Origin of the sequence: Streptomyces coacervatus, assembly GCF_029223485.1 — a bacterium.
GTDB classification, from domain to species: Bacteria; Actinomycetota; Actinomycetes; order Streptomycetales; family Streptomycetaceae; genus Streptomyces; species Streptomyces coacervatus.
On record NZ_JARHTP010000025.1, the window covers coordinates 111,958 to 167,973 of the forward strand.

A 56,016-nucleotide genomic window follows, 5' to 3' on the forward strand; every position below is an offset into this window, starting at 1 on the left:
CACCCCGGTCGGCAGCCGCCGCCCGCCACACTCGGACCGCATCCCGCGCGGCGCCACGGCCTCCACGGCCCGCCCCCTGGGCGGCTGACCACACGGACAGCGGGGTCGGTACGCACAACCACTCCCGCACGACGAAGGCCCCGGTTCCCGTTCGGAAACCGGGGCCTTCGTCAGGTATCAGCCCTTCCAGGCCCGCACCACCCGGCCGTCCTTCACCTCGAAGTTCAGCCGGCCCGTGCGGTACTCCATCGTGATGATCGCCCCCGGTGGCAGCGAGCGCACCGTGGACCATCCGCGCTCCCGCGCGCGCCGCTCGGCGCCGGCCGCATCGAGGCCGACATACGCGTCCGGACTGTCCTGGGGCTCCGCCTGCGGAGTGGGAATCGGTGCCATGGCCGCCACGCTAGGCCCCATCCGGCGGCCAGGGAAGGCGGGGCGGTCCCACGCGGCCCGTATACCCCTCCGGTCACACTTCTGTCACAGGATCACGACAGGTGTTTCGGCTCCCGGGACATCAACTGCCGCGCAGTCGGCGTCACACGTACGAGCGGTTCCGTGCCTGTTCCATAGGCCTTCCGCAGGCAATCGAACGTAATTCCCGCGTGTCGCGACCGCTCTCCGAAAAGCCCGTCGGAAAGTGCCGTGAGAACTGCCCCGGACTTCTTTCCGGTCCGATTCCGGGCGGGTTCGTGAGAGCTGACACCGCAGCTGACACCGCGTAGGAAATGCACGGTTCCAGCACAGAACCCCCGCACGCCCTCTGTCGGAGCGCGCGGCGGCGCGCGCATCATGACGTGAGCTCGCGGACCTGTGCGCGCGGGCTTCGGCGGACCCGGGGCGCGACGAGCGAAGGGGCGAGCGAGCGATGGGAACCCAGACCGTGCATCCGGCGGCGCGACCGGTGCCGACCAGTCAGGGACAGGTGATCGTCGACTGGCTGACGACCACCGACCACAAGAAGATCGGGCACCTGTACCTGATCACAGCGTTCCTGTTCTTCCTGGTCGGCGGGGTCATGGCGTTGCTGATGCGGGCCGAACTCGCCCGGCCCGGGCTGCAGATCATGGACAGCAACCAGTACAACCAGCTGTTCACGATGCACGGCACGATCATGCTGCTGCTGTTCGCGACCCCGGCCTTCGCGGGCTTCGCCAACGAACTGATGCCCCTGCAGATCGGTTCCCCCGACGTCGCCTTCCCCCGGCTGAACATGCTGTCGTACTGGTTCTTCCTGTTCGGCGGCCTGATCGTGCTCAGTTCGCTGGTCGTGCCCGGCGGCCCCGCCGCCTTCGGCTGGTTCGCCTATGCGCCGCTGAACAGCGCGGTGCGCTCACCCGGTGTCGGACCCGACCTGTGGATCATGGGGCTGGCGCTGGCCGGCTTCGGCACGATCCTCGGCGCGGTCAACTTCATCACCACCATCATCGGGATGCGCTGCCCCGGCATGACCATGTTCCGGATGCCGATCTTCGTGTGGAACACGCTCTTCACGTCGATCCTGATCCTGATGGCGTTCCCGGTGCTCGCGGCCGCGCTGCTGTGTCTGGAGGCGGACCGGCGGTTCGGTGCGCAGGTCTTCGACTCGGCCAACGGCGGGGCGCTGCTGTGGCAGCACCTGTTCTGGTTCTTCGGCCATCCCGAGGTGTACATCATCGCGCTGCCGTTCTTCGGCATCATCACGGAGATCCTCCCGGTCTTCAGCCGCAAGCCGCTCTTCGGCTATCTGACGCTGATCGGCGCGACGATGGCGATCACCGGTCTGTCGGTGGTGGTGTGGGCGCACCACATGTTCGTCACCGGCTCGGTGCTGCTGCCGTTCTTCTCCTTCATGACCTTCCTCATCGCCGTGCCCACCGGCGTGAAGTTCTTCAACTGGATCGGCACCATGCTCAAGGGCTCGCTGTCCTTCGAGACACCGATGCTGTGGGCGTGCGGCTTCCTGGTGACGTTCCTGTTCGGCGGTCTGACCGGGGTGATCCTGGCGTCGCCGCCGCTGGACTTCCACGTCTCGGACTCGTACTTCGTCGTCGCGCACTTCCACTACGTGGTGTTCGGCACGGTCGTCTTCGCGATCTTCGGCGGCTTCTTCTTCTGGTGGCCCAAGTTCACCGGGAAGATGCTCGACGAGCGGCTGGGCAAGATCCAGTTCTGGACGCTCTTCGTCGGCTTCCACACCACGTTCCTGGTGCAGCACTGGCTGGGCGCGGAGGGCATGCCACGGCGGTACGCCGACTATCTCGCGGCGGACGGCTTCACGGCCCTCAACACCGTCTCGACGATCGGCGCCTTCCTGCTCGGCATGTCGACACTGCCGTTTCTCTACAACGTCTGGAAGACCGCAAAGTACGGCGAGAAGGTCGAGGTCGACGACCCCTGGGGCTACGGCCGCTCCCTGGAGTGGGCGACCTCCTGCCCGCCGCCGCGGCACAACTTCACGACGCTGCCCCGGGTCCGCTCCGAGTCCCCGGCGTTCGACCTGCACCATCCGGACTTCGCGGCGGAGCCTCAGGAGCCTGTCGGAGCAGAGCGCGAGTCAGGCGGTCCCGAGCCGTCGTGATCGCCTCGGTCAGTTCGGCGGGCTCCAGCACCTCGAACTCGAAGCCCATCATCATCACGTGAATCACCATCACATCGAGGCCGGCGGCACCGGTGCGCAGGATGCAGCTGTCGGGGCCGTCCGCCTCCAGCTGCCCCGCCGAGGGCGAGATGCGCTCCGCGGCCTCTTCCAGGGGCACCAGCAGCCGGATGACGGCATGTGAGGCGTACGCGCGCGTGGAGACGCCCTTGGAGACATACGCGGCGAGGTCCTCGGCGGGCGGGGTGCGCGGGGCGAAGCGCGGGCCGTGCGGCGGCTTCGGGGTGATGCGGTCGACGCGGAACGTACGCCAGTCGTCGCGGTCGAGGTCCCAGGCGACCAGATACCAGCGGCGCTCGGTGCACACCAGGCGGTGCGGTTCGACGGTACGGCGGGTGGAGGTGCCACCGTGGTCGTTGTACTCGAAGCGCAGGCGTTCGGCGTCGCGGCAGAGGTTGGCCAGTTCGGTGAGGACCGCCGGGTCGACTGCGGAGGGCTGGGGGCCGCGCAGCATCGGCACGGTGAAGGCGTTGAGGGCGCCCACCCGGCGGCGCAGCCTGCTCGGCAGCACCTGCTCCAGCTTGGCGAGGGCCCGTACGGAGGTCTCGCCGATGCCCTCGATGCCCTGCCCGGCGGCCGTGCGCAGCCCGACGGCGACGGCGACCGCCTCGTCGTCGTCAAGGAGCAGCGGCGGCAGCTCGGCGCCCGCGCCCAGCTGGTAGCCGCCGCCGGTGCCGGGGCTGGCGTTGACGGGGTAGCCCAGCTCGCGCAGCCGGTCGACGTCGCGGCGCACGGTGCGCGGGGTGACGCCGAGGCGGTCGGCGAGGTCGGCGCCGGACCATTCGCGGTGGGCCTGGACGAGCGAGAGCAGGCGCAGGAGTCGTGCCGAGGTCTCCAACATGGGTCCGAGTCTGCCAGGAGTTGCGGACAGCAACTGTCCTCAAGGGTGCCTGGTGCGGGCCACCGCGGTGACGGACACGGACAGGTCGTTGTCCCGCGTGTAGTACGGCCCGGCCTCCACCGCACCGTACGGCGCGTCCACGCGCACGCGTGGATAGGTGAACACGGGCTTCTTGTCCGCCACGTCGTCGAGCAGCCGCGCGACCCGCACCGCCGGTCCCGCCTCCCCCGTGGGCCGCAGCCACAGGTCCCACACGCCCGGCTCCAGGGCGCCGTACACCACCTTGAAGCGGAACTCGGTGCGGTCGGCGAGGAGTTCGGCCCGGCGCGCGGGGACGGGCGCGTGCCGGCCGCGGAGCTCCGCGTACGCGTCCGGGCCCAGCCCGATGCCGTACACCCGCCCCGGCACCGTCAACACGCCCTGTTTGATGCGCAGTTCGCCCGCCTCGGCGTGCGGGGCGCGCAGCCAGCTGCGGACGGTGAGGTTGCCCTGCCGGGTCGCGTACGGGATACGGACGGCGACATGGCCGCGGGAGCCGCTGGGTGTCCGGGCTGCGAGCGAGCGCAGGTCGGTGACGCCGGGCACCAGGCGGCGGGGCTCACCGGCGTCCACGCGCGCGTAGGCGTCCCAGCGGCCCTCGGGGAGGGCGACGATGCTGGGCAGCGCGGCGCGCAGCCGGCCGTCCGCGGCGGGGGCCAGCGGCAGATACACCTCGTCATGCCCGTCGCGGCGGCGCAGCACAAGCAGGGCCGTGGCCGATTCCCCGACCGCGAGGACGTCGAAGGTGAGCCCGCCGGCGGAGTCGGCGATGCAGTCGGCACGCAGCGGTGTGGACTGCGGGGCCAACGTTGTCATGCGGTACGGATCCCTTCTGGCACTGTTCCTTGGTTAGACCGGCGAACAGGCACTTTGGTTGCCCTTTACCCGGACCATGGCTGGTACAGGGCTACGGCTGGTAGGGGATCTGCGGCACGTCGAAACAGTTGCTGTTCATGTCTCCCTGGGACACCCAGCCCTTGCCGTCCTGCCAGCGGGCCACCGACAGACAGGTCCTGCGGTCCTTGGGCGGCTCGGCCAGCCGCTCGAAGGCGACGGGCACCAGCAGCCCCCCGGCGGTGTAGTTCTCGCTGCGGTTCATGAAGGCGTCGACGCACGCGCGCGTGACGCCTGTTTGCGCGCAGGACTTCGCCGCGTCCGTGAACCACATGGCGGCCGCCCAGCCCTCCAACTGCCACTGGGAGTGCGTCTTCAGGCTCTTGGTGGCGTCCCGGAACTGCCGTACGGCCTCGTTGCCCGTGTCCTCGTAGTTGCGGCTGGAGCCGGTCGCCCAGAGGGCGTTGCGGCAGCGCGGGGAGTCCTTGTAGTCGTCGGGGACGGTGGACGTCCAGTTCTGTACGTTCGTGACCTTGGCGGTGACCTTGGCGCCGACCTCGTCCATCGCCCTGCACAGCTGGGCGTTGCCGTGCGTGTCGATGGCGTCGAAGACCAGATCGGCGCCCTGCTCCTTCAAGTCTGCTGCGGCGGCACGGAAGTTGGGCAGGGCGAAGTCGACCTGCTCGGTGACCACCTTGTAGCCCTCGGCCTTCAGGCCGCGCTCGACGAGCCGGGCGTAGGCGGCGGACGCGGCCTGGTTGTAGGAGACGACCGCGGCCGTACGGGCGCCCTTCTCGCGCTTGAAGTAGCGGTAGACCTCGGTGCCGCCGTAGAGGTTGCCGTCCCAGCCGGGGGTGCCGTTCCTGGGCGCGAGGCTGCCGTAGATGCCGTAGAGGTGCGGCCAGGTGTCGTAGGCGGCGCCGATGGGCTGGCCGCCGATGTCGGGCACGCGCGCGTGGGAGACGCGGGAGGCGCCCGCGTAGTCCAGGGCGGTGGTGGCGACCAGGGCGACGACGTTGTCGTCGTCGATCAGCTGGTGCACACAGGTGTTGTTGCCGACGCCGCTGCCGCCGTCGTCGCACGCGCGCACCTCGACCGGGTGGCCGTCGATGCCCCCGCGCGCGTCGAGACGGTCGAAGAAGGCCTTGGCGCCGTCGCGCGGGCCGGTGAAGGTGTTGCCGCCGACCGGGCTGGTGGCGCTGGTGATGATGCCGACGCGGATGGGCATGCCACTGGTCGGCGCGGGCGCGTTCGTCCGGCCGCCGTGCTCGAAGTCGCTCTCCGGCAGGCGGCTGCCGCAGGCCGTGCCCAGAAGGAGCAGCAGCGCCGCGGCAGCTGCGTGCTCAGCAGCCCGGGAGGGCCGACGCCGAGGCATTGCCGCTCATGGCGACCAGTGCGCAGAGCGTGTTGACGGAGACCTTCCAGGTGCCGTTCTGCTGGACGGACGTCCCGGACGCGTTCGGCAGCGCGGTGGCGCCCTTGAGGGTGAGGTTGTACGTCACGGTCGCCTTGGTCGGCGAGGTGAAGTCGACCTTCGTCACCTGGGCCTGCACCTGCCCGCCGCGCTGGTCACCGCCGAAGGCCTGCAGGACCGGCGCCATCCTGTCGCCGTTCTCCAGGATGGCCAGCTTCTCCTTGGCAGAGGTCTTCGGGTCGAAGAACTTCGCCCAGTTCTGCTTGATCTCCTTCGTGGCGGCCGCCGGATCCGCGGGCGCGGTGGCCGGCGCGCTCGTCGTCTTCTGCACGGACGGAGTGGGCGGTGTGCTCTGGCTCCCGCCGCCGCTGTTGTCGCTGCACGCCGCGAGGACCGGGGCGAGGATGAGAACGAGGGCGGCCAGCGCCGCCGTACCCCGTCCCGCCGCCCTTGGGCCGCGCCCCGCTGTTGCTTTCCCCCGCCTGAGGTCGCTCCCGAGAACCATCTGGCTCACCACCGGGTGTCGGTCCGGGCAAGGTGCGCCCGGTGCTTTCAGGGTCAGCTTCCAGAAGGCATAGTGCAAGCCATTGGCTGACATGGACAGACACACGACGTGTGTGGAGCCGAGTAGGAGCCAACGATGCGGACAGGCCGACTGCGGACAGTGCACCCCGCCCTGTGGGCCGGCTGGGCCGCGCTCGCCACGGGAGCGGTGCTGTGCGTCATCGGCTGGTACGGCATCTCCGGCGAACGCTACGCCGAACGGCAGCTGCCCTACCTCGCCTCCTGCACAGTCCCCGGCGCCGCGCTGATCATCGCCGGGTCGGTGCTGCTCACCCATGGGCGGGGCGTCATCGCCGCCGCGCGCGTGGAGGAGCTGTACGGCCTCCTGGTCGCCGCCGAGTCCGCCGACGCCGACGAGTCCGCGCAGGCGGCCGCCCTGCCCCTCGCGGTCAGCGGGGAGCTGCTGATGGTGCCGGGCGGCACGCTGTGGCACCGCGCGGACTGCCCGTTGGTCTCCGGGAAGGTGGAAGCGGTGCCGGTGGACGCGAAACTGCTGGCGAGCGGCGAGCTGGGCCCGTGCCCGATCTGCGAGCCCGGCGACGAAACCGACTGAAGCCCGCCCTGATGTCCTCCCTGACGTACGACCTCACGCTGGCCGGCCTCTCCGTCGGCAGCGCGGCCGCGCTCACCGGAATCGGCCTGATCGTGACGTACCGCGCGACCGGCGTGCTCAACTTCGCGCACGGCGCGATCGCGATGGTGTGCGCGTACGATCTGCGGCAGTGCGTGGTCGCGTGGGGTTGGCCGCTGTGGCTGGCGGCGACGGTGACGCTGGTCGTCCTGGCTCCGGCGATCGGCGTGGTCCTGGAGCGGTTCGTCTTCCGGCCGCTCGCCGTCCTGGGCAGCGACCCGGCGCAGACGCTCGTCGCCTCCATCGGGGTGTTCGTGCTGCTGGTCGGCGGGGCGGCGCTGGTGTGGGGGCAGGGGGCCCGGGACGACGCCCCGGAACTGGTGTCGGAGGACCCCTGGGGCCAACTGGCCGTGGTGCTCGTGCTGGCCGTGGGCGTCGGGGCGGTGATCCGTTGGACGCGGTTCGGGCGGGAGCTGCGGGCCGTGGTCGACGACCGGCAGCTCGCGGTGCTCGGCGGGATCGACGCGGACCGGGTGGCGGCGGCGGGCTGGGCCTTCGGTGCGTTCACGGCGGGCCTGACGGGCGTACTGCTGGCGCCGTACGTGCGCCTGGACCCGTACGGCCTGCCGCTGCTCGTCATGGAGGTGGTGGCGGTCGCGGTGGCGGCGCGGATGCGGAACCTGCCGGTGGCCGTCGTCGTGGCGCTGGGCATCGGGATCGCACAGAGCCAGCTGACGCGGCTGCATCCCTCCGGTTGGGGCGAGCCGCTGCTGCAGGCGGTGGGCGCGAACCTGTTCGTGGTGGCCCTGCTGGTCGCCGCTCTCGTCCTGCCCCGCATCGGTACGCGCGACGCCCTGCCGCGCACGGCCACCGCGCGCGTGCCGACGCCGCCGGGCGCATGGATCGTGGCCGTCGTGCTGTTCCTGCTCCCGCTGGGCTTCGCGGGCTCGGACCTGCACACGTCGGTCCAGGTGCCGGCGCTGGGCGTGGTGCTGCTGTCCTTGGTGGTGGTCACCGGCCGCGGCGGCCAGATCTCCCTCGGCCAGGCGGCTTACGCGGGCCTCGGCGCCCTGTTCACGGCGCTCCTCTCGGCGGGCCGCTTCCCGGGCCTGCCTCAGCACCTGCCCGAACTGGCCGCCCTGGCGGTGGCGGTCGTCCTGGTGGCTCCCCTGGGCGTCCTGACGGGCTGGCCGGCGATCGGCCGCCAGGGCCTTGCCCTCGCGCTGGCGACGTTCGCGGTGGGCGTCGGGGTGAGCCGCTTCGTCTTCGCCCAGCCGTACGCCACCTCGGGCCTGTCCCTGGACCGCCCAGTGGGCTTCGACGGCGACCGCGCCTACTACGTCCTCGAACTGGCCCTGCTGGCAGCCGCGTTGGTGGCCACGCGGGCGCTGCGCAGGGGCCGCACGGGCCGGGCCCTGGCCGCCATGCGGGACCACGAGTCGGGCGCCTCGGCAGCCGGCGTCCAGGTCCCGTCGCTCAAGCTGCTGGCCTTCGTCTCGGGCGCCGCGCTCGCCGCGCTCGGCGGCGGCATGCTCGGCATTGGCCTGCGCGCCTTCGACCCGGGCGCCTACGACCCCGTCCGCGGCCTGCTGTGGTTCGCCGCCGTAGTGGTACTGGGCGCCGACAGCACCCTGGGCGCCCTGGCCGCGGCCGCCCTCCTGGTGGGCCTCGACGCGGGCGCCCGGGGCGGCGTGGCGGCGGCACTGATCGGCGTACTGGCGGTGCTCGTCGGACGCTTCCCCGGGGGCCCGTACGAGGCACTGCGGACGGCAGCGGGACGACTGCGGCTCAGGCGGCGGGCGAGGCTGACGGAGCTGGGGACGCGGGCACGGGCGCGGCTGCGGCCGCCGGAGCAACGGGCCGAGCGGCGACCGGCGTTGGCGGAGGCGACGGCGACGGCCCTGCACGAGCCGCTCCGGCGGACACCACCCCCACACCCACAACCCGCAGCCGCCGACGGCGCTCCGCCCCCACAGGGGCCACCCGCACCCGACCACGAAAGTGGTACGGGCGGTGCGGGTGGGAACACAAACCCGGCCGAAGGCCGGGTGCACCCCCACACACCCGCACCTACTCTCACAGCCCGCGCCCTCCACGCCCGCTACGGCGGCTTCAAAGCCCTCGACGGAGTCGACCTCACCGTCCCCCCGGGACAGGTCACCGCCATCGTCGGCCCCAACGGGGCAGGAAAGAGCACCCTGTTCCACTGCCTGGCAGGCACCCTGCGCCCCACACACGGCCAAGTACGCCTCGGCACAAGGGACATCACGCGGCTCGCCGCCCACGCCCGCACCCGCCTGGGAATCGCCCGCACCTTCCAACAACTGGCCGTCTTCCCGTCGTTGACCGTGGAAGAGAACGTCCGCGTGGGCGCCGAGCAGGGTCGCGTGACCGATCCGACCGCCGTGGACCGGACACTGCGGCTGCTGGGCCTCGACGGACCCGTCCGGGCCGTCCCCGCCGCAGACCTCCCCACCGGCACGCTGCGCCGCGTAGAGCTGGCCAGGGCCCTCGCCGGCAGCCCCCGCATCCTGCTCCTCGACGAACCCGCCGCCGGCCTCGACAGCGCCGAGGTCGCCGCCATGGCCCGCGTCCTGAAGGCACTTGCGGCCGACGGCACCGCGCTGCTCGTCGTAGAGCACGACCTCGACCTGGTGGCCGATCTCGCGGACGTCGTGCATGTCATGACCGCGGGTCGCATCATTGCTTCCGGCCCACCGGACCACGTACTGGACGGGGTCGGCACATGAGCGGCATCGCCCTGCGCCACGCGCGCGTGCGTTACGGCCCTCTGGAGGCCCTGCACGGCGTCACCCTCGCCGCCCCCGGCCCCGGCCTCACCGTGCTGCTGGGCCGCAACGGATCCGGCCGTACGACCGCCCTGCGCGCACTGGCCGGCACCGTGCCGCTGTCCGGCGGCGCGGTGGTGTGGGACGGCACCGACGTGAGCCGCATGCCGGCGTACGAGCGGGCCCGCCGCGGCCTGTGCCTGGTCCCCGAGCGACAGGCTGTCTTCGGCTCCCTCACCGTGCACGAGAACCTCGAACTGGCGGTCAAGGACAAGGACAAGGACTACGGGAGCTACAGGCCCGCTCTCGACGCCTACCCGCAGCTGGAGCCCTTGCTCGCGCGCCGGGCCGGCACCCTCTCCGGCGGCGAGCAGCGCATGCTCGCCCTCTCCCGCGCCCTGCTGGCACGCGCGCGTGTGGTGCTCGTCGACGAGCCCGCGCAGGGCATGTCGCCCGCGGTCGCGGCCCGCACGTACGACCTGCTGGGCGCCCTGGACGCCTGCGTCGTCATCGCGGAGCAGCGGCTGCCGCCCGGGCTCCAGGACCGGACGGGCGTCATCGTGTACGAACTGCGCCGCGGCACCGTCGTGTTCAGCGGAGAGGCGGGCGAACGCGAGCGTCGGACAGGGGCGGGCCAGCCTCCTCGAAGTCCTGGTACAGCTCCTGGGCGCGGGCCGAGCCGTGCGGGATGAGCAGCTGCGTGCCGACGTTCAGCCGGTCGGGACGGTCGCCGACCATGTCCTTGTTGGCCCGGTACAGCGACAGCCAGCCGCCGTCGATGCCGTACCTGCCCGCGATCGACACCAGCGTCTCGCCGGCGTGCACGGCGTGCACACGCCCCTGGAGCCGGTACCGCTGGGAGCAGGTCGGCCAGGTCTCCCACCCCTGCGCGGCCAGCACCTTCTCGGCGACGGCGATCTGCTCCTCACGGGTGGCGAGATCCGCGCGCAGGGCGTACTTCAGCCCGCCGAAGTTCTTCCAGGTGGACTGCTGGAACTGCAGCCCGCCGTAGTAGCCGTTCCCGGTGTTGGCGTCCCACCGCCCGCCGCTCTCGCAGTCCGCGATGCACCCCCAGGGCCAGTGGTCCTTGGCGCAGTCGTAGGGCACATGCATCGCAAGTGCTCCCGGCAGCGGGGGCGGTGGTGCCGCCTGGGCCGTGACGGGGGCGAGGGCGCCGAACAGGGCGGCGGCCAGCGCCAGTGCGATCTGCGTGCGGTGCTTGCGGAACATCGGGCCACGGTATGCAGCGGGTGGCCCGCGGCCGCTCCGGCGCGTCCGGTGCACCGAAGGGCCCCACCCGGTCGGACGACCGGACGGGGCCCGCACCCGGGTGAGGGGGGCTCAGAGGTCGAGCTGCTGCCCGGGCACGATCAGGTCGGGGTCACCGCCGATGACGGCCTTGTTGACGGCGTAGAGCCTCTGCCAGGTGGTCCCGTGCCGGGCGGCGATCTTGCTCAGGGTGTCGCCCTCGCGGACGGTGTAGTCGCCGCGGGAGGCACCGCGCGTCGTGTGGCCCGTCGAACGTGCCGGCGCCTTCGACGGCTTCGACTTGACGACCGGTGAGGACTTCTTGACGACCGATGAGGATTTGCTGGTCACCGAACCGGAGGAGGCCGCGGGTGCGCTGCCGTACGCTCCGGCCCGTGCCGAGCAGACCGGCCAGGCGCCCCAACCCTGGGCGTGCTGGACCTTGGTGGCCACTGCGATCTGCTGTTCCCTGGAGGCCCCGGCGGCCGTCGGCGCATAGGCCGAGCCGCCGTACGCGCGCCAAGTGCCGGCGGAGAACTGGAGCCCGCCGTAGTAGCCGTTGCCGGTGTTGATGTGCCAGTTGCCGCCGCTCTCGCACCGGGCGATGCGGTCCCACACTCCGCCGTCCGCCGCCGCGGCATTGCCGGTCGCGGCCAGCAGCCCGAGCGGAGCGAGCAGTGCCGCCCCGGCGAGGACCGCCGTCGTACGAGCCTGCGTCTTACGAACGTTGTCGCGGTTGGTATCGGCACATTCGGACATGTAATTCCCTCTCGAAGGACTCGGGGTCCCCCAAGGCGGGGCGCACTCCCACGCATCGACGCGGTCGTCGCGCTCCGCCCCGTCCGCCGGAGGTGGTGCTGCTTGCTGGCTTGGTGCGGCCGGCGGACGGTCCCGAGCGGTGCTCGTTGCACACGGCCGAGGAATGTAGGGATCCTGTCGGGGCGTCAGCAACCAACTGCTTGTCATTCCAGGCCAGTTCGCCGTTACCGCAGGTATCGGCTATTTCCGGCCACCCACTTCATTCGCCGATTTCATGATTTGTCAACCAAGCCCTTCGATGATCTGTGACCCACTTCACGCAACCAACTTCCTTGGATTTCCAAGGAATTGACAGTGAGTGCCCGATTCCGCACCTGCGGTCACCCTGTGCGGTGGATGGTTCGATTCCGTTCGCCCTGGGGCGTGACTCCCGCCACAGATCGCCCGTTGTCTTCTTCATGAGCCCGGGACCCACCCGGGCACCGCTTCCCGAGGGAGTCACCGTGCCGCGCATGCTCGACGTCAGCGACGAGGTACGCGCCGAGATCGGCGACGAAGAAGCCGACCGGCTGCTCACCGGAGAGAACGCCCCGGGCAGTTACGACTGCACGTCCTGCCGCACCCCGGGCGACTCCGGACAGGAGCGCACCAGCACCGTCCTGTTCGTCGGCGAGGAGACCGCCGTCCTCGCCTTCGCCCACGCCACCTGCCTGCCCTCGCAGGTCGTCCAGGTCACCGAGGAGCAGCTCCAGGGGGCCGTGCGGTCCATCTCCGGGAACACCGTGGACCTGGACCCCGCGCAGGTCGTCCCCGAGCAGGCCGTGCTCGGTGTGACCAGCGGACTGGTCCTGATCGCCGGGGAGTTGCACCCGGCGCTGGTCGTCGAGCCGACCGGACCCATCGTGCGGCCGGGCACGAGCGGGCTCGGCGACGACTTCCTGCCGCTGCTGATCGAGCAGGGGTTCATGCCGCTGACGGAGCTGGCCGAGGTGCCGCCCGTGCTGCACGGCTGGTCGGTGCTGGTCGCCATGGGCCAGCTGCACGCCGTACTGCAGCCCGGCACCAACGGGGGGCAGCCGGTGGCGTGGTGGCAGGCGCATCAGCCGCTCCAGGTGACGGAAGGCTGGCGGGCCGCCGCCAACAAGCATCAGCAGGTGCTCATGTTCGCTGCGCCGGTGGGGTCCATCGGGCGTCAGCCCCGGGAGGACCTGCTGCGGGACGCACTGGACAAGGCGGCCGCCAACGGAAAGCTGGTCGGTGTCGCCATGCCTCTCGCGGGGACGTGAGAGCGCCCAAAGAGGCAGGTCCGAACCGCATCCCTTGAAGTTCGGGGTCGTTTGGACATACGTGCATGCATACGACGTTCCCCGCCGCCAGCCGTTCCAGCCGATTCCCTCCGCGCGCTCGGGCCAGGACATTTCGGGCAGCCACTCGGCCACGCCCATCTACGACGCGCTCTACTCCGAGTACGTCAAGTCCTTCCGCACGCTGCCGGGTGACCGCAGCGGCGAGGAGAACCTGGGGTTCACCGCCTTCGGGAACATTCCAACCAGCGCGGAGGCGCTCACAGGACACCGGCCGGGGTCGTTCAGCAGCTCGTACAGCGCCTACAGCGCCGGGGCCTACAGCGCCCGGCAGCAGTCGCAGTGGCAGCGCGTAGGGCACCCCGGGCAGCACGGCACGGGGATGCACCATGTGCCGGCCGCGCTGCCGCCCGGCCCGCGCAGCACCCGCTGAACAGACGGCGTCCCCCCACGACGACGGAAGGGCGGCCCCCAACCGGGGCCGCCCTTCTGCTGCGTACGGCTACTTCTTCTTGTTCCCGCGCTTCTCGCGCACCCGCACCGAGATATGGATCGGCGTCCCCTCGAAGCCGAACTCCTCGCGCAGCCGGCGCTCGATGAAGCGGCGGTAGCCCGCCTCGATGAAGCCGGAGGCGAAGAGCACGAACCGCGGGGGCTTGGTGCCGGCCTGGGTGCCGAAGAGGATGCGGGGCTGCTTGCCGCCGCGGATGGGGTGCGGGTGGGCGGCGACCAGCTCGCCGAGGAAGGCGTTCAGACGGCCCGTCGGGACGCGGGTCTCCCAGCCGGCCAGCGCGGCCTCGATCGCCGGGACCAGCTTCTCCATGTGCCGGCCGGTGCGCGCCGAGACGTTCACCCGCGGCGCCCAGGCGACCTGGCCGAACTCGGTCTCGATCTCCCGCTCCAGGTAGTAGCGGCGCTCCTCGTCGAGGGTGTCCCACTTGTTGTACGCGATGACCATCGCGCGCCCGGCCTCGACGGCCATCGTCACGATCCGCTGGTCCTGCACCGAGATGGACTCGGAGGCGTCGATCAGGATGACCGCCACCTCGGCCTTCTCGACCGCGGCCGCGGTGCGCAGGGAGGCGTAGTAGTCGGCGCCCTGCTGGAGGTGGACGCGCTTGCGGATGCCGGCGGTGTCGACGAACTTCCAGGTGACGCCGCCGAGTTCGATGAGCTCGTCGACCGGGTCACGCGTGGTGCCCGCGATCTCGTTCACCACGACGCGCTCCTCGTTCGCCACCTTGTTCAGGAGGGAGGACTTGCCGACGTTCGGGCGTCCGATCAGGGCGATACGGCGGGGACCGCCGATCGCGGTGCCGAAGGTCTGCTCGGGGGCGTCCGGCAGGACCTCCAGGACGGCGTCCAGCATGTCGCCGGTGCCGCGGCCGTGCAGGGCCGAGACGGGGTGGGGCTCGCCGAGCCCCAACGACCACAGGTAGGCCGCGTCCGCCTCGCCGCTCTGGCCGTCCACCTTGTTGGCGGCCAGCACCACGGGCTTGCCGGCCTTGCGCAGCAGTCGTACGACCGCCTCGTCGGTGTCGGTCGCGCCGACCTTGGAGTCGACGACGAACACGACGGCGTCGGCGGCCTCGATCGCGTACTCGGCCTGCGCGGCCACGGAGGCGTCGATGCCGAGGACGTCCTGCTCCCAGCCGCCGGTGTCGACGACCTTGAAGCGACGGCCCGCCCACTCGGCCTCGTAGGTCACCCGGTCACGGGTGACACCGGGCTTGTCCTCGACGACGGCTTCGCGACGCCCGATGATGCGGTTGACGAGAGTCGACTTGCCGACATTGGGCCGGCCGACGACGGCGAGCACGGGCAGCGGCCCATGACCGGCCGCTTCAATGGCCCCCTCGACATCATCGAGATCGAAGCCCTCTTCCGCGGCGAGCTCCATGAAGTCCGCGTACTCGGCGTCGCCAAGCGCTCCGTGGTCGTGCTCCTCGCCCGAGCCGTCGGAGTGGATGTGGTCGTTCATGAAGTCCGTACCTCGTCGTTCATCGTGGTGATCGGTGGAGCACCGGGTTTCTCCCGGCTGATCCACTACTCAAGTGTCGCCTAGCGCCCGGTCAGGCGCCTGGCGTTTTCCAGGTGTGCGGTGAGCTGCTTCTGGATGCGTTCGGTGGCCTCGTCGAGCGCCTTGCGCGTGCGCCGTCCGCTGCCGTCGCCCGCCTCGAAGGGGTCGCCGAAGACGACGTCGATACGGCTGCGCAGCGGAGGCAGCCCCTTTATCAACCGTCCCTGCCGCTCGGAACTTCCCAGTACGGCGACCGGGACGACCGCTGCTCCGCTGCGTACGGCGAAGTAGGCGAGCCCCGCGCGCAGCGAGGCGAAGTCGCCCTCGCCGCGGGTGCCCTCCGGGAAGATGCCGAGGACTCCCCCGGCCGACAGCACGTCCAGGGCCTGCGTGATCGCCCCGCGGTCGGCGACCGAGCGGTCCACCTTCAGCTGGCCGATGCCCAGCAGGAACGGGTCGAGCGGGCCGATGAACGCCTCCTTCTTGATCAGGAAGTGCGTCGGCCGGGGCGCCACGCCCATGACCATCGGCCCGTCGATGTTGTGGGAGTGGTTGACGGCGAAGATCACCGGGCCGGTGGCGGGCACCTTCCAGGCACCCAGCACCCGCGGCCTGAACAGCCCGTACATCAGGCCGACGCCGATCCGCCGCCCGACCTCGGCGCCTTTCTCGGAAGGGACGGATTTCCCGGAAGGGACGGAAGGTGCGGTCACTTCCCGGCCCGCTTCTCCTCGACGAGGGTGACGACGCACTCGATGACCTGCTGGAGCGTGAGATCGGTGGTGTCCACCTCGACCGCGTCGTCCGCCTTGGCGAGCGGCGAGGTCTTGCGGGAGGAGTCGGCCGCGTCGCGCTTGATCAGCGCCTCGCGGGTGGCGTGCACGTCGGCGCCCTTCAGCTCGCCGCTGCGGCGGGCGGCACGCGCCTCCGGGGAAGCGGTGAGGAAGACCTTCAGGTCGGCGTCGGGCAACACGGTCGTACCGATGTCACGGCCCTCGACGACGATGCCGTCCTGAGCGGAGGTGGCCAGCGAACGCTGCAGCTCGGTGATCCGGGTACGCACCTCGGGCACCGCACTGACCGCGCTGACCTTGGAGGAGACCTCCTGGGTGCGGATCGGGCCGGCCACGTCGATGCCGTCGACCGTGATCGTCGGGCCCGCCGGGTCCGTACCGGAGACGATCTCGGGCTTGCCCGCCACGGCGGCGATCGCCGACGGGTCGTCGATGTCGATCCCGTTGTTCACCATCCACCAGGTGATCGCCCGGTACTGGGCGCCGGTGTCCAGGTAGCTCAGGCCGAGCTGCGCGGCGACGGCCTTCGACGTGCTCGACTTACCCGTGCCGGCCGGTCCGTCGATGGCGACAATCACGGGCTTGGCGGCGCCGTTTTCCACGGGGGGACACCTTCCTGGTGCGGTGCGGTGGGTGTGTGGGGCGCGATGGCGCCCTGCACAAGGTTACTGGGTGCGCGTCACTCGTCCGGACGCGCACACCCAGCCCGTCCGGCGTTTGGGGACGAGGCCCCTTAAGGGCCGATCGGGGCCCTGGGGGCAGAGCCCCCAGGGACGGGACGGGCAGGGGCGGCGGGGGCGAGCCCCTACTGCCGGATCGCCCAGCCCCGCTCCCGCAGCGCCGCCGTCAGCACCGGCGCCGCCTGCGGCTCCACCATCAGCTGCACCAGCCCCGCCTGCTGCCCCGTCGCATGCTCGATCCGCACGTCCTCGACGTTCACCCCGGCCCGGCCGGCATCGGCGAAGATGCGGGCCAGCTGCCCAGGCTGGTCGTCGATGAGGACGGCAACCACCTCGTACGCCCGCGGAGCGGACCCGTGCTTGCCCGGGACCCGGACCTGTCCGGCGTTCCCGCGCCGCAGCACGTCCTCGATCCCGGTGACGCCCTCACCCCGCTTGACCTCGTCGGAGGACTGCAGGGACCGCAGTGCCTGCACCGTCTCCTCCAGGTCGGCGGCGACGTCGGAGAGCAGGTCGGCCACCGGCCCGGGGTTCGCGGACAGGATGTCGATCCACATCCGGGGGTCGGAGGCGGCGATCCGGGTCACGTCCCGGATGCCCTGCCCACACAGCCGTACGGCGGCCTCCTCGGCGTTCTCCAGCCGCGCGGCGACCATGCTGGACACCAGGTGGGGCATGTGCGAGACCAGCGCCACCGCGCGGTCATGGGCATCCGCGTCCATGACCACGGGAACCGCCCGGCAGTGCGAGACCAGCTCCAGGGCAAGGTTCAGCACCTCGGTGTCGGTGTCCCGGGTCGGCGTCAGCACCCAGGGGCGGCCCTCGAAGAGATCGCCGGTCGCCGCCAGCGGCCCGGACTTCTCGCGGCCCGACATGGGGTGCGTGCCGATGTAGGGGGACAGGTCCAGGCCCAGCGCCTCCAGCTCGCGGCGCGGGCCGCCCTTGACGCTGGCCACGTCGAGGTAGCCGCGGGCCGCGCCCCGCCGCATGGCGTCGGCCAGCACCCCGGCCACATGGGCGGGAGGGGCGGCGATGATCGCGAGGTCGACCGGCCCGGCGGGGGCCTCGTCGGTGCCGGCGCCGAGCGCGGCGGCCGTACGGGCCTGCTCGGGATCGTGGTCCGTGAGGTGGACGACGACGCCCCGCTGGGACAGGGCGATGGCGGCGGAGGTACCGATGAGCCCGGTTCCGATGACGAGCGCGGTTCTCACTGGGCGATGTCCTTGCGCAGGGCCGCCGCGGCGCCGAGGTAGACATGGGCGATGTCGGCGCGGGACCGCTCGGACTCGATGTGCGCGAGGACGCGGACGACGCGGGGCATGGCGCCCTCGATGTCCAGCTCCTGGGCGCAGATCAGCGGTACGTCGACGATGCCGAGCTTGCGCGCGGCGGCCGCCGGGAAGTCGCTGTGCAGGTCGGGCGTGGCCGTGAACCAGATGCTGATCAGGTCGTCGGCGGTCAGGGCGTTCCGCTCGATGATGGCGGTGAGCAGGGCCCCGACCTGCTCGTCCATGTGCCCGGCCTCGTCCCGTTCCAGTTGGACGGCTCCCCGGACCGCTCGTACCGCCACGGCTCTGCTCCTCGCTGATGTACGGATCGGCTCTTCGACCGTCCAGCCTAGTCAGCCCACGGCGGGCGGGTGCGCGACGCCCGCCCGCTGAGACGACCCGGCGATCTACGACAATGTCACCCGAATGTCTCTATTCCGCTACTTGGGTGGAGTGCACCCCGTGCGCCTCTTTACGCCGGGCCCGCCGGTCCGCTGTCATGGCAGGAAACTCGCCTCGGGGGAGGCCTTTGATGAAGCGTCCTGGACCGCTGCTGACTCTGCTCGCGGGACTACTGTTCGGCGTGTTCATGCTCACGCTCAACTCGACCACGGGGACGAAGACGGCGTCGTCCCCGTACAAGGAGAATTCGCCCGCCGTCTCGGCGCCGCCCACGCCTTCGGCGAAAAGCCCGTCGGCCACCTCCACCCCGTCCCGGACGGCGGCGCCGAGCGGCGTCTACACCGGCCGCACGGACGACGACTCCTCCGCGGTCGCCGTCTCGCTGCGCGGCGGCAAGGCGATCGCGTACTTCTGCGACGGCCACAACATCGAGTCGTGGCTGAAGGGCGACGTGAAGGCGGACGGCAGCCTGAGCCTGACCGGCGACCACGGCGCGAAGCTGAACGGCACGCTGAAGGGCAGCAAGCAGCTCCGCGGCACCGCTGACCTCGGCGGCGGGCACTACACCTTCACCATCGACAAGGCGAAGAAGCCGTCCGGGATCTACCGGGCGAACAGCCAGGTGGCCGGCGCCAGGATCGTCGGCGGCTGGATCGTCCTGCCCGGCGGCAAGCAGGTCGGCATCGTCACCCGCAATGGAGAGCCCTCGGCCGCGCCCACCATCGACCCGCAGACGGGCGCGACGACAGTCGACGGCCAGCAGCTCACGGCACACCCCGTAACGCCCTGACCTTCTCCTCCTGCCCCAGGGAGCCGACATGACCGTCGACCCGAACGCCGCCACCCAGAGCTTCCCGCCCGAGCCACCGGCCCACCGCGCGCCGAGCCCCGCCCGCTATCTGATCCCGGCGTTGGTCGCCGCCGTCGTGGCGATCGGGCTCGGGGTGTACGGCAAAACGCACCACCCGGCGGGCACCGCCTTCAACCTCGCGGGGTTCAGCAGCACGGGCGCGGTGAAGTCATGGCTGGCGTCGACCGCGTTCTTCTTCGCGCTGATCCAACTGATCAGCGCCTTCATGGTCTACGGCAAGCTGCCGGGCCCGCGCTGGTCGGCGAAGCTGCACCGCTGGTCGGGCCGTATCGCGTTCCTCGTGGCCGTCCCGGTGGCGGTGCACTGCCTCTACGCACTCGGCTACCAGACCTACTCGACACGGGTCATGTGGCACTCCGTCCTGGGCTGCTTCTTCTTCGGCGCCTTCAGTGCCAAGATGCTGCTGCTCCGCTCGGAGCGCCTTCCCGGCTGGCTGCTTCCGCTGGTCGGCGGCCTGGTTTTCACAGTCCTCACCCTCATCTGGCTGACCTCCGCCCTCTGGTTCTTCCGCACGTTCGGAGTGACGACATGACCCACCGCTCGACGCGGCGCACGGTTCTCCTCGCGACGGGCGCAGTGACGCTCGCCGCGGGCTGCAGCAAGTACGGCGACAACAGCGGCTCCGGATCGTCCTCCGTGAACGCCTCCGGCGGGCAGGAGCTGGCGAAGACCTCCGAGATCCCCGTCGGCGGCGGCAAGATCTTCAAGGACCAGAAGGTGGTGGTCACCCAGCCCAAGAAGGACGAGTTCAAGGCCTTCTCGGCGATCTGCACCCACCAGGGCTGCACGGTGAGCACAGTCTCGGGCGGCACCATCAACTGCCCCTGCCACGGCAGCAAGTACCACGTGGCCGACGGCTCGGTGGCCCAAGGCCCCGCGCCGAAGCCGCTGCCCCCGGAGCAGATCGAGGTGGACGGAAATTCGATCCGCCTGGCGTGAGGCGCCACGTACGCTCCGGGACATGGATCCCGAGACCCTGGTGCGCGACCACACGATCTACGCCTGCGTGATGGGTTCGCGCGCCTTCGGTCTGGCGACGGACGGCAGCGACACCGACCGCAGGGGCGTGTTCGTGGCCCCCACTCCCCTGTTCTGGCGCTTCGAGAAGCCCCCGACGCATGTCGAGGGTCCGGCGGAGGAGCAGTTCAGCTGGGAGCTGGAACGCTTCTGCGAGCTGGCCCTGCGAGCGAACCCGAACATCCTGGAGTGTCTGCACTCCCCGGTCGTGGAGCACATCGACGACACCGGCCGCGAACTCCTCGCCCTGCGTGGGGCGTTCCTCTCCCGCCGGGCCCACGACACGTTCACGCGCTACGCGCTCGGCCAGCGCAAGAAGCTGGAGGCCCACGTCCGCCTCCACGGCGCCCCGCGCTGGAAGCACGCGATGCACCTGCTGCGCCTGCTGATGAGCTCCCGCGACCTGCTGCGTACGGGTGCCCTCACCATCGACGTGGGCGACCAGCGCGAGCCGCTGCTGGCGGTGAAACGCGGCGAGGTCCCCTGGCCCGAGGTCGAGTCCTGGATGAACCGTCTGGCGGCCGAGGCCGACGAGGCGTCCCGCCGCAGCCCGCTGCCCGAGGCCCCGGACCACCGCCGCGTCGAGGACTTCCTCGTCCGCGTCCGCCGCGCCTCAGCGCTCCAGCCGGACCCGTACGACGAAGTCGTGCAGGGCGTCGTACACGGCCGGGGCGTCGGGTAGGACCGAGGCGGCCTGCGCCTCGTCCAGCACACCGTGCAGCCGCTCGATGTCGGCCGCCACGCGCGCGTGGTCGACATCGGCGCCCCCGTGCTCCCGCTCCGCCTTCGCCGCGATCAGCTCGGGCAGATAGGCGGGGGCGTCCAACTCGCCCAGCAGGGTGGGCAGATGGGCCTGCACCTCTCCGCTGCGCATGAGGTGCACACCGGTCAGCAGCACCCGGAACGTGTAGAGCAGCGGCTTGAGTTCGCCGGTCTTCTCGAACAGCCGCCACTGGGTGGTGGCGAACCCGCGGTAGTGATGGGCGTGATGGCTGGTGAGGACGCCGGGCGCGAGCGCGGCCAGCTCTCGATGCGCGTCGCTGGTGTGCACGACCAGGGGCGAGAGCAGCTGCTCCAGCACATAGCCGTTGCGGCGCAGCATCAGCCGTACGAACTTGCGCAGGTCGTGCGTGACCAGGTCCATCTCGACGCCGTCCCGGTCCCACATCCGGGACCGGGTCTCCTCCGGCTCCCGCAGCCCCACCAGGTCCTCGGCGGGCAGCAGGTGCACGCCCCGCAGGTCCACGTCCGAGTCTCGCGACGGGAAGCCGTAGAGATGCGCGCCGGAGACGGTCGCGAACAGCACCGGGTCGGGCTGCTCGGCGACCACCGGCGTCAGGTCGAGGTCCAGGGCGTCGATCATCCCTCAAGAGTCCCAGAGGGCTCCGAGGGTCAGCAGGTCACCCCGGTATTCGATGCGGTCGGCCCACTCGGTCGGCCAGGCGTCCGCGCCCAGATACGCCCCCGCGAAGGCGCCCGTCAGACAGGCGATGGAGTCCGAGTCACCGGAGGTGCAGGCGGCCCGCCGTATGGCCGTCACCGGTTCGTCGACGAACTGCAGGAAGCACAACAGGCCGGTCGCCAGGGCCTCTTCGGCGATCCAGCCCGCGCCGGTCGCCAGGCAGGGGTCGGTCTCCGGCGAGGCGTTGCGCACGGCTTCCTGGAGGCGGGCGAGGATCTCCAGGCACTCGTCCCAGCCGCGCGCGATGAACCCCTCGGGGGTGGCGTCGTCGGCACGGGTCCACAGGTCGCCGAGCCAGGTGTGGTGGTAGCGGCTGCGGTTCTCCAGGGCGTACGACCGCAGCAGGCCGACGAGTCCGGTCGGCTCGGCGCCCTGCGCGAGCAGTCGTACGGCGCGGGCGGTGAGGTCGGAGGCGGCGAGCGCCGTCGGATGGCCATGGGTCAGGCCGGACTGCAACTGGGCGGCGCCCGCGCGCTGTTCGTCGCTCAGGCCGGGGACAAGTCCTACGGGCGCGACGCGCATGTTGGCACCGCAGCCCTTGGAGCCGATCTGGCTGGCGTCCTGCCAGGGGCGGCTCTCGTCCTTGAGCAGGCTGCAGGCCCGCAGGCAGGTGTTCCCGGGCGCCCGGTTGTTCTCCGGCGACTGATACCAGTCAACGAACTCCTCACGCAGCGGCCGCTCCAGCCGCTTCGGCGCGAGCACCCCGCGGTCCATGGCCGTCCGCAGGCCCCGGCCCACTGCAAGCGTCATCTGTGTGTCGTCGGTGACGATCGCCGGCGTGGGCAGCCGCATCTCCCGCCACGGCCCGCACTTGGCGAGGATCGACGGCACGTCGTTGAACTCGGTCGGGAAGCCGAGTGCGTCCCCGAGTGCGAGGCCGGTCAACGCCCCCGTGGCTGCTTGCTTGTCGACGATGGTGGCAGTCATGCGGGACGTCCTTCCCGGGACGGTCGGAGGAGGGGCGGGTGCAGGGCGGTGGCCGGTCCCGCGCGGTAGAGCGCGGCGGGTTTGCCGCGACCGCCGGTCAGACGGGCACCGCCGGGGACCGGTTCGACGAAACCGGGCGTGGCGAGCACCTTGCGGCGGAAGTTGGGGCGGTCCAGGTCGGTCCCCCAGACCGTCTCGTAGACCTGCTGCAGCTCGCCGAGCGTGAACTCGGGCGGGCAGAAGGCGGTGGCGAGACAGGTGTATTCGAGCTTGGCGTCGACCCGTTCGTGGGCGTCGGCCAGGATCACGTCGTGGTCGAAGGCGAGCGGTCGGCCCTCCTCGTACGGCAGCCAGCTCGCCCGCGCCGCATCGCTGCCGGCGTGCGGCTCGGGTGCATCGGGCAGCAGCGCGGTGAAGGCGACGGACACGACCCGCATCCGGGGGTCGCGGTCGGGTTCGCTGTACGTCCGCAGCTGCTCCAGGTGCAGCCCCGTGACGTCCGCGAGACCGGTCTCCTCGGCGAGTTCGCGCCGGGCGGCCGTCTCCGCCGACTCCCGCGGCTCCACGAAGCCGCCGGGCAGCGCCCAGTGTCCGGCGTACGGCTCCTGCCCGCGCTCGACGAGCAGCACATGCAGCGCGCCGGAACGGATGGTCAGGACGGCGAGGTCGACGGTGACGGCGAAGGGCTCGTAGGCGTACTTGTCGTAGTCGGCCTTGTTGAACGTCATGCACACCCACCCTCCTTAATAGTCAGTACGACTATAAAGAGGGTGGGAGTGCTTGCACAACCCCTGGGTCACAACCCCTTGGTCACGACCCCTGGGTCACGGCCCGGGCCCGCGACGGTGCGAACGCCGCCACCACCGCCCCGGCCCCCGCGGCCCCGGCCGACACCCACAGCGCCGGCGCGCACCCGTCCAGGAAGGCGGCGGGCGAGCCGTAGCCGCCGTACTGGGCGAAGACGAGGGCGGCGACGGCGACGCCGAAGACACCGCCCAGTTCACGCAGTGCGTTGTTGACGCCGGCCGCGACGCCCGCGTCGCCGAGCGGTACGGAGGAGGTCACGGCGTTGGCGACGCTCGGGAAGACCATGGAGATGCCGATACCGGCGATGATCAGCGGGAGGACCAACTGCCCGTATCCGACGCCGGGTTCGACCTGCCAGGCCAGCAGGGCGAGGCCGGTGGCCATCAGCAGCATGCCGATCAGCAGGAAGGGCCGGGTGCCGAAACGGTCGGCGAGGGCGCCCGCGACCGGAGCCACCAGCAGCGGCATGGCGTTCCAGACGAGGATGCGCACGCCCGCTTCCAGCGGGGAGTAGCCGAGCCCGATCTGGAAGAGCTGCGTGATCATGAACAGGGCGCCCAGCAGGGACCCGAAGAGCAGGAACGCCACCGCGTTGGCCGTGGAGAAACCGCGCCGCCGGAAGTGCGCGAGCGGCAGCATCGGGTAGCGGGCGCCCCTGCGCTCCCAGACGAGGAAGGCCGCCGTGAACACGATCCCGGCGGCCAGCGCGGCCAGCACCTCGACGCTCCCCCACCCGGCCTGCGGCGCCCGCACCGGCGCCCAGGCCAGACCCGTCAGGCCGACGGCCGCCAACACCAGTCCCACGAGGTCGAGTTGGGGCCGGGTGCCGTAGCTCTCGTGGAGCTTGGTGGCGGCGAAGGGCAGCATCGCGAGCCCGATCGGCACGTTCAGCCAGAAGATCCACTGCCAGGACAGTCCCTCGGTGACGGCCCCGCCCAGCACGGGTCCGGCGGCGACACCGAGTCCGGTCACGCCGCCCCACACACCGATGGCGACGCCCCGCTTCTCGGCCGGGAACGCCTCGCTGATCAGGGTCAGGGTGAGCGGCAGCAGTACGGCCGCACCGGCGCCCTGCACCATGCGCGCGCCGATGAGCTGGCCCGGGCCGCCCGCGAGCGCGGACGCGGCCGAGCCCAGTGTGAAGACGGCGAGCCCGACGACGTACATCCGCCGCCGTCCGAACCGGTCGCCGAGTGCGGCGCCGGTCAGGGTCAGACAGGCGAAGACCAGGTTGTAGGCGTTGATCGTCCACTCCAGGTCCGACAGGCTCGCCCCGAAATCGGCCCGCAGGGCGGGCAGCGCGGTCGCCACGACCACGACGTCGAGGGAGCACAGCAGCGCGCCGAGCCCGGCGAGTACGACCGTCCAGACGCGTCGGGTCGAGGCCTGTTCGGCGGGTGGCTTTCGTACGGAGACACTCAGTGTGTCGGTCATGACGGGGGTTCCTTCCATGAGCTCTTGAGGTCGCTCACGGAAGGCAGACCACCCTCACCCGGGAAAGGAATCGCGCCGGCCCAGAAACGCCAGCAGCCGGGCGTCGGGCCGCGCACACGCCGGTACGACGACGGGCGCGGCGAACCGCACGCCCCGGTCCTCCTGCGCCACCACGCACCGCGCCACGGGCAGCAGCTCGGCCGCGAGGGAGTCCGGTATGGGCCGCGGCCGCCCGCACGCCTGCGCGACGTCCCACCCGTGCACGGTGATCTCCACGGCGCCCACGGCGGCCATCACCCTTACGTCCAGCGGCAGTTCGCCCACCAGGACCTGCTCGCCGGGTCCGGCCGCCCAGGCGCCGAGCACGGCACACGCGCGCGTACGGAACGCGCACGCGAGGTCGGCGGTCCCCGGCTCCCACGGGGTGAGCCCGATCCGTCCGCCCGTCAGCCCCTCGTGCAGGGCGTCCAGCGAGTCGTCGAGATGCCTGAGCAGCTCCCCCAGGTCCCATTCGGCGCAGGGTGTGCCCCGCTCCAGGTGGCCGCGTCCCACCCCGGCGACGCTGCCCAGCGCGTACGCGAGCGAACGCTCCAGCAGCTCGCCGCAGTTCACGACAGCACCCGGGGGAAGCCGAAGCGCACGACCTGGTCCGTGTCGATGAAAGCCGTGATGCGGGCCACCGTGCCGTGCAGCACGGTGAGCACCTGCACCGAGTGCGCCCGCAGCACGCCGTCCACCCCGCGCACGTACATGACGACGGCCGGCTGCCCGTTCGCGCGCGTGGGCAGCATCCGGTAGCGGTCCTCCCCGTGGCCGCGGGACCGCAGGAACCGCAGCACGTCCTTCTTGCCGCTGAACCACTCCAGGTTGGGCGGCATCTCCAGCTCGACGCCGTCCTGCAGGAGGTCGAGCAGCGCGTCCATGTCGGCGTGCTCGAAGGCGGCCATGTACCGGTCGAGCACCTCGCGGTCCGCGGCGCCCTCGGGCTCGACGACGAGGTCCTCGTCCGGGGCGACCTCGTCGAGCCGGGCACGCGCGCGTTGGAGGCTGCTCTTGACGGCCGCCGTCGACGTCCCGAGCAGGGACGCGACCTCGGGCGCCCGCCATGCGAGCACGTCCCGCAGGATGAGCACGGCCCGCTGCCGGGCGGGCAGCTGCTGCAGCGCGGCGACCAGCGCGAGCCGCAGGCTGCCGCGGGCGGCCACGACGGTCGCCGGGTCGACAAGGGAATCGGGCAGCGGCTGCAGCCATGGAACGTCCGTCGCAGGGGTCCTCAGCGGCTCCTCAGGCGCCTCTGACGGCCCGCCGAGCCCGGAGGGCAGGGGCCGCCTCGCGCGGCTCTCCAGCGCCGTCAGACACGTGTTGGTGGCGATGCGGTGCAGCCAGGTCCGCAGGGACGCCCGGCCCTCGTAGCCGTCGTAGGACCGCCAGGCCCGCAGATACGTCTCCTGCACCAGGTCCTCGGCCTCGTCGACCGAGCCCGGCATCCGGTAGCAGTGCGCGAGCAGCTCCCGCCGGTACGGGTCCGTGAGCCGTACGAACTCGTCGCGGTCCGTCGTCGTCGCAGGCATGGCCATTCCTCTCGCCGGTCACGAGTACAGACCGGCCGGAAGCCGAAAACGAATCGGCCGGCCCCGGAGAGGATCCGGAACCGGCCGTTCACACAGCGCGCACGCTCTACAGGTCGACTTCGTTCATCAGCATGCCGACCTCGGTGTTCGACAGCCGCCGCAGCCAGCCCGACTTCTGGTCGCCCAGGGTGATCGGCCCGAAGGCGACCCGCACCAGCTTGTCGACCGGGAAGCCGGCCTCGGCCAGCATGCGGCGGACGATGTGCTTGCGGCCCTCGTGCAGGGTCACCTCGACCAGGTAGTTCTTGCCGGTCTGCTCGACGACCCGGAAGTGGTCCGCGCGCGCGTACCCGTCCTCCAGCTGGATGCCGTCCTTGAGCTTCTTGCCCAGGTCGCGCGGGATGGGGCCCACGATGTGCGCGAGGTAGACCTTCTTCACGCCGTACCTGGGGTGGGTCAGCCGGTGCGCCAGCTCACCGTGGTTGGTGAGCAGGATGACGCCCTCGGTCTCGGTGTCGAGCCGCCCGACGTGGAAGAGCCGCGTCTCACGGTTGGTGACGTAGTCACCGAGGCACTGACGGCCTTCGTTGTCCTCCATCGTCGACACGACACCGGCGGGCTTGTTCAGCGAGAAGAACTGGTACGACTGCGTCGCGACCGTCAGCCCGTCGACCTTGACCTCGTCCTTCTCCGGGTCGACGCGCTTGCCCTGCTCCAGGACGATCTCGCCGTTGACCTCGACGCGGGCCTGCTCGATCAGCTCCTCGCAGGCACGCCGGGAGCCGTAGCCCGCGCGCGCGAGGATCTTCTGGAGCCGCTCGCCCTCCTGCTCGGCGCCCGGGAAGGTCTTGGGCAGCTTGATGTCCTTCTTGCCCGCGTACCGCTCGCGGTTGCGCTCCTCGGCCCTCGCCTCGTACTCGCGGGAGGTCGCCGGGACCGAACGGCCGCGCCCGGTGCCCTGGCCCTGCTTGGGTCCGCCCTTGGCGCCGCCGCGCGCCGAGGCGCCACGCCCCGACTTCGGGCCGTCCTGGGTGCCGCCGGGGCCCACGTCGTAGCGCCGCTCCTCCGGGCGCGGCTTCTTCGGCCGGCCGCCCTGCTTGTCGTCACGGGCGTTCCCGGCGCCGCGGTAATTACCGCGGCCACCGCTGCTCCCGCCGCGGCCGCCGCTGTTGCCACCACGGCTCCCGCCGTTGTTTCCGCTGCTGTTCCTGCCGCTGCTGCTTCGCATCAAAGTTCCGTCTTGTCGTCTGCGTCCTCGGAATCCGGAGCGTCCGGATCGAACGACGGGACCCCTTCCAGTGTCTCGGCCTCGATCGCCTCCGCCTCCGGGAGGAAGGGCGCGAGCTCCGGGAGCTCGTCCAGACCGCGCAGGCCCATCCGCTCCAGGAAGTAGTTCGTCGTCGTGTACAGGATCGCACCTGTTTCGGGTTCCGTGCCCGCCTCCTGGACCAGACCCCGCTGCAGGAGGGTGCGCATGACCCCGTCGCAGTTGACTCCTCGTACGGCCGAGACGCGGCTCCTGCTCACCGGCTGGCGGTAGGCGACGACCGCGAGCGTCTCCAGGGCGGCCTGGGTGAGCCGGGCCTGCTGGCCGTCCAGGACGAAGCCCTCGACGGCCGCCGCGTACTCGGGCCGGGAGTAAAAACGCCAGCCGCCGGCGATCAGCCGCAGCTCGAAACCGCGGCCCTGGACGGCGTACTCGTCGGCCAGCGCCCGCAGTGCGTCCCCGATCTGCCGCTTCGGCCGCTGGAGGATCTTCGCGAGATGCTCCTCGGTCGCGGGCTCGTCCACGACCATGAGGACGGCCTCCAGGGCGGGCTTGAGGTCGAGGTCGGCGACGGTGCGGAGGCCTGCCGGGAGGCCGGTGGTGTCCTCGCTCACGCCTTGTCCTCCTTGGGTGGCTCGGGCGGTCGGTCGAATTCGTCGGTCACCATCGGCTGGGTTTCGCCCTCCCCGCCGGTCCACCGCACGATCAGCTCCCCGAGCGCCGTCTCCTGATCGAGCGCGACGGCCTTCTCCCGATAGAGCTCCAGCAGGGCGAGAAACCTTGCTACGACGGTGAGGGTGTCGTCGGTGTCCTCGACCAGCGCCCGGAAGCTGGCCTCGCCGAACTCCTTGAGCCGCGCGACCACGATCTGGGCCTGCTCCTGCACGCTGACCAGCGGCGCGTGGATGTGGTCGACGTAGACCTGCGGCTTCGGCTTGGGCTGCATCGCCTTCACGGCGAGCTTCCCGAACCCCTCCGGTCCGATGCTGATGACGACCTCGGGCAGCAGCTCGGCGTGGTGCGGTTCGAGGCCGACGGTGCGGGGGTAGCGCCGTGCTTCCTCGTCCAGCCGCCGATTGAAGATGTCGGCGATCTGTTTGTACGCGCGGTACTGCAGCAGCCGCGCGAACAGCAGGTCCCGCGCCTCCAGAAGCGCGAGGTCGGCCTCGTCCTCGACCTCGGCGGAGGGCAGCAGCCGGGCAGCCTTGAGATCGAGCAACGTGGCCGCGACCACCAGGAACTCGGTCGTCTGATCCAGGTCCCAGTCCGGCCCCATCGCCCGGATGTGCGCCATGAACTCGTCGGTCACCTTGGACAGCGCGACCTCGGTGACATCCAGCTTGTGCTTGGAAATCAGCTGGAGGAGAAGGTCGAAGGGCCCCTCGAAGTTCGCAAGCCGAACCTTGAAGACACCGTCGCCGGGTTCCTCGGCTTCACCGGCTTCCTCGGCCTTGTCGAGCTCCGGGGCCTCGGAGGTGTCGGTGGGGGCGGCCAGGGTCCCCGCTTCCGCCCGCGGAAGTGTCTCCCCGGACTCGACGAGGAGCTCAGAGCTCGCGGGCCCCGGCTCCGGCGCAGGCTGCGGGACCGTCCGGGGATCCACGGCCACGGTTCGCCGGACCTCGGCTGCCACGGGTTCCGCCACCGTCGGCTCCGCGGCGAGCGGCGCCTCCAAGGACGGTCCGGGCGCCTCGGGTTCGCGCGCTTCGGGCTCCGGCTCCACGGGCGCCGCCCCCGGCCCCCGCCCCAGCGAACGCCGACGACCGCCGGAGGCACCGGCGCCGGGGACGGGAACGTCGTTCGAGGTCATGGCCCCCGCAGGCTACCGCTACCGCCCGCGCAGTCGGCGTACGAGGATGCTCGCGTCCCCGCGGGACTCCAGATCGGCCAGCACCACGGCGACCGCCTCGCGGACGATCCGTCCGCGGTCGACCGCAAGGCCGTGCTCGCCGCGGAGCACCAGGCGTGCGTGCTCCAGGTCCATGAGCTCCTCGGCGGACACATACACGGTGATCTTCTCGTCGTGCCGCTCACGGCCACTGGGGCGCCGATTGGGGCTCCGCCCGCGCTTGCGGGACTGGCCGCCCGCCGAGGCGGCGGCAGAACCTTCCTGCGCCCCCTGACGTCGCCCGGAGCGCTCCTGGGCCGCGGCGCGGCTGCGGGACTCACCGGCGTCGGCCGGCTCCGGCTCCGCGGCCACGTGCTCCGCGCCCTCGCCGTCGCCGCCCTGTGCGGGCACCGACTGCGGTGCGTCCTCGGGCGACGCGGCCGCGGCCGGGTCGCTCTCCCCCGCGGGAGCGGGCACACGGGCTTCGCCGTTGGCCCCCCGCCGCGGAGTGGACGGCTGGAGCGCCGTTCCCCCTGTCGTACGGAAGAGTTCGTCGGCCCCCGGCAGACTCACTCGGCGTGACACCGGGCGAGCACCTCCCTGGCGAGCTGGCGATAGGCGGCGGCGCCGACGGAGTTGGAGGCGTACGTGGTGATCGGCTCGCCGGCGACCGTGGTCTCCGGGAAGCGGACCGTGCGTCCGATGACCGTGTGGTAGACGTGATCGTCGAATGCCTCGACCACACGGGCCAGGACCTCGCGGCTGTGGACCGTGCGCGAGTCGTACATCGTGGCCAGGATCCCGTCGAGCTCCAGCTCCGGGTTGAGCCGCTCCTGGACCTTCTCGATGGTCTCCGTCAGCAGCGCGACACCACGGAGAGCGAAGAACTCGCACTCCAGCGGGACGATCACCTTGTGCGCGGCCGTCAGCGCGTTCACCGTCAGAAGACCCAGCGACGGCTGACAGTCGATCACGATGTAGTCGTAGTCGGCCATGAGCGGCTTCAGGGCGCGCTGGAGCGTGGACTCGCGCGCGACCTCCGAGACCAACTGCACTTCGGCGGCGGACAGGTCGATATTGCTGGGCAGCAGGTCCATGTTCGGGACCGCCGTCTTCAGGAGCACCTCGTCGGCCGCCATGCCCCGCTCCATGAGCAGGTTGTAGACGGTGAGGTCGAGCTCCATCGGATTGACGCCGAGGCCCACCGACAGCGCGCCCTGCGGGTCGAAGTCCACGAGCAGCACGCGCCGTCCGTACTCCGCGAGCGCGGCACCCAGGTTGATGGTCGACGTCGTCTTGCCGACGCCGCCCTTCTGGTTGCACATCGCGATGATCGTGGCGGGACCGTGGCTGGTCAGTGGACCCGGGATCGGGAAGTACGGCAGCGGGCGTCCGGTCGGGCCGATGCGCTCACGACGCTGCCGGGCAGCGTCGGGCGCGAGCGTGGCCGCGTACTCGGGGTCCGGCTCGTACTCCGCGTCGGGGTCGTAGAAGTGCCCTTCGGGCAGTTCGTCGTAGTCGGCGAGTTGGTTGTGGGGCGCGCCACTTCCGTCGCCGGCCATGGCGTTCACGTGATGGCCATCCATGCTCTGGTGTGCTGTCCGGATCACCTGCGGACCCGGGCTCTGTCGGGCTGCGAAGGTGCGCACAGCAACGGAGCCGACAGCCTCGAACCCCGCGGGACCCTGGTCCCGTACCGGCATTCCTGGTTGACCACCCCCGGGAGAAAATGTCGACTCATTCACAAGTCGTCTTACCTCCTTGGTGACCAGGAAACTTCTAGACAGGTCGGCGTGACACCATGCCGACGGTTGGCGACTCTATGGCGTGTCGGGCGTCCGCAGCAACACAATCCGCCGGACCCGGCCCGATGTGTCGGCAATGAAACATCCCTCTGTCAAGGGCGTACGGCCGTCGCACGGCAGGTTTCGCCGGTGTGCGAATCGGTCGAAGGGTTACGTTCGAGGCGAGTTGACCTAGAGCCGCAAAGTGACCATACACACATCCGGCCGGACCTTGTCGGGCAAGGTCCGGCCGGGTGTGCGCTGTTGACGACCTGTGTTGACGTATCGCCTTTTACCGAATGGTGACTTAGCGGCTCGACGACTCTCCGCTCGGCCCGGGAGGTCGGTCGAGCAGGTCAGCCGAGCAGGTTCTCGAGCTCCACGTGCTCCAGACCGTGCGCCTCTGCGACCTCGCGGTAAACGACCCTGCCCTCATGGGTGTTGAGGCCCTTGGCGAGCGCGGGGTCGCGGCGCAGCGCCTCCGCCCAGCCATGGTTGGCGAGTTCGACGATGTAGGGCAGCGTCGCGTTGGTGAGCGCGTAGGTGGAGGTGTTGGGCACCGCGCCCGGCATGTTGGCGACGCAGTAGAAGACCGAGTTGTGGACCGTGAAGGTCGGCTCGGCGTGCGTGGTCGGGCGGGAGTCCTCGAAGCAGCCGCCCTGGTCGATCGCGATGTCGACAAGGACACTCCCCGGCTTCATGCGGGACACCAGCTCGTTGGTGACCAACTTCGGGGCCTTGGCGCCCGGGATGAGGACCGCGCCGATGACGAGGTCGGCGTCCAGGACGGCCTTCTCCAGCTCGAAGGAGTTGGACATGATCGCCCGGACCTTGGTGCCGAAGACCTTGTCCGCCTCGCGCAGCTTGTTGATGTCGCGGTCGAGCAGCGTGACGTGGAAGCCCAGGCCGACCGCGATCTGCGTCGCGTTCCAGCCGGAGACACCGCCGCCGATGACGACGGCCTTCGCGGGCTGGGTACCGGGAACACCGCCGGGCAGGACACCGCGGCCGCCGTTGAACCGCATCAGGTGGTAGGCGCCGACCTGCGGGGCGAGCCGGCCCGCGACCTCGGACATCGGGGCGAGCAGCGGGAGCGCACGGCTGGGGAGCTCGACGGTCTCGTATGCGATCGCCGTGGTGCCGGACTCGATGAGCGCGTCGGTGCACTCCTTGGAGGCGGCCAGGTGCAGGTAGGTGAAGAGCGTCTGGTCCTTGCGGAGGCGGTGGTACTCCTCGGCGATGGGCTCCTTGACCTTGAGCAGCAGGTCCGCGGTGGCCCACACCTCGTCGGCGGTCGGCAGGATCTGCGCACCGGCGGCGACGTACTCGCTGTCCGGGATCGACGATCCGAGACCGGCGCCCTGCTCGATGACGACCTGGTGGCCGTGGCGCACGAGCTCGTGCACACCGGCGGGGGTGATGGCCACCCGGAACTCGTTGTTCTTGACCTCGCGGGGGATGCCGACCTTCACGTCGATCACGGTCCTTGGCTCAGTGGATGTGGGGCAATACAACACATACCCAGGCATGCACGAGCACACCGGGAGACACCGCAGGAGAAGGTGCGGCAGAGCCAGTCTAATGAAGGTGTTCTCTCTGTCTAGCCTTTCATTGCATCAATCTTCATCGGATGTACTACGGATTTCGCAGGCGTTAGCGTCTTGTTCCGAGGGATCAAGGGGTGCCGGCTCCGGTTCACCCTCCGCGCACTCCTCCCCCAGCAGCCGCTCGGCCGTGCCCCGGTGCAGCTGGGCCGAGGCGGGATCGCCCAGGTGCTCCAGGGTGTCGGCGAGCCGCAGCTGCAGCGCCGCCTGCAGCCGTACGTCCTCGGCGCGGCGCGCCCACTCCACCGCCTCGTGGCAGGTGCGCAGCGACTCCTCGGGCCGTCCCGCGTACTCCTGGACACGCGCGAGTTCGCTCAACGCCCGTGCGTGGGAGGCGATGTCGCCGTTCTTGCGGTGCCCTGCCATCGCCGCGCGCCAGCTGCGCTGGGCCTCGCCGTAGCGGCCCGCATAGGTGTGGGCGGCGGCGATGCGGCCGTAGAGCCGGGCGGCGGCCGGGCGCTCGCCCCGGGCCAGGCGCTGGGCGAGGGCGCGGCCGAACCAGTCGGCGGCCCGGTCGTAGTCCCCGGTCTCCAGGTGCGCGCCACCTACGGATTCCATTGCGCGACCGGTGGCGTACGGGTCATTTGCCTCCCGTCCGGCGTCCAGCGCGGCCCGGTAGCGCGCCAGCGCGTCCGTCGTACGGCCGGTCTGGGCGTCCAGGTCGCCGAGGTTCAGCAGGGCGGCGGCCTTCTCCCGTGGCAGGTTCCGCCGCTCCGCCACGTCCAGGACAAGCCGGTGGATGCCGTACAGGTCGGGGGCGGCGGCCCGGGTGCCGAAGTGCGCGACCATGGCCTTGACCAGCTGGGACATCAGCCGGCGGGCGAGGGTGTCCAGCTCCCCGTCGGCCACGGCGAGCCGGGCCGCGGCCAGCAGCGCGGGCCGGCGCAGACGCAGCCAGTCCTCGGCGGCCCGGGGGCTGGGAAAGCGCACCGCGCGCGGCATGCCCTGGAGCTTCTCGCGCGCCTCGGGGCTGTCCGTCTCGGTGATCACCCGGCACGACTGCAGCAGCCGTACCGTCCGCTCCAGCATGCGCGCGCGGGCCAGCTGCAGCTCGCCGGGGCGGTCCTGGGTCTGGGTGAGCGCCTTCAGCAGGGGGTACAGGCAGCCCGGCACCTCGTACTGCGGCATCGGCGAGCCCACCGCCCGTAGCAGGCCGAGGGCGACGAACTCGTCCAGTGCGGCGTGGGCGTCGCCGACCGAGCAGCCGGCGAGGGAGGCCGCGGTGTGCGGATCGACCAGTCCGGCCGGGGCGAGGGCGAGCAGCCGCAGCATCCGGGCGGACGGCGCGGGCAGCGAGGTGTAGACGAGCCGGAAGACCCGGCTGAGGGGCGTGCCCTCGTCACCCTCCGTGTGCAGATGTTTGGCCAGGTCGGCGACGGCCGCCTTGGGACGGGCGGCGAGCCAGCCGCCCGCCAGCGTCAGCGCGGCGGGGTGGGCCTGGCACTCCTCGACCAGACCCTCGGCGGCACGGGGGTCGACGGTGATGCGTACGGAGCCGGTGTGCCGGGTGAGCAGCTCCAGGCCGGACTTGGTGTCGAGGCCGCCGAGGGTGCAGGGGCGGACGTCGGAGATGCCGGTGAGGGGACCGCTGGACACGGCGACGACCAGGCAGTCCGGGGTGTCCGGCAGCAGGGCGTCGACCTGCTCGGCGTCCGCCGCGTCGTCGAGCAGCACCAGGGCCCGGCGGTCGGCTAGTGCGGTGCGCAGCGCCTCGGCCAGGTCGTCCGCGGCGGCTCCGGCCGGGGTGGGCAGCTGCAGGCCGGCGAGCAGTTCGCGGGCGGTGTGCTCGACCGGGACGGGGGTGCCGTCGGGCTCGCTCAGCCGCGCCCGGAGCACCACGTCGTCGTAACGGTCCGCAACCTGCCGCACCAGTTCCTCGGCGAGTGCCGTGCGCCCGGAACCGGGCCTGCCCGCGATGAGCAGTACGCGCGCGCGTGGGGCCTTGCGGCCGGAGAGGGTGTCCAGGCCCGCGCGCTCGATGTCGGCGCGGAGTTCCTTCAACTCCCTTGTACGGCCCAGGAACCGGCTCTCGTCAGCAGCGTGTCCCGACAGCCGTACACCGTCTGTGTCCACCGCCTGGTCCGTCACGGGCCACACTCCCGTCCCACCGCACGCGCAAGCCCGCCGGGACTCCGGTACCGGGCGTTAACAGAGCCTAGTTCACGCTCTGCAACGATCCTGGCGGAGCACGGCGGGCACATCCCCCGATCGGATCAGCCGATCGTCACACCGGTGAGGGTCGGGCGGCGTTCAGGACTCGAAGGGACGCGCGGGCCACGGCGCCTCGGCCGGGCGCAGTGCGTCGAGCCCGTCCCCGTGCTGCGCGGCGATCAGCGAAAGGACGCCCACGACAAGGCAGTTGTTGTGCAGCTCGCCCGCGAGGACACCCCGTACGAGTTCCTCGACGGGCACGCGCGCGAGTTCCATGTCGGCCTCTTCGTGCTCGACCTCGAAACGGTCGCCGTCGGCCTCGGACAGATCGCGGGCGAGGAAGATGCGCACGGCCTCGTCGCAGCCGCCGGGGGTGGTGTAGACGTCGGTCAGCACGCGCCAGTCCTCGGCCTTGACGTGCGCCTCCTCGTACAGCTCGCGCTGGGCGGCGTGCAGCGGGTTCTCGCCGGGCACGTCCAGGAGTCCGGCCGGGATCTCCCACAGCTTGTGGCGCACGGGGTGCCGGTACTGGCGGATGACCAGGACCCGGCCTTCGTCGTCGAGGGCGAGGACGGCCACCGAGCCGGGGTGGACCTGGTAGTCGCGGCGGGCCACATGTCCGTCGGGCATGACCACGTCGTCCGTGCGGACGGAGGTCTTGTTACCCACGAAAGGGGTGTCCGTCGCCCGGATCTCCCACTCTTCGGGGGTGTCCTTGATCGTCATGCCCTGTCCTCCCGCACGCTTTTGAAACACACCAAGTGAAGCGGGGCGCTCACCTTTTGAATGAGAGCGCCCCGGCCACCGTACAACTGGTGTGTTACTTGGAATTCTTCCGCTCGACCGAGGCCTTGACGAGGCCCGCGAACAGCGGGTGCGGCCGGGTCGGGCGCGAGCGCAGCTCCGGGTGCGCCTGGGTCGCCACCAGGTAAGGGTGCACGTCCCGCGGGTACTCCACGTACTCCACCAACTTGCCGTCGGGCGAAGTGCCGGAGAACAGGATCCCGGCCTTCTTCTCCAGCTCCGCGCGGTAGGCGTTGTTCACCTCGTAGCGGTGGCGGTGGCGCTCCTCGACGTACTCCTTGCCGTCGTAGACCTCGCGCACGATCGAGCCCTCGGCCAGCTTGGCCGGGTACATGCCCAGGCGCATCGTGCCGCCCATGTCGCCCTCGCCGGCGACGATGTCGAGCTGCTCGGCCATGGTGGAGATGACCGGGTGGCCGGTGGCGGAGTCGAACTCGGTGGAGTTGGCGTCGGTGATGCCGGCCAGGCTGCGCGCGGCCTCGATCACGATGCACTGCAGGCCCAGACAGAGGCCGAGCAGCGGGATCTTGTTCTCGCGGGCGTACTTGATCGCGCCGACCTTGCCGAGCACACCGCGATCACCGAAGCCGCCCGGGATGCAGATGCCGTCGACATCGCCGAGCTGCGCCGCGGCACCGGCCGGGGTCTTGCAGTCGTCGGAGGTGACCCACTTGATCTTCACACGGGCCTTGTTGGCGAAGCCGCCCGCGCGCAGCGCCTCGGTGACCGAGAGGTAGGCGTCGGGCAGGTCGATGTACTTGCCGACCAGCGCGAGGGTGATCTCGTGGTCGGGGTTGTGGACGCGGTCGAGCAGGTCGTCCCAGGTCCGCCAGTCCACGTCGCGGAACGGCAGGTCCAGCTTGCGCACGACATAGGCGTCCAGGCCCTCGCCGTGCACGGTCTTGGGGATGTCGTAGATCGAGCGGGCGTCGGGGCAGGCGACCACGGCGGCCTCGTCGACGTCGCACATCAGGGAGATCTTGCGCTTGATCGCGGTGGGGACCTCGCGGTCGCAGCGCAGCACGATGGCGTCCGGCTGGATACCGATGTTGCGCAGGGCCGCAACCGAGTGCTGGGTCGGCTTCGTCTTCAGCTCTCCCGAGGGGCCGATGTACGGCAGGAGCGAGATGTGGACGACGAAGACGTTGTCGCGGCCGACCTCGTGACGGACCTGGCGGACCGTCTCCAGGAAGGGCAGCGACTCGATGTCGCCAACCGTGCCGCCGACCTCAGTGATCACGACGTCGACCTCGTCGGTCGCCATGCGGCGGATACGGTGCTTGATCTCGTTGGTGATGTGCGGGATGACCTGCACCGTGTCACCGAGGTACTCGCCGCGCCGCTCCTTGGCGATCACCGTCGAGTAGACCTGGCCCGTGGTGACGTTGGCGGAGCCGTCCAGGTCGCGGTCGAGGAAGCGCTCGTAGTGGCCGATGTCCAGGTCGGTCTCGGCGCCGTCGTTGGTGACGAACACCTCACCGTGCTGGAAGGGGTTCATCGTGCCCGGGTCGACGTTCAGATACGGGTCGAGCTTCTGCATCACGACCCGCAGGCCCCGCGCCTTGAGGAGCATGCCCAGGCTGGAGGCGGTGAGGCCCTTGCCGAGCGAGGAGGCGACACCCCCGGTGACGAAGATGTGCTTGGTCGTCGTAGATTTCGGCGGCATGGCCAAGAGGGGGCTCCCGTGGTCGCGGTTTGTAGTGCGGTTCCGGGGATTTCTCGCCCACCGGTCCACGGGCTACCAGGGTATCAGCGCCCGGACGAGATGGCTTCCGGCCACGCTCCGCACACGAGTCACCACAGACCCGCACGGTCTTCCGGGTTTCTCACCCGTTGCTCACCCGTTCGGCCTATTCGGGTTGCCCGGAGCGGCACGCAGATCATCTACGTGCGTCGTATCCTGCTCGGACACTCGCTGCCGAGCCCGGCCGGCAACACGGCACCACCCCCGCCCGTACGCACCGGAACAACGAGAGCTCGTCAGTTCGTTGAGCACAAATTGTCGTTTTGCCACACAGCTGGACGGCTGCTTTGCTTCACCGCTCAACGACGCATTACAACGACCCCTTGACCGCACTAGCGACAGCCCCCTTTGGGGGTGACGTGGCCGTTCGACTGGAGTTGCACGTGGCCGGGCGCATCGAAGACTACGCACTCATCGGAGACATGCAGACCGCCGCTTTGGTCTGCCGGGACGGCACAGTGGACTGGCTGTGCCTGCCCCGCTTCGACTCGCACGCCATCTTCGCCGGCCTGCTGGGCACCGAGGAACACGGCTTCTGGCGGCTCGGCCCCGCCCACGCCTCCGACGCCCAGCCGCCCACGGCGGCCCGGCGCAGCTACCGCGGCGACTCGCTGATCCTGGAATCCGAGTGGGACACCCCGCGTGGCACGGTCCGAGTGACCGATTTCATGCCCCCGCGTGACGGCGCCCCCCAGCTGATCCGCATCGTGGAGGGCGTCTCGGGCCGCGTCCCGATGCGCTCGGCCCTGCGGATGCGTTTCTCGTACGGCAGGGTCGTGCCGTGGGTGCACAAGCACGAGGGCCGTACGGTCGCCGTCGCCGGTCCCGACTCGGTGTGGTTCGACACGGAGGCCGAGACCTACGGCAAGTCGCTGACCACGTATGCGGACTTCACGGTCGCCCCTGGTGACCGGATCGCGTTCACGATCTCGTGGGAACCCTCGCACAAGCAGCCGCCCGCGCTGCCGGAGCCGGAGCAGTCGCTCCAGGCGACGGAGGAGTTCTGGCGGGAATGGGTGGAGCACTGCACGTACCACGGCCCGTACCGCGAGGCGGTGATCCGCTCCCTGATCACGCTGAAGGCCCTGACGTACGCCCCGACCGGCGGCATCGTCGCCGCCCCCACCACCTCCCTGCCGGAGGACATCGGCGGCGTCCGCAACTGGGACTACCGCTACACCTGGCTGCGCGACGCGGCGATCACTCTGTCCTCCCTGCTGCGCACCGGCTACCGCGAGGAGGCCCGCGCCTGGCGCGAGTGGCTGCTGCGCGCGGTCGCCGGTGACCCGGAGAACCTGCAGATCATGTACGGCATCGCGGGCGAGCGCGAGCTCGGCGAAGCCGAGCTGGACTGGCTGCCCGGGTACGAGCACTCGGCGCCGGTGCGGGTCGGCAACGGCGCGGCCCACCAGCTCCAGCTCGACGTGTACGGCGAGGTCACCGAGGCCCTGCACCTGGGCCATATGACGGGCCTGGCCCGCAGCGACTACGCCTCCCTGCTGCAGCTCAAGCTGATCCGCTACCTGGAGCAGCACTGGGACGAGCCGGACGAGGGCATCTGGGAGGTGCGCGGCCCGCGCCGCCACTTCGTGCACTCCAAGGTCATGGCCTGGGTCGCCGTCGACCGAACCATCAAGCTCATCGAGTCCGGCGACGCGGACGGCCCGCTGGAGCGCTGGCGCGAGCTGCGCGACGACATCCACCGGGACGTGTGCGAGAAGGGCTACGACAAGGAGCGCAACACCTTCACGCAGTCGTACGGCTCGAAGGAGCTGGACGCCTCGCTGCTCCTCATCCCGCAGATGGGCTTCCTGCCGCCCGACGACAAGCGCGTGATCGGCACCATCGAGGCGATCCAGCGCGAGCTGTCCACGCCGGACGGCTTCATCCTGCGCTACCCGACGGAGGGTTCCAGCGAGGGCGTCGACGGCCTCCCCGGCGACGAAGGGGCGTTCCTGGCCTGCTCGTTCTGGATGGCGGACGACCTGGCGATGATCGGCCGCGTGGACGAGGCCCGCAAGCTGTTCGAGAAGCTTCTCGCGCTCCGCAACGACCTCGGCCTGCTCGCCGAGGAGTGGGACCCGCGCCGCCAGCGCCAGGTCGGCAACTTCCCGCAGGCCTTCAGCCACGTCCCGCTCATCGACACGGCGCTGCGTCTGACAGCGTCCGGGGCGTACGGCGGCTGAACCTTACCGACCGGTGACGTACGGCGGCTGAACAGGACCGCCGAACCGGGCCCGCCTACGCTGGAGCCAACAGCCCCTGTACGAAAGGGGGCGCCCCATGGCCTCCCCATCGAAGGCGGGCGCGGCCCTCACCGCGCTGCGCGAGGATCTGGTCGGCGACGTGTTCGCCCCGGGGGATGTCGGCTACGACGAGGCCCGCACCGTCTTCAACGCGATGATCGACCGGCGTCCGGCGGTGATCGCGCAGTGCGTGGACGAGACCGATGTCGTACGGGCGGTGCGTTTCGCACGGGACCTCGACCTGACCGTCGCGGTGCGCGGCGGCGGGCACAGCGTGGCGGGCATGGCCCTGAACGACGGCGGGCTCGTCGTCGACCTGCGCCATATGCGCGCCGTCACCGTCGACCCCGCGGCCGAGGCGGTGAGGATCGCGGGCGGCGCCACCATGAGCGACCTGGACCGCGCCACCGAGCCGCACGGCCTCGCCACCACCGGCGGCCGGGCCTCGACGACCGGCGTCGGCGGCTTCGTCCTGGGCGGCGGCACGGGCTGGCTGGACCGCAGCTGCGGCCTCGCCGTCGACAACCTCCTCGGCGTCGAACTGGTCACCGCCGACGCCACGCGCGTGCACGCCAACGCCGACGAGAACCCCGACCTGTTCTGGGCGCTGCACGGCGGCGGAGGCAATTTCGGCATCGCCACCGCGATCACCCTGAAGCTGCACGAGCTGCCACGGTTCTCCATCGCACTGGTGCTGTACCTCCCGGAGTTCGGCCGCGACGCCGTCCGCATCTACCGCGAGATCATCACCGCCGCCCCGGTGGAAGCGTCCGGCGCCGTCCTCTACGTCACCGGCCCGCCCGAGGACTTCGTACCCCCGCACCTGGTCGGCAAGTTGATGTGCGCCGCGCTCCTGGCGTACGCCGGCGGCGAGGAGGACATCCGCAAGCTGGCCGAGCCGCTGCTGGCGCTTCCGCACGAGGGGGAGATCGTCGGCGCGGTCCCGTACGCCGACTTCCAGACCATGTTCGACGACCCGCCGGACCTGCGGAACTACTGGTCGGCGGAGTATCTGACGGGCCTGCCCGACGAACTCGTGGAGGTCTACTGCGCCCGCGGGGACTCGATGCCCGTACCGACCGGAACCCAGCACGTGCTGTTCCCGCAGGGCGGCGCGATCGCCGACGGCCCCGCCGAGTACCCCGTGCCCTACCGGGACGCACCTTGGGCGGTGCACCCCTTCGGTATCTGGACGGACCCCGCCGACGACGAGCGCTGCATTCAGTGGGTACGGGACGTCCGCGCCGACGTCCGGCCGTGGAGCACCGGCGCGACCTACCTCAACTTCATCGGCGACGAGGGCCCCGAACGCGTGGTGGCCGGCCTCGGCGCGGAGCACACGGCCCGGCTGGCGGCCGTGAAGAGGCGGTACGACCCGGACAACGTGTTCCGGTTCAACCACAACATCAGGCCGGCCTGAGCGGTCCGGCTCCGCCGCGGGGCTGTGATGTGTCGTCGGCCGTCTGCTGCGCCGTCGTGGCTGGTCGCGCCCACGCGGCGGAGCCGCATATCGATACAGCCCCGCGCCCCTTTGGGGCGCTGGTTCAGACGCAGGCTCTCAGCGCCCCCAGCGTGCGCTCCCCCGCCGGATCTCCGGCCGTCGCCGGTACGAGGGCGATCTCGTCCAACCCGGCCTCGGCGTAGGCGTCGATGCGGGCGCGTACGGTGTCGAGGTCGCCGACCAGGCCGACCGTGCCCGCGGCCGCGGGCGGCAGGGCGCGCAGCAGAGTGTCGGGGTCGGCGCCGCCCGCGGCCAGCTCGACGGCCTCGCCGAAGCCGGCCGCGGTGAAGACGTCGCCGTAGCCCGGCACGGTCAGATACCCGACGACGCTCCGCAGGACCTGCGCGAGGGACTCCGGCTCGGGGTCGACGGCGGCGGGCAGCCAGGCAGCGAGTGTGGGCGGCGTACGGCCCGCCCTCTCGGCCGCCGCGACCAGCTTGGCGCGCAGTGTGCGCGCCTGCTCCGGAGTGACGATGTCGAGCAGCATGCGGTCGGCGTGCGCGGCGGCGGTGGCGATCGCGCGGTCCCCGAACGCGGCGACAGTGAGCGGGCCGCCGGGCGGCGACAGCCGGCGCCGGAAGGGGCTGCCGGGCACGACGGGCTCGCCCGGTGGGGCGTGGAGCAGCCCTCGCACGGCTGCCGCCGTCTCCTCCAGTACGGCCGCGGGGCGCGCCCGGGGCCGCCCGTGCACGCCCTCCACGACCCGTCTGCTGGAGGTGCCCAGCGCCACGCCGACCACCCGTCCGGTGACGGCGGCGACCGACGCGGCACCGCGGGCGAGGGTGTACGGGTCGCGCAGGGACACCGGGACGGGCCCTGCGGTCAGCGCGGCCCGTCCGGTGACCCCGCCGATCGCGGTGGCCAGCACGAAGGAGTCCCAGGTCGGCCCCTCCCCGGCCCATGCCTCCTGGTACCCGAGCCGGTCGGCGAGCGCCGCCACCCGCAACGGCTCATCCACCGGACTGTCGTCCTCCCGCCCCACGGCGACCACGCTGAAGTCCATGCTCCGGCCGCTACCCGGCCGCCGGAGCCCCAACCCTGCCCGGAGATGTCCCGGAGGGGCACGCGCGGGTAGCGTCCGGCTCATGGACAGCGGTACGGACAGCGGTACGAGCAGCAGATTCGACACGCAGGGCGCCGGGATCACCGTGCAGCGGGCGCTGGAGCTGCCCGGTCTGCGCAGCGGGCTGCCGGAGGTCCTCGCGGGCGCCGACCGGCTGCAGCGCACCGTGCGCTGGGTGCACGCGGGCGAGGTTCCGCACATCGCCTCGCTGCTGAAGGGCGGCGAGCTGCTGCTCACCACGGGCTATGGGCTCGGCACCCGGCCGGCCGAGCAGCGGGCGTTCGTCCGCACCCTGGCCGAGCGCGGCATCGCGGCCCTGGTCGTGGAGCTCGGCCCGCGCTTCACCCGCCTGCCCGCTGCGCTCGTCGACACGGCACGCGCAGCCGGGCTCCCGCTGGTCCAACTGCACCGCGAGGTGCCCTTCGTGGCGGTCACGGAGGAGGTCCACACCGAGATCGTCAACGGCCACTACGCGCTGCTGCAGCGGGCGGAGGAGGTGCACCGCCGCTGCACCGAGGCCCTGCTGGGCGGCGGCGGTGTGCCCCAGGTGCTGGGCATCCTGGCCGACTTCAGCGGCAACCCGGTCTTCCTGGAGACGACGGACGGGCAGCTGCTGTACGCCGCCGGGGCCGGCCCCGAGGGCGCGGACCCGCTCCAGGTGTGGGAGGGGCTGCGCGGCCAGCACAAGGACGCCCCGCCGCCGTCCGGGTCGGTCCTGGTGGACGTGCCCGGGGGCGGGCCGGGAACGAGTTCGGTACGGGCCCGCCTCATCCTCCTCCCCGTACGGGCCCCACTGGCCCCGGTGCACCGCATCGCCGCCGAGCGGGCGGCCGGCATTCTGGCCGTCGTCCTGATGCAGGCGCGGCAGGAGGAGGAGCTGGCTGCGCGCGGCCGCGGGGACTTCCTCACCGACCTCGCCGAGGGCCGTATCGCCGCCGAGGACGCGCCCGCTCAGGCACGCGTGCTGGGCTTCAAGCCCGGCAACAGCCCGCTGCTGCCGGTCGTCATGCGGCTGGGCGACACGCTGTCGCCGGGCGGCGGCTGGGCGGTGCTGGCCCGCGCGGTCGCGGAGGAGCTGGCGTCGGTGGGGGTTCCGGTCCTGTTGGGCGTACGGCCTGTCGAGGGCCGCGTGCCGCTGCTGCTGGGCCTGCGTGCGGAGTCGGAGCGGTCGACGGTGGCAGACCGGGTCGCGGCGGCGCTGCGGGCGGGCGTGGAGCGGGCGGGGATGCAGCGGCCCGGGGCGCAGCCGCCGGTGGTGGTCGTCGGGGTGGCGGGCGGCTGGGCGGCGGCGTCGGCGGGCCTCAGACACGCGGCGGAGACGGCGACGGCGGCGCAGGGCCTGTCGGACCGCCCCTGGTACGACGCCCGCCGCCTCGACATCGACCTCCTGCTCTGGCGGCTGCGCGACCACCCGGACCTGGCGGCCTTCGTGGACCGTGCGATCGGCCCGCTCCGCGACCACGACAACCGCTCCCGGCCGCCCCTCCTGCCCACCCTGGAGACGTACCTGGCGCATGCGGGCCGCAAGGCGGAGACGGCCCGCGAACTCCACCTCAACCGCCAGACCCTGTACAACCGCCTCGCCAGGATCGGCGAGTTGCTCGGCACGGACCTCGACGACCCGCAGACGGTACTGGCGCTGAGCCTGGCCCTGCGAGCGCGCCGGCACGTCCCGTAGCCGACACCTCCTTCAGGCGAACGGCCGGTGCTGGGTCAACTCGTCGTAGACGCTGAGCACTTGGGCGACCGTCTCGTCCTCGGTCGGCCAGGTGGCGGCCTGCCGGATGCCCTTCTCCCTGAGCAGCTCACGGCGCTCCGGATCGCCGAGGAGCCCGGCGACGGCGACGGCGAGGGCCTCGGCGTCTCCGTACGGGACGAGTTCGGCTGCGTCGCCGACGAGTTCGGGGATGCCGCCGACATGGGTCGCGACGAGCGGCACGCCCGCGTGGAGGGCCTCCTGGGCGAGCACGGAACGCGATTCCCAGCTGCTGGGCAGCAGCGCGAGATCGGCGGCGGCGAGCAGCTCGCTCACGTCGTCGCGCCGCCCGATGAGCCGGACGGGCAGCCCTTCGTCCTCGATACGGCGCTGCAGTACGGTCCGCAGCGGCCCTTCCCCCGCGATCACGACGAGCGGCACGGGGTCGAGGCGCCGCCACGCGCGCGTGGCGTCCAGCAGGGTGTCGTAGCCGCGGTGCCGGTCCAGGGAGCCGACGGCCATCAGCAACGGGCGGCCGGTGGCGCCCAGTTCGGCCCGGACCTTGGGGCTCGGCCGGTCGGGATCCTCCGGCTCCGCGGGCGGACGCGGTCCCGGCAGGGCCACGGCGGCCAGCCGCGCGTCCCGCGCCCCGGTCCGGCGGGCCCGGTCCACGAGGTCCGAGGTGGTGCCGAGCACGACGGTGGCGGCCTTCACCACACGCCGCTCCAGCAGCCGCAGCAGATGCGCCCGCGCTCCCTCCGCGTGCGCGCGGTTGTGCCAGGTCACGACGAGCGGGGTGCGCCGGCCGCTTAGGGCCAGCGCGGCACGGAAGGAGGCGTGCAACCCGTGCGCATGCACCAGATCGGCGTCCTTGCAGGCCTCCCGCAGCGCGGCCACGGCTCCTGGGTCGCTGCTGCGCGGCACGTGCACATGTTCGGCGCCGGTCCCCGCGAAGTCGTAGGCGTGATCGGCCTCGACGGGGGCGCACACGGTGACCCGCACGCCCCGCGCGACAAGCCCCGCCGCCAGCGAACGCACATGCGCGCTGCTGCCTGCGTTGCCGCCGCCCAGCACCTGCACGGTGCGCAGCGACGACTGGCCGTGCGGTGAGTGGCTGGTCACGGGGCTCACGTGGCCGGGGCTCCTGGTTCGGCGTCGGGCGGTCACGAAGAAAGTACAGAAGGATCGAGCGGAGGGGGTGTACCGCGCGTTTCCTCCACGTACTACGCCAAGGATGCCAGGACGTACGGGTGTTCCGGCAACGCGGAGGCCGCGGGAAACCCCAGGGAGCGCGCCGAGGCGGGGACAGGAGTCACTCACACGGGTGAGGAAGAGGTGGTTCCGGGGCGAGCGCGCAACCGGCGGCACCCCGCTGCCCCACGACCACGCCGCCTCGATCACCTTGCCACCGCAGGCCGCCGCGGCCACCAGTGCGGCGCAGTGGGCAACAAGCCCTGCCCGTCCGTTGCCCGCGACGACGGCGGCACCCAGGGCCGCGCCCCGTGCGTGCGCGCCGGTGTCTCCGATCACCGCGCGCTCACGGAGGCCGTCGGGCAGTACGGCCGCAGCGCCACCCATCGCGGCGGCCACCAGCTCAGTGCCGGGCCCCGGCGCAGCAGCACCGACACCCCGAACGCGATCACCGCTCCGGCAGCCCTACCCCGGAGCCAGGTCCACGAGGTTGACGAAGTGAGCAGCCCCGGCGATCACGATTCCCGCGAGCAGCTTGTCGAGAGGCCGTTCCGTGAACACCGCCCCGGCGACCAGCCCCGCCGCCGAGATCCCGAACAACTTGACCGTCACGCAGCACGCCGAGGTGCACCTTGAACCCCCGCCGGGGGCCACCGGCACGGGCCACGTCGCCATAGGGCACCACAGGCCCCGGCGGCCGGCACGGCGAACCGAAGAACCCGGCGGCGGGCCGGACCCGCCCGGCCGCAAGCACGACACCCGCCGCGGCACCGCTCCCGCCCACAACTCGGCCATACGACCGGCACAGTTCTTCCGCCGCCACCGATCGGCGCCGCCCGGCGCCACCTTCCCCAGGACGGCCATCCCGCGCGCGTGACGCCCACCGCAGAGGCGAGCACCTCGCCGGCGCCCACCCTGCACCGGCCCGCGCCGCTACACGTCCGCCCTGGCCGTCGCCAGCAACTCCTCCGCATGCGCCCGCGCGGTCTCCGAGTCCTCCTGGCCCGCGAGCATGCGGGACAGCTCCCGCACCCGTTCCTCGCCCTCGAGCACCTTCACGCCGGACCGTGTCACGGACCCGTCGTTCGTCTTCTCTACCAGCAACTGCCGGTCGGCGAAGGCGGCCACCTGCGGAAGGTGGGTCACGACCACGACCTGCGCGGTCTTCGCAAGCTTCGCCAGCCGCCGCCCGATCTCGACCGCCGCCTTGCCGCCGACACCGGCGTCGACCTCGTCGAAGAGATACGTCGGCACGGGATCCGTCCCCGCGAACACGACCTCGACGGCGAGCATCACGCGCGACAGCTCACCGCCGGACGCCCCCTTGGCGATGGGCCGCGGCGGCGCCCCCGGATGCGGGGCCAGCAGCAGCTCGACCTCGTCGACGCCGGACGGCCCGTAGGCGACCGTACGCCCGCCGACCTCCACGCCCTCCGGGTCCTCGGTCTGCCGAATGTCGAACGACACGCGCGCGTGCGGCATCGCGAGCGAGGCGAGCTCCGCGGTCACGGCAGCGGCGAACCGCTCCGCCGCCTCCGCCCGCGCATCCGTCAACGCCTGCGCCAGCCCGCCCAGTTCGGTCCGCAATGCATCCCGCTCGGCGGTCAACTCGTCGATCCGGTCGTCGTCACTGTCCAGCTCGGTCAGCCGCGTCGCCCCCTGCTCGGCCCACGCCAGCACCGCGGCGACGTCCTCGCCGTACTTCCGCGTCAGCGCACCCAGCGCGGCCCGCCGTTCCTCAACAGCCGCCAGCCGCAGGGGATCCGCGTCCAGGTCGTCGGCGTACCCCGCCAGCTCCCCGGCAACATCGCCCAGCAGAATCCCGATCTCCCCGATCCGATCGGCCAGCGCGGCCAACGCGGGATCGTGCGACCGAACGGCGTCCAGCGCCCGCTGAGCCCCCGCGACAAGCGTGGCGGCGTCGATCCCCTCGGGGTCCTCCGGATTACCGGCAAGGGCGGCATGAGCGGCCGTGGCGGCGGACGACAAGGCCTCGGCATGCCCGAGCCGCTCCGCCTCCTCCGCCAGCTCCACGTCCTCCCCGGCCCGCGGCTCCACACCGGCGATCTCGTCGAGCCCGTACCGCAGCATGTCGGCTTCCTGGGCCCGCTCACGCGCGCGCGTGACGATCTCCTCCAGCTCGACGGAGACGGCCCGCAGCCGCCGGTACGCCTCGCCGTACTTCGCCAGCGGCCCGGCGACGGCGTCACCCGCGTACCGATCGAGCGCCTGCCGCTGCCTGGACAGCTTCAGCAGCCCCTGCTGATCGGTCTGCCCGTGCACGGCCACGAGGTCGTCGGCAAGGTCGGCGAGCAACCCCACCGGCACGCTCCGCCCGCCCACATGCGCCCGCGACCGCCCCTCAGCGGAAACGGTACGGCTGATCAGCAGCGCCCCGTCGTCGAGCTCGGCCCCGGCCTCCTCGGCCCGTACGACGGCAGAGGCGCCCGCGGGAACGGCGATCCGCCCCTCCACGACCGCCTTCTCGGCCCCGATCCGCACGAGCGCCGGGTCCGCCCGACCGCCCAGCAACAGCCCGAGGCTGGTGACCACCATGGTCTTGCCCGCACCCGTCTCACCGGTGACGGCAGTGAACCCGGGCGACAGCTCGACGACCGCATCGTCGATGACTCCGAGCGACCGTATCCGCATCTCCTCCAACACGAACACGACCTTACGAGGTCGAGGGCGCCGAGTGCGACGCCCCCCGTCTCGGTTGTGTGAAGGTGCAGGTGACGAATGCACATCGACAGCACATTGTCACTCGGCCGAGTGCAACACCCTCAGGGGCGCGGGGAACTGCGCGACAAGCCACAACGAACCCGCACGCGCCGACGATCCTCCCGCCCCGAGCTCTAGTGCGGAGCCCCCCGCCACCCAGAAACCGGCAACGCAAACTTCGCCACAAGCCGATCGGTAAATGACGCATGGTGCAGTCGGGCAAGCCGCACCGGCACAGCCCCCCGCCGCACCTCAACCCTGGCCCCCGGCGGCAACTCCACCGTCCGCCGCCCGTCACACCACAAAACCCCCGGCGGAATATGAGGCAGCACCTCAACCGCCAGCACCGAATCCGGCGACGTGACCAGCGGCTTCGCAAACAGCGCGTGCGCCGAAATCGGCACCATCAACAGCGCCTCGACCTCCGGCCACACCACAGGCCCACCCGCGGAGAACGCATAAGCGGTCGACCCCGTCGGAGTGGACAGCACAATCCCGTCACACCCGAACCCCGTAACCGGCCGCCCGTCGATCTCCAGCACGACTTCCAACAGCTTCTCGGCACCGGCCTTCTGCACCGCCGCCTCGTTCAGCGCCCAGTCCGTATGCACGATGTTCCCGTTCTGATGAACGACGACATCGACGGTCATCCGCTCCTCGACCTCGTACGCCTTCGTCACCACCCGGTCGACGACCTTGTCGAGATCGTCCCGCTCGGCCTCGGCGAGGAACCCGACCCGCCCGAGGTTGACGCCGAGCATCGGCACCCCGGACGCCCGGGCGAACTCGGCGCCGCGCAGCAGCGTCCCGTCACCGCCCAGCACGATGAGCAGCTCGCACCCGTCGAGACACTGCGGAGTGGCCTCCTTGACCAGCTCCACCTCTTCGGGCAGCGGGAGATCGGCGGCCTCGTACTCCAGCACCCGCACGCCGATGCCCTCACGCAGCAGCCCCTTCACCACCAGCTCGGCGCTGCGGATGGCCGCAGGCCGCCCGGTGTGGGCGAGCAGGAAAACAGTACGAGCTCGGTTCTGTGTCAACGCGGCCCCTCCGCCACTGCACGGTCAACGTCGGCCGGGTCCAGTTCGGGTGCCCCGGTCCGCAGCCACAGAAAGTACTCGACATTCCCGGATGGTCCGGGCAACGGACTGGCGGTGACACCCTTCACCCCGAGCCCGAGTTCCCACGCCTTGTGGGCCACGCCCCGCACGGCCTCAGCGCGCAGCTGCGTGCTCCGTACGACTCCCCCGCTGCCCAGCCGTTCCTTCCCCACCTCGAACTGCGGCTTGACCATCATCACCAGGTCGGCGTCCGGCTTCACACACCGCACCAGGGCGGGCAGCACCAGCCCGAGCGGGATGAAGGACAGATCCCCCACGACAAGATCCACAGGCTCACCATCGATCTCTTCAAGCGTCAACTCGCGTACGTTCGTACGGTCCTTGACGGTGACGCGTTCATCGCTCTGAAGAGTCCAGGCAAGTTGTCCGTATCCGACGTCGACGGCGACGACGTGCGCCGCCCCCGCTCGCAGCAGGACGTCGGTGAAGCCGCCGGTCGACGCGCCGGCGTCGAGCGCCCGCCGCCCCTCGACCACCAACCCCTGCGGTACGAACGCCTGCAGCGCGCCCGCGAGCTTGTGCCCACCCCGGGACACGTACTCGGGATCGCTGTCGTCGGTCGTGACGACGATCGCCGCCGCGGTCTCCACCTGCGTGGCGGGCTTGGTCGCGACGGTCTTGCCGACGGTGACCCGCCCGGCCGCGATCAGCTGGCTGGCGTGCTCACGCGAGCGCGCAAGCTTCCGGCGGACCAGCTCCGCGTCCAGACGGCGGCGTGCGACTCCTGCCACGTTCGGTTCAGCTCCTATTGCCATACGAGGGTGAAGGCGCCCTCTGGTCATACGACGGTGAGGGCGCCGGGGGTCCCGGGCGGGAGTCGAGCGCGGTCAGCGCGTCGCGCAGCCCCCGGTGTACATCCTCGTACACCTCGAGGTGTCCGTCGGTGGCGAGGTGATCGGCGTCACCGAGGCGCTCCAGCTGGGCGTCCACGTCGGCGTTGCCGGTCGGAGTACGGTCCACATTCAGCGGCGCGGGGGCGGCAGGGTCGTACCCGGATTCCTGCTCGGGCGCGTGCTCGGGTTCGACTTCGGCCGTTTCGTCCCCCACCGTGGCCTCGGGCACAGAGTCGCTCATGCCCAGACGCTACCCCGAACCGCTGGGGTACCGTCGATCGCGATGGCCACGATCGAGGAGTGCCGCGCCGCACTCGAAAAGCTCTCGGACAACATGCAGACCGCCGAAGGGGACGTCCGCACGGCCGCGGCCCTGGACCGCTCGGTGAGCTGCCGGATCACCGACCTCGACATCACGTTCGTCGGCAGGATGACGGGCGGCCGGATCGTCGTGCACGACACGATCCAGGGCCCTCCGCAGGAGAAGGCCCAGATCAGACTGACCATGAAGGGCGACGACCTGGTGGCGATGGTCAACGGCGAACTGAACTTCGCCAAGGCCTGGGGCTCGGGCCGGGTCAAGCTGGAGGCCGGCCTGCGCGACCTGTTCCAGCTCAGGAAGCTTCTGTAGCCGCCACCCGCGCGCGTGCTTTCCGCGCCGCCGGCACCACCAGCGGTGTCCCCGTCTCCGGGTCGTCGATGACCTGGCAGCGCAGCCCGAAGACCTCCTCGACCAGTTCGGCCGTGACGATGTCGTTCGGCGCGCCCTCGGCGACGATCCGCCCGTCGCGCAGCGCGATGAGATGGGTGGCATACCGGGCGGCGTGGTTGAGGTCGTGGAGCACGGCGACGAGCGTGCGGCCCTGCTCCTCGTGCAGTTCGGCGCACAGGTCGAGGACATCGATCTGGTGCTGGATGTCCAGGTATGTCGTCGGTTCGTCGAGGAGCAGCAGCGGGGTCTGCTGGGCGAGCGCCATGGCGATCCACACGCGTTGCCGCTGACCGCCCGACAATTCATCGACATAGCGATCGGCGAGTTCGGCGACCCCGGTCTGCGCCATCGACTCCTGTACGACCCGCTCGTCCTCGGCCGACCACTGGCGCAGGATGCCCTGGTGCGGGTAGCGGCCGCGGCCCACCAGGTCGGCGACGGTGATGCCGTCGGGCGCGATCGACGACTGCGGCAGCAGGCCCAGTGTCCGCGCGACCTTCTTCGCCGGCATCGACTGGATGACCTGCCCGTCCAGCAGCACCCGGCCCCGGCTCGGCTTCAGCATCCGTGACAGAGCCCGCAGCAGCGTGGACTTGCCGCACGCGTTCGGGCCGACGATCACGGTGAACGAGTTGTCGGGGATCTCCACCGAGAGCTGCTCGGCGATGACCCGCTGGTCGTAGGCGAGGGTGACGTCCTCGGCGGACAGGCGGTTCACAGTGCTCCTTTGGTGGTTCAGCCCGCTGTTGGTGGCGCCGTCGGCGCTCATATCCGGCCCGCCCTGCGCTCGGTGACCAGCAGCCACAGCAGATAGACACCGCCGAGGACTCCGGTGACCACGCCCACGGGCAGCTGGTCGGCGCCGAAGGCCCGCTGCGAGATCCAGTCGGCGGTGACCAGCAGGGCGGCGCCCATGCACAGGGACGACAGCAGGTTGGGGCCGGGCGAGCGGGTCAGTCGGCGGGCGAGCTGCGGCGCGGTGAGCGCCACGAAGCTGACGGGCCCTGCGGCCGCGGTGGCGGTCGCGGTGAGCAGCACGGCGGCCACCATCAGCAGCGCCCGTACGCGCTCCACCCGCACCCCGAGGGCGTTGGAGACGTCGTCGCCCATCTCCATCATCCGCAGCCCGCGCGCATTGGCGAGGACCAGCGGTACGAGTACGGCGCACAGCCCGAGCAGCGGCCAGACCTGCTCCCAGTCGCGGCCGCTGAGGGACCCGGTCATCCAGACGACCGCGCGGGCGGCGTCGACGATGTCGGAGACGGTGAGCAGATAGCCGTTGACCGCCGTGACGATCGCGGAGACGCCGATACCGACCAGGACCAGTCGATAACCGTGCACGCCCCGCTTCCAGGCGAGCAGATAGATGGCAAGCCCGGTCGCCAGACCGCCCACGAGCGCGCCCATGGTGACCTGGGCCGCGCTCCCGGAGAACAGCACGATCATCACGAGCGCCCCGGCCGTCGCGCCCTGCCCGAGGCCGAGCACGTCCGGGCTGCCCAGCGGATTGCGGGTGACGGCCTGGAACAGGGCGCCGCCGAGGCCGAGCGAGGCGCCGACCAGCAGTCCGACCAGGACGCGCGGCAGCCGCAGCTCGTTGACGATGAACTCCTGTCCCGCGTTTCCGTTCCCGGCCAGGGTCTTCAGCACATCGCCGGCCGAGATCGGGAAGTCGCCGGTGCCGATCAGCAGGACACTCGCGGCGAGCGCGGCGAGCAGCAACAGGACGACTACGGTGACGGCCCGGACGTCCAGGCGCACGGAGAGCCCGCCCGGCGTCCTCATCACACGGTTGCTCTTCACAGCTGCGCCGTCCTGCCCCGTCGTACCAGAAAGATGAAGACCGGGCCGCCGATGATCGCGGTGATGATGCCGACCTGAAGCTCCGAAGGACGGGCGACGACGCGGCCGATGACATCGGCGCCGAGCAGCAGCGCGGGCGACAGGATCGTGGCGTACGGCAGGATCCAGCGCAGGTCGGGCCCGGTGAAGGACCGTACGACGTGCGGGACCATCAGCCCGACGAACGCGATCGGCCCACAGGCGGCGGTCGCCGCCCCGCACAGCACGACGGCGGCGAGCATGGACAGGGCCCGGGTCCGGTTCAGGTTGGCGCCGAGGGCCTTGGCGGTGTCGTCGCCCATGGCCACGGCGTTCAGCGGCCGGGCGAGCCCGAGGGCGAGGACCGTGCCGACCGCGAGGAACGGCAGCACCTGCAGGATGGTCGAGTCGGTCGCCGAGGAGAGCGAACCGACCGTCCAGAAGCGCATCTTGTTGAGCGCCGCATCGTCCGTGATCATCACGGCCTGCAGATAGCCGTACAGCGCGGCGCTGATGGCGGTACCGGCGAGCGCAAGCCGCACCGGCGTCGCGCCCCGGCTGCCGCCGAGGAACCAGACCAGCGCCCCGACGGCTGCCGCCCCGAAAAAGGCGAACCAGACATAGCCGTCGAGGCTCGTGACACCGAAGTACGTCATGGCCGTGACGACCGCGGCCGACGCACCCGCGTTGATACCGAGCAGTCCGGGGTCGGCCAGCGGATTGCGAGTGAGCGCCTGCAGCACCGCCCCGGACAGACCGAGCGCCGCACCGGCGAGCAGTCCCAGAACGGTCCGTGACAGCCGCTCGTCGACCACGACGTCTCCGTACGTCCCCGTGTCCTGGAACAGCCCGTGCCAGACCTGCTCCAGGGACAGCTCTTTGGCGCCGATCGCGATGCTCGCCAGCGCGACGAGCACCAGCACGGCGACGGAGACGAGGAGCCCAAAGGCCCGTATCGCCCGGCGGGTTGGGGGCGCGGGGGCGGTCTCCGCGCGCGGTTCGGGAGGACTGTCGACCAACACGAGGTTAGGTTAGCCTACCCTCGCATCAACCCTCGATTCCTGGTCGCGACGGCCGGGCGACCAAGCAGGTGCCCCCGTCCACCGCCCGCCCTGTGCGTCGTCGGCTCACAACTCCAATCGGGCCAGCGCCTTCCCCGCATCCAGCTCGCACACGCCCTCGCCGGCCGCCGTCCAGGCCGCGGCGCACAGCGCCCGCAGTCCGTCCAAGGCCTCGCCCTCGCCGTCCAGTTCAAGCCGGTCCGCACCCGCCGTGGCCGTCCAGCCGCCGCACCGGAAGCCGTCCCCTGCCTCGGTGACCTCCGGCTGTCCCGTGAGCAGCCCCCGCAGATCCGCGTCGACGTACGTCGGCCGATGCTGCGGCGGCGCGGCGAGCAGCTGCGCGCCGTCGGTGACGCCGGTCAGGACGAGCAGCGAGTCGACCTCCCCGTTGAACGCGCCCTCGATGTCCGTGTCCAGCCGGTCCCCGACCACCAACGGCCGCTCGGCGCCGGTCCGCAGGATCGTCTCGCGGTGCATGGGCGGCAACGGCTTGCCCGCGACCTGCGGTTCGCCGCCGGTCGCTATCCGCACGACCTCCACCGCGGCCCCGTTCCCCGGCGCGATCCCGCGTGCACTCGGAATCGTCAGGTCGGTATTGGACGCGTACCAGGGCACCCCACGCGCAATCGCGTAGCAGGCCTCGGCAAACCGCCCCCAGGGCAACTCGGGCCCGCCGTAACCCTGCACGACCGCCGCCGGACCGTCCTCCGCCGACTCGACGGGCACAAGCCCCCGCTCCCGCAGCGCGACCCGCAGCCCCTCCCCACCGATCACCAGCACCCGCGCCCCCGCCGGAACCTGCTCGCTGATCAGCCGCGCGACCGCCTGCGCGGAGGTGATGACGTCATCGGCCTCGGTCGGTATCCCCAGCTCGGTCAGATGGTCCGCCACCGTGTCCGGCGTGCGCAGCGCGTTGTTGGTGACGTACGCGAGATGCATCCCGCCCGCACGGGCAGTGGCCAACGACTCGACCGCGTACGCAATGGCGTTCCCGCCCGCGTACACGACACCGTCCAAGTCGAGCAGCGCCGTGTCGTACGCCTCGCTCAGGGCCTGGCCACTGCCCTCGGGCCTCGTCCTGACGCTCTGGCTCATTCCACATCGCTCCTCGTTCGACGGCTTTCCCCCGATCATCCCTCACGCCACTGACACACGTACGATGCCGGGATGAACACAGCAGGTCACTCGGAAGCAACGGTGCGCCGAGGCCTGGAACTCACCCCGTTCCGAGGCCTTCGCTACGACCCCGACCGGGTCGGCAGCCTCGCCGCCGTGACGTCCCCGCCGTACGACGTCGTCGTACGCCCCGACGGCCTGCACCACCTCGAGTCCGCAGACCCGCACAACATCGTCCGCCTGATCCTGCCGCAGGCCACCACCCCCATCGCCCGCAACGAACAGGCCGCCGACACCCTGCGCCGCTGGCTCTCCGAGGGCGTTCTGACCACCGACCCCGAACCCGGCCTGTACGTCTACGAGCAGCGCGACGGCGACGGAATGCTGCAGCGCGGCATCATTGGCGCGCTGCGCGTCTCGGACCCGTCGGAGGGTGTGGTCCTCCCCCATGAGGACGTGATGCCGCATGTGGTCGCCGACCGCGCGGCCCTGATGCGCGCCACCTCCGCGAACCTCGAGCCCTTGCTCCTCACCTACCGCGGCAACGGCTCGGCATCGGCGGCGACCGAGTTCGTGGAACGCGTCGCCGGTCGGCCCCCGCTCCTCGCCACCACCACGGAGGACGGCTTCAGCCACCGCCTGTGGTCGGTCACCGACCCGGCCGACCTCGCCCGGATCCAGTCCGACCTGGCCCAGCACCAGGCCCTGATCGCCGACGGCCACCACCGCTGGGCGACATATCGCCGGCTCCGCACGGAGCACGCCTCCCCCAGCCCCTGGGACTACGGCCTCGTCCTCCTGGTCGACACGGCCCGCTACCCACTGCGCGTCCGCGCCATCCACCGCCTTCTGCACGGCCTGCCGGTCGCCGACGCCCTCGCCGCCCTGGAGGGCCTGTTCCGCATACGGCACTTGCCCGTGCCCTTGCCGGAGGCCCTGGACGCACTGGCGGACGCCGCCTGCGCCGGCAACGCGTTCCTGCTGGCCGGAGACGGCGCCTTCCACCTGCTCGACCGCCCGGACCCGGACCTCCTGGCCCGCACGATCCCCGCCGAGCGCCCCACCGCCTGGCGCACCCTGGACGCCACGGTCCTGCACTCCGCTCTCCTGGACCATGTCTGGCACATCCCCGAGGACGACCCCGCCCGCATCGCCTACATCCACGACACGGCGGCCACGGTCGAGAAGGCGGAACGCGACGGCGGTACGGCCGTCCTGATGCACCCGGTCCGCGAGGAGGTCGTCCGCGACCTGGCCCGCCAGGGCGTGACGATGCCCCGCAAGTCGACGTCGTTCGGCCCGAAGCCGGCCTCGGGACTGGTGCTGCGCGCGCTGGACCTCTGACATGCAAAAGGGCGGGACCTCAACGGTCCCGCCCTTCCTCACAGGTCAGTCCTTGTCGTCCTCGACCTCTACCTCGACCTCGGCTTCGGCTTCGGCTTCAGCCTCGGGACCGTCACCCTCGTCGGTCTCCTCGAAGGCGTCCACGAACTCCACTCCGTCC

The 56,016-nt window shown here is 71.4% G+C and carries 54 protein-coding genes and 1 pseudogene (2 of these 55 cut by a window edge); 16 read left to right on the top strand and 39 right to left on the bottom strand.

Translation table 11 applies throughout. The features are described 5' to 3' along the window. Window positions 1–88, top strand: partial view of a phosphatase PAP2 family protein gene (locus P2Q00_RS43615; protein ID WP_275780329.1) — the 3' end only. The gene continues 935 nt to the left of window position 1, outside the view; 88 of the gene's 1,023 nt are visible here — the last part of the coding sequence; the start codon falls outside the window, past its left edge; its stop codon occupies window positions 86–88. Window positions 89–177: 89 nt separating this feature from the next. Here P2Q00_RS43615 and P2Q00_RS43620 read toward each other — a convergent pair whose 3' ends face one another. Then, a complete protein-coding gene (locus tag P2Q00_RS43620; protein WP_275780330.1) occupies window positions 178–393 on the bottom strand; it encodes an I78 family peptidase inhibitor in 216 nt (71 codons plus the stop codon). Between the two features lie 472 nt (window positions 394–865). Between P2Q00_RS43620 and ctaD the strand changes: the two are divergent. Further along, window positions 866–2,434 (top strand): annotated as a pseudogene (gene ctaD / locus P2Q00_RS43625) (aa3-type cytochrome oxidase subunit I); the annotation flags it as partial. Here ctaD and P2Q00_RS43630 read toward each other — a convergent pair. The 4 genes from P2Q00_RS43630 to P2Q00_RS43645 form a co-directional block, all read right to left on the bottom strand. Next, on the bottom strand, window positions 2,433–3,476 hold the full coding sequence (locus P2Q00_RS43630; RefSeq protein WP_275780331.1) for a helix-turn-helix transcriptional regulator: 1,044 nt from the start codon (window positions 3,474–3,476) through the stop codon (window positions 2,433–2,435). The pseudogene ctaD and the gene P2Q00_RS43630 overlap by 2 nt on opposite strands. A 39-nt stretch (window positions 3,477–3,515) precedes the next feature. Then, window positions 3,516–4,331 (bottom strand): hypothetical protein, encoded by an 816-nt coding sequence (locus P2Q00_RS43635; RefSeq protein WP_275780332.1) that lies wholly within the window; start codon window positions 4,329–4,331, stop codon window positions 3,516–3,518. Window positions 4,332–4,422: 91 nt separating this feature from the next. Further along, window positions 4,423–5,724 carry an ABC transporter substrate-binding protein gene (locus tag P2Q00_RS43640; RefSeq protein WP_275780333.1) on the bottom strand — a complete coding sequence of 434 codons (1,302 nt, stop codon included), beginning with the start codon at window positions 5,722–5,724 and terminating at the stop codon, window positions 4,423–4,425. Next, the gene (locus tag P2Q00_RS43645; RefSeq protein WP_275780334.1) at window positions 5,693–6,268 is read right to left on the bottom strand and encodes an MTB12 C-terminal domain-containing protein; all 576 of its coding nucleotides are present in this window, start codon (window positions 6,266–6,268) and stop codon (window positions 5,693–5,695) included. Before P2Q00_RS43645 ends, P2Q00_RS43640 begins: the two co-directional genes overlap by 32 nt. 135 nt (window positions 6,269–6,403) lie before the next feature. On the opposite strand from P2Q00_RS43645, the gene P2Q00_RS43650 reads away from it, so the two are divergent. The 3 genes from P2Q00_RS43650 to P2Q00_RS43660 are packed head-to-tail and all read left to right on the top strand — an operon-like array spanning window position 6,404 to window position 10,379. Then, window positions 6,404–6,880: a hypothetical protein gene (locus P2Q00_RS43650; protein WP_275780335.1), complete on the top strand. Its 477-nt coding sequence runs from the start codon at window positions 6,404–6,406 to the stop codon at window positions 6,878–6,880. A gap of 11 nt (window positions 6,881–6,891) precedes the next feature. Then, window positions 6,892–9,648 (top strand): ABC transporter permease subunit, encoded by a 2,757-nt coding sequence (locus P2Q00_RS43655; protein ID WP_275780336.1) that lies wholly within the window; start codon window positions 6,892–6,894, stop codon window positions 9,646–9,648. Continuing rightward, window positions 9,645–10,379: an ATP-binding cassette domain-containing protein gene (locus P2Q00_RS43660; RefSeq protein ID WP_275780337.1), complete on the top strand. Its 735-nt coding sequence runs from the start codon at window positions 9,645–9,647 to the stop codon at window positions 10,377–10,379. Before P2Q00_RS43655 ends, P2Q00_RS43660 begins: the two co-directional genes overlap by 4 nt. Here P2Q00_RS43660 and P2Q00_RS43665 read toward each other — a convergent pair. Then, on the bottom strand, window positions 10,279–10,917 hold the full coding sequence (locus P2Q00_RS43665; RefSeq protein ID WP_275780338.1) for a LysM peptidoglycan-binding domain-containing protein: 639 nt from the start codon (window positions 10,915–10,917) through the stop codon (window positions 10,279–10,281). The two genes, P2Q00_RS43660 and P2Q00_RS43665, sit on opposite strands and share 101 nt — an antisense overlap. A gap of 111 nt (window positions 10,918–11,028) precedes the next feature. Further along, window positions 11,029–11,694, bottom strand: a complete 666-nt coding sequence (locus P2Q00_RS43670) for a LysM peptidoglycan-binding domain-containing protein (protein ID WP_275780339.1) — start codon at window positions 11,692–11,694, stop codon at window positions 11,029–11,031. A gap of 503 nt (window positions 11,695–12,197) precedes the next feature. Between P2Q00_RS43670 and P2Q00_RS43675 the strand changes: the two genes are divergently transcribed. Both P2Q00_RS43675 and P2Q00_RS43680 read left to right on the top strand, forming a co-directional pair. Continuing rightward, window positions 12,198–12,980 carry a DUF8842 C-terminal domain-containing protein gene (locus tag P2Q00_RS43675; protein WP_275780340.1) on the top strand — a complete coding sequence of 261 codons (783 nt, stop codon included), beginning with the start codon at window positions 12,198–12,200 and terminating at the stop codon, window positions 12,978–12,980. 61 nt (window positions 12,981–13,041) lie between these two features. Beyond that, entirely contained in the window at window positions 13,042–13,431 is a 390-nt protein-coding gene (locus tag P2Q00_RS43680) for a hypothetical protein (protein WP_275780341.1), read from the top strand. Window positions 13,432–13,500: 69 nt separating this feature from the next. Here the strand turns inward: P2Q00_RS43680 and der are convergent, their stop codons facing one another. The 5 genes from der to aroH form a co-directional block, all read right to left on the bottom strand. After that, window positions 13,501–14,979, bottom strand: a complete 1,479-nt coding sequence (gene der / locus P2Q00_RS43685) for a ribosome biogenesis GTPase Der (protein WP_275780342.1) — start codon at window positions 14,977–14,979, stop codon at window positions 13,501–13,503. A gap of 80 nt (window positions 14,980–15,059) precedes the next feature. Further along, window positions 15,060–15,770 (bottom strand): lysophospholipid acyltransferase family protein, encoded by a 711-nt coding sequence (locus P2Q00_RS43690; protein WP_275780344.1) that lies wholly within the window; start codon window positions 15,768–15,770, stop codon window positions 15,060–15,062. Then, window positions 15,728–16,414 carry a (d)CMP kinase gene (gene cmk / locus P2Q00_RS43695; protein ID WP_275780345.1) on the bottom strand — a complete coding sequence of 229 codons (687 nt, stop codon included), beginning with the start codon at window positions 16,412–16,414 and terminating at the stop codon, window positions 15,728–15,730. Before cmk ends, P2Q00_RS43690 begins: the two co-directional genes overlap by 43 nt. Before the next feature lie 203 nt (window positions 16,415–16,617). After that, the gene (locus P2Q00_RS43700; protein ID WP_275780346.1) at window positions 16,618–17,703 is read right to left on the bottom strand and encodes a prephenate dehydrogenase; all 1,086 of its coding nucleotides are present in this window, start codon (window positions 17,701–17,703) and stop codon (window positions 16,618–16,620) included. Next, window positions 17,700–18,062 carry a chorismate mutase gene (gene aroH / locus P2Q00_RS43705; protein ID WP_275780347.1) on the bottom strand — a complete coding sequence of 121 codons (363 nt, stop codon included), beginning with the start codon at window positions 18,060–18,062 and terminating at the stop codon, window positions 17,700–17,702. Before aroH ends, P2Q00_RS43700 begins: the two co-directional genes overlap by 4 nt. A 230-nt stretch (window positions 18,063–18,292) precedes the next feature. On the opposite strand from aroH, the gene P2Q00_RS43710 reads away from it, so the two are divergent. From P2Q00_RS43710 to P2Q00_RS43725, 4 genes are read left to right on the top strand one after another with little or no spacing between them, the layout of a single operon-like run. After that, the gene (locus P2Q00_RS43710) at window positions 18,293–18,952 is read left to right on the top strand and encodes a hypothetical protein (RefSeq protein ID WP_275780349.1); all 660 of its coding nucleotides are present in this window, start codon (window positions 18,293–18,295) and stop codon (window positions 18,950–18,952) included. Between the two features lie 28 nt (window positions 18,953–18,980). Further along, entirely contained in the window at window positions 18,981–19,565 is a 585-nt protein-coding gene (locus P2Q00_RS43715; protein WP_275780350.1) for a DUF6529 family protein, read from the top strand. Continuing rightward, entirely contained in the window at window positions 19,562–19,972 is a 411-nt protein-coding gene (locus P2Q00_RS43720; RefSeq protein ID WP_275780351.1) for a Rieske (2Fe-2S) protein, read from the top strand. The genes P2Q00_RS43715 and P2Q00_RS43720 overlap by 4 nt, the downstream gene beginning before the upstream one ends. Before the next feature lie 22 nt (window positions 19,973–19,994). Then, complete coding sequence (locus P2Q00_RS43725; protein WP_275780352.1) at window positions 19,995–20,732, top strand: nucleotidyltransferase domain-containing protein; 738 nt, start codon at window positions 19,995–19,997, stop codon at window positions 20,730–20,732. Here P2Q00_RS43725 and P2Q00_RS43730 read toward each other — a convergent pair. The 15 genes from P2Q00_RS43730 to pyrG all read right to left on the bottom strand — a co-directional run bounded on the left by P2Q00_RS43730 (window position 20,664) and on the right by pyrG (window position 37,352). Continuing rightward, window positions 20,664–21,413, bottom strand: coding sequence for a nucleotidyltransferase domain-containing protein (locus P2Q00_RS43730; RefSeq protein ID WP_275780353.1), 750 nt, complete (start codon window positions 21,411–21,413; stop codon window positions 20,664–20,666). The two genes, P2Q00_RS43725 and P2Q00_RS43730, sit on opposite strands and share 69 nt — an antisense overlap. Before the next feature lie 3 nt (window positions 21,414–21,416). Next, complete coding sequence (locus tag P2Q00_RS43735) at window positions 21,417–22,439, bottom strand: ADP-ribosylglycohydrolase family protein (protein ID WP_275780354.1); 1,023 nt, start codon at window positions 22,437–22,439, stop codon at window positions 21,417–21,419. Beyond that, the gene (locus P2Q00_RS43740; RefSeq protein WP_275780355.1) at window positions 22,436–23,167 is read right to left on the bottom strand and encodes an NUDIX hydrolase; all 732 of its coding nucleotides are present in this window, start codon (window positions 23,165–23,167) and stop codon (window positions 22,436–22,438) included. The genes P2Q00_RS43735 and P2Q00_RS43740 overlap by 4 nt, the downstream gene beginning before the upstream one ends. Before the next feature lie 82 nt (window positions 23,168–23,249). Continuing rightward, window positions 23,250–24,680 (bottom strand): MFS transporter, encoded by a 1,431-nt coding sequence (locus tag P2Q00_RS43745; RefSeq protein WP_275780356.1) that lies wholly within the window; start codon window positions 24,678–24,680, stop codon window positions 23,250–23,252. Between the two features lie 54 nt (window positions 24,681–24,734). Beyond that, the gene (locus P2Q00_RS43750; RefSeq protein ID WP_275780358.1) at window positions 24,735–25,292 is read right to left on the bottom strand and encodes a TIGR03086 family metal-binding protein; all 558 of its coding nucleotides are present in this window, start codon (window positions 25,290–25,292) and stop codon (window positions 24,735–24,737) included. Further along, window positions 25,289–26,251 carry a sigma-70 family RNA polymerase sigma factor gene (locus P2Q00_RS43755; protein WP_275780359.1) on the bottom strand — a complete coding sequence of 321 codons (963 nt, stop codon included), beginning with the start codon at window positions 26,249–26,251 and terminating at the stop codon, window positions 25,289–25,291. The genes P2Q00_RS43750 and P2Q00_RS43755 overlap by 4 nt, the downstream gene beginning before the upstream one ends. A gap of 106 nt (window positions 26,252–26,357) precedes the next feature. Beyond that, window positions 26,358–27,479, bottom strand: a complete 1,122-nt coding sequence (locus P2Q00_RS43760; protein ID WP_275780360.1) for a pseudouridine synthase — start codon at window positions 27,477–27,479, stop codon at window positions 26,358–26,360. Continuing rightward, window positions 27,479–28,132, bottom strand: coding sequence for an SMC-Scp complex subunit ScpB (gene scpB / locus P2Q00_RS43765; RefSeq protein ID WP_275780361.1), 654 nt, complete (start codon window positions 28,130–28,132; stop codon window positions 27,479–27,481). The genes P2Q00_RS43760 and scpB overlap by 1 nt, the downstream gene beginning before the upstream one ends. After that, complete coding sequence (locus tag P2Q00_RS43770; RefSeq protein ID WP_275780362.1) at window positions 28,129–29,325, bottom strand: segregation and condensation protein A; 1,197 nt, start codon at window positions 29,323–29,325, stop codon at window positions 28,129–28,131. Before P2Q00_RS43770 ends, scpB begins: the two co-directional genes overlap by 4 nt. 18 nt (window positions 29,326–29,343) lie before the next feature. Continuing rightward, complete coding sequence (locus tag P2Q00_RS43775; RefSeq protein WP_275780363.1) at window positions 29,344–29,928, bottom strand: hypothetical protein; 585 nt, start codon at window positions 29,926–29,928, stop codon at window positions 29,344–29,346. Next, window positions 29,913–31,046, bottom strand: coding sequence for a ParA family protein (locus tag P2Q00_RS43780; protein ID WP_275780364.1), 1,134 nt, complete (start codon window positions 31,044–31,046; stop codon window positions 29,913–29,915). Before P2Q00_RS43780 ends, P2Q00_RS43775 begins: the two co-directional genes overlap by 16 nt. Window positions 31,047–31,483: 437 nt before the next feature. Next, on the bottom strand, window positions 31,484–32,599 hold the full coding sequence (gene ald, locus P2Q00_RS43785; RefSeq protein WP_275780386.1) for an alanine dehydrogenase: 1,116 nt from the start codon (window positions 32,597–32,599) through the stop codon (window positions 31,484–31,486). Window positions 32,600–32,743: 144 nt separating this feature from the next. After that, on the bottom strand, window positions 32,744–34,819 hold the full coding sequence (locus P2Q00_RS43790) for a tetratricopeptide repeat protein (RefSeq protein WP_275780365.1): 2,076 nt from the start codon (window positions 34,817–34,819) through the stop codon (window positions 32,744–32,746). 162 nt (window positions 34,820–34,981) lie between these two features. Continuing rightward, complete coding sequence (locus tag P2Q00_RS43795) at window positions 34,982–35,608, bottom strand: NUDIX domain-containing protein (protein ID WP_275780366.1); 627 nt, start codon at window positions 35,606–35,608, stop codon at window positions 34,982–34,984. A 94-nt stretch (window positions 35,609–35,702) separates the two neighbouring features. Continuing rightward, on the bottom strand, window positions 35,703–37,352 hold the full coding sequence (pyrG, locus tag P2Q00_RS43800) for a CTP synthase (RefSeq protein WP_275780368.1): 1,650 nt from the start codon (window positions 37,350–37,352) through the stop codon (window positions 35,703–35,705). A gap of 461 nt (window positions 37,353–37,813) precedes the next feature. On the opposite strand from pyrG, the gene P2Q00_RS43805 reads away from it, so the two are divergent. Then, window positions 37,814–39,616: a glycoside hydrolase family 15 protein gene (locus P2Q00_RS43805; RefSeq protein ID WP_275780387.1), complete on the top strand. Its 1,803-nt coding sequence runs from the start codon at window positions 37,814–37,816 to the stop codon at window positions 39,614–39,616. 97 nt (window positions 39,617–39,713) lie between these two features. Next, entirely contained in the window at window positions 39,714–41,096 is a 1,383-nt protein-coding gene (locus P2Q00_RS43810; protein ID WP_275780369.1) for an FAD-binding oxidoreductase, read from the top strand. A 124-nt stretch (window positions 41,097–41,220) separates the two neighbouring features. On the opposite strand, the gene P2Q00_RS43815 is transcribed toward P2Q00_RS43810, so the two are convergent. Beyond that, a complete protein-coding gene (locus P2Q00_RS43815) occupies window positions 41,221–42,180 on the bottom strand; it encodes an LLM class F420-dependent oxidoreductase (RefSeq protein ID WP_275780370.1) in 960 nt (319 codons plus the stop codon). 82 nt (window positions 42,181–42,262) lie between these two features. On the opposite strand from P2Q00_RS43815, the gene P2Q00_RS43820 reads away from it, so the two are divergent. Continuing rightward, complete coding sequence (locus P2Q00_RS43820) at window positions 42,263–43,918, top strand: PucR family transcriptional regulator (protein WP_275780371.1); 1,656 nt, start codon at window positions 42,263–42,265, stop codon at window positions 43,916–43,918. A 12-nt stretch (window positions 43,919–43,930) separates the two neighbouring features. On the opposite strand, the gene P2Q00_RS43825 is transcribed toward P2Q00_RS43820, so the two are convergent. The 6 genes from P2Q00_RS43825 to P2Q00_RS43850 all read right to left on the bottom strand — a co-directional run bounded on the left by P2Q00_RS43825 (window position 43,931) and on the right by P2Q00_RS43850 (window position 50,043). After that, window positions 43,931–45,067, bottom strand: a complete 1,137-nt coding sequence (locus P2Q00_RS43825) for a glycosyltransferase family 4 protein (protein WP_275780388.1) — start codon at window positions 45,065–45,067, stop codon at window positions 43,931–43,933. A gap of 525 nt (window positions 45,068–45,592) precedes the next feature. Further along, window positions 45,593–45,739: a hypothetical protein gene (locus tag P2Q00_RS50880; protein WP_338059413.1), complete on the bottom strand. Its 147-nt coding sequence runs from the start codon at window positions 45,737–45,739 to the stop codon at window positions 45,593–45,595. 321 nt (window positions 45,740–46,060) lie between these two features. Continuing rightward, window positions 46,061–47,779, bottom strand: a complete 1,719-nt coding sequence (gene recN, locus P2Q00_RS43835; RefSeq protein WP_275780390.1) for a DNA repair protein RecN — start codon at window positions 47,777–47,779, stop codon at window positions 46,061–46,063. 203 nt (window positions 47,780–47,982) lie between these two features. After that, window positions 47,983–48,888: an NAD kinase gene (locus P2Q00_RS43840; protein WP_275780372.1), complete on the bottom strand. Its 906-nt coding sequence runs from the start codon at window positions 48,886–48,888 to the stop codon at window positions 47,983–47,985. Next, window positions 48,885–49,700, bottom strand: coding sequence for a TlyA family RNA methyltransferase (locus P2Q00_RS43845; protein WP_275780373.1), 816 nt, complete (start codon window positions 49,698–49,700; stop codon window positions 48,885–48,887). The genes P2Q00_RS43840 and P2Q00_RS43845 overlap by 4 nt, the downstream gene beginning before the upstream one ends. A gap of 7 nt (window positions 49,701–49,707) precedes the next feature. Beyond that, on the bottom strand, window positions 49,708–50,043 hold the full coding sequence (locus P2Q00_RS43850) for a hypothetical protein (RefSeq protein ID WP_275780374.1): 336 nt from the start codon (window positions 50,041–50,043) through the stop codon (window positions 49,708–49,710). 42 nt (window positions 50,044–50,085) lie between these two features. On the opposite strand from P2Q00_RS43850, the gene P2Q00_RS43855 reads away from it, so the two are divergent. After that, window positions 50,086–50,433 (top strand): SCP2 sterol-binding domain-containing protein, encoded by a 348-nt coding sequence (locus P2Q00_RS43855; RefSeq protein ID WP_275780375.1) that lies wholly within the window; start codon window positions 50,086–50,088, stop codon window positions 50,431–50,433. Here P2Q00_RS43855 and P2Q00_RS43860 read toward each other — a convergent pair. The 4 genes from P2Q00_RS43860 to P2Q00_RS43875 form a co-directional block, all read right to left on the bottom strand. Continuing rightward, the gene (locus tag P2Q00_RS43860; RefSeq protein ID WP_275780376.1) at window positions 50,417–51,283 is read right to left on the bottom strand and encodes an ABC transporter ATP-binding protein; all 867 of its coding nucleotides are present in this window, start codon (window positions 51,281–51,283) and stop codon (window positions 50,417–50,419) included. The two genes, P2Q00_RS43855 and P2Q00_RS43860, sit on opposite strands and share 17 nt — an antisense overlap. Further along, on the bottom strand, window positions 51,280–52,317 hold the full coding sequence (locus P2Q00_RS43865) for a FecCD family ABC transporter permease (RefSeq protein WP_275780377.1): 1,038 nt from the start codon (window positions 52,315–52,317) through the stop codon (window positions 51,280–51,282). Before P2Q00_RS43865 ends, P2Q00_RS43860 begins: the two co-directional genes overlap by 4 nt. Then, on the bottom strand, window positions 52,314–53,357 hold the full coding sequence (locus P2Q00_RS43870; RefSeq protein WP_275780378.1) for a FecCD family ABC transporter permease: 1,044 nt from the start codon (window positions 53,355–53,357) through the stop codon (window positions 52,314–52,316). Before P2Q00_RS43870 ends, P2Q00_RS43865 begins: the two co-directional genes overlap by 4 nt. A 105-nt stretch (window positions 53,358–53,462) precedes the next feature. Continuing rightward, window positions 53,463–54,491 (bottom strand): HAD hydrolase-like protein, encoded by a 1,029-nt coding sequence (locus P2Q00_RS43875; protein ID WP_275780379.1) that lies wholly within the window; start codon window positions 54,489–54,491, stop codon window positions 53,463–53,465. A gap of 72 nt (window positions 54,492–54,563) precedes the next feature. Here P2Q00_RS43875 and P2Q00_RS43880 point away from each other — a divergent pair, with 72 nt between their 5' ends. After that, window positions 54,564–55,856, top strand: coding sequence for a DUF1015 domain-containing protein (locus P2Q00_RS43880; RefSeq protein ID WP_275780381.1), 1,293 nt, complete (start codon window positions 54,564–54,566; stop codon window positions 55,854–55,856). Window positions 55,857–55,901: 45 nt separating this feature from the next. Here P2Q00_RS43880 and P2Q00_RS43885 read toward each other — a convergent pair whose 3' ends face one another. Then, window positions 55,902–56,016, bottom strand: the final stretch of a protein-coding gene (locus tag P2Q00_RS43885) for a tetratricopeptide repeat protein (protein WP_275780391.1). Its footprint extends 647 nt past the window's final position; only the last 115 of its 762 coding nucleotides appear in the window; its start codon lies off the right edge, out of view; it ends in the stop codon at window positions 55,902–55,904.

Excerpts from the sequence above, each read along its gene's own strand:
- P2Q00_RS43620 (WP_275780330.1), bottom strand. The coding sequence starts at position 393 with ATGGCACCGATTCCCACTCCGCAGGCGGAGCCCCAGGACAGTCCGGAC.
- P2Q00_RS43820 (WP_275780371.1), top strand. The coding sequence starts at position 42,263 with ATGGACAGCGGTACGGACAGCGGTACGAGCAGCAGATTCGACACGCAG.
- P2Q00_RS43850 (WP_275780374.1), bottom strand. The coding sequence starts at position 50,043 with ATGAGCGACTCTGTGCCCGAGGCCACGGTGGGGGACGAAACGGCCGAA.
- P2Q00_RS43810 (WP_275780369.1), top strand. The coding sequence starts at position 39,714 with ATGGCCTCCCCATCGAAGGCGGGCGCGGCCCTCACCGCGCTGCGCGAG.
- P2Q00_RS43645 (WP_275780334.1), bottom strand. The coding sequence starts at position 6,268 with ATGGTTCTCGGGAGCGACCTCAGGCGGGGGAAAGCAACAGCGGGGCGC.
- P2Q00_RS43780 (WP_275780364.1), bottom strand. The coding sequence starts at position 31,046 with ATGCCGGTACGGGACCAGGGTCCCGCGGGGTTCGAGGCTGTCGGCTCC.
- P2Q00_RS43630 (WP_275780331.1), bottom strand. The coding sequence starts at position 3,476 with ATGTTGGAGACCTCGGCACGACTCCTGCGCCTGCTCTCGCTCGTCCAG.
- P2Q00_RS43720 (WP_275780351.1), top strand. The coding sequence starts at position 19,562 with ATGACCCACCGCTCGACGCGGCGCACGGTTCTCCTCGCGACGGGCGCA.
- P2Q00_RS43770 (WP_275780362.1), bottom strand. The coding sequence starts at position 29,325 with ATGACCTCGAACGACGTTCCCGTCCCCGGCGCCGGTGCCTCCGGCGGT.
- P2Q00_RS43815 (WP_275780370.1), bottom strand. The coding sequence starts at position 42,180 with ATGGACTTCAGCGTGGTCGCCGTGGGGCGGGAGGACGACAGTCCGGTG.
- P2Q00_RS43755 (WP_275780359.1), bottom strand. The coding sequence starts at position 26,251 with ATGCCTGCGACGACGACGGACCGCGACGAGTTCGTACGGCTCACGGAC.
- P2Q00_RS43635 (WP_275780332.1), bottom strand. The coding sequence starts at position 4,331 with ATGACAACGTTGGCCCCGCAGTCCACACCGCTGCGTGCCGACTGCATC.
- P2Q00_RS43730 (WP_275780353.1), bottom strand. The coding sequence starts at position 21,413 with ATGATCGACGCCCTGGACCTCGACCTGACGCCGGTGGTCGCCGAGCAG.
- der (WP_275780342.1), bottom strand. The coding sequence starts at position 14,979 with ATGAACGACCACATCCACTCCGACGGCTCGGGCGAGGAGCACGACCAC.
- recN (WP_275780390.1), bottom strand. The coding sequence starts at position 47,779 with ATGCGGATACGGTCGCTCGGAGTCATCGACGATGCGGTCGTCGAGCTG.
- P2Q00_RS43670 (WP_275780339.1), bottom strand. The coding sequence starts at position 11,694 with ATGTCCGAATGTGCCGATACCAACCGCGACAACGTTCGTAAGACGCAG.
- P2Q00_RS43795 (WP_275780366.1), bottom strand. The coding sequence starts at position 35,608 with ATGACGATCAAGGACACCCCCGAAGAGTGGGAGATCCGGGCGACGGAC.
- P2Q00_RS43745 (WP_275780356.1), bottom strand. The coding sequence starts at position 24,680 with ATGACCGACACACTGAGTGTCTCCGTACGAAAGCCACCCGCCGAACAG.
- P2Q00_RS43660 (WP_275780337.1), top strand. The coding sequence starts at position 9,645 with ATGAGCGGCATCGCCCTGCGCCACGCGCGCGTGCGTTACGGCCCTCTG.
- P2Q00_RS43760 (WP_275780360.1), bottom strand. The coding sequence starts at position 27,479 with ATGCGAAGCAGCAGCGGCAGGAACAGCAGCGGAAACAACGGCGGGAGC.
- P2Q00_RS43875 (WP_275780379.1), bottom strand. The coding sequence starts at position 54,491 with ATGAGCCAGAGCGTCAGGACGAGGCCCGAGGGCAGTGGCCAGGCCCTG.
- P2Q00_RS43740 (WP_275780355.1), bottom strand. The coding sequence starts at position 23,167 with ATGACGTTCAACAAGGCCGACTACGACAAGTACGCCTACGAGCCCTTC.
- P2Q00_RS43640 (WP_275780333.1), bottom strand. The coding sequence starts at position 5,724 with ATGCCTCGGCGTCGGCCCTCCCGGGCTGCTGAGCACGCAGCTGCCGCG.
- P2Q00_RS43860 (WP_275780376.1), bottom strand. The coding sequence starts at position 51,283 with ATGAGCGCCGACGGCGCCACCAACAGCGGGCTGAACCACCAAAGGAGC.
- P2Q00_RS43725 (WP_275780352.1), top strand. The coding sequence starts at position 19,995 with ATGGATCCCGAGACCCTGGTGCGCGACCACACGATCTACGCCTGCGTG.
- P2Q00_RS43855 (WP_275780375.1), top strand. The coding sequence starts at position 50,086 with ATGGCCACGATCGAGGAGTGCCGCGCCGCACTCGAAAAGCTCTCGGAC.
- P2Q00_RS43880 (WP_275780381.1), top strand. The coding sequence starts at position 54,564 with ATGAACACAGCAGGTCACTCGGAAGCAACGGTGCGCCGAGGCCTGGAA.
- pyrG (WP_275780368.1), bottom strand. The coding sequence starts at position 37,352 with ATGCCGCCGAAATCTACGACGACCAAGCACATCTTCGTCACCGGGGGT.
- P2Q00_RS43735 (WP_275780354.1), bottom strand. The coding sequence starts at position 22,439 with ATGACTGCCACCATCGTCGACAAGCAAGCAGCCACGGGGGCGTTGACC.
- P2Q00_RS43655 (WP_275780336.1), top strand. The coding sequence starts at position 6,892 with ATGTCCTCCCTGACGTACGACCTCACGCTGGCCGGCCTCTCCGTCGGC.
- P2Q00_RS43650 (WP_275780335.1), top strand. The coding sequence starts at position 6,404 with ATGCGGACAGGCCGACTGCGGACAGTGCACCCCGCCCTGTGGGCCGGC.
- P2Q00_RS43665 (WP_275780338.1), bottom strand. The coding sequence starts at position 10,917 with ATGTTCCGCAAGCACCGCACGCAGATCGCACTGGCGCTGGCCGCCGCC.
- P2Q00_RS43710 (WP_275780349.1), top strand. The coding sequence starts at position 18,293 with ATGAAGCGTCCTGGACCGCTGCTGACTCTGCTCGCGGGACTACTGTTC.
- P2Q00_RS43715 (WP_275780350.1), top strand. The coding sequence starts at position 18,981 with ATGACCGTCGACCCGAACGCCGCCACCCAGAGCTTCCCGCCCGAGCCA.